At 31.6% G+C, this 56805-nt stretch carries 67 protein-coding genes and 1 tRNA gene (2 of these 68 running past the window's edge); 34 read left to right on the forward strand and 34 right to left on the reverse strand.

The genetic code is table 11. The annotated features are described in order from the left end of the window. Positions 1-182, forward strand: the 3' end of a protein-coding gene (gene trpB, locus EU98_RS04020; RefSeq protein WP_032515833.1) for a tryptophan synthase subunit beta. The gene continues 1063 nt to the left of window position 1, outside the view; 182 of the gene's 1245 nt are visible here — the last part of the coding sequence; the start codon falls outside the window, past its left edge; the stop codon is at positions 180-182. Here trpB and EU98_RS04015 read toward each other — a convergent pair whose 3' ends face one another. Next, the gene (locus EU98_RS04015) at positions 183-533 is read right to left on the reverse strand and encodes a rhodanese-like domain-containing protein (protein ID WP_032515834.1); all 351 of its coding nucleotides are present in this window, start codon (positions 531-533) and stop codon (positions 183-185) included. 89 nt (positions 534-622) lie between these two features. Between EU98_RS04015 and EU98_RS04010 the strand changes: the two genes are divergently transcribed. The 8 genes from EU98_RS04010 to EU98_RS03975 all read left to right on the forward strand — a co-directional run bounded on the left by EU98_RS04010 (position 623) and on the right by EU98_RS03975 (position 7596). Then, a complete protein-coding gene (locus tag EU98_RS04010; RefSeq protein ID WP_032515835.1) occupies positions 623-2083 on the forward strand; it encodes a hypothetical protein in 1461 nt (486 codons plus the stop codon). Between the two features lie 126 nt (positions 2084-2209). Then, entirely contained in the window at positions 2210-3355 is a 1146-nt protein-coding gene (locus EU98_RS04005) for a citrate synthase (protein WP_025931318.1), read from the forward strand. Between the two features lie 75 nt (positions 3356-3430). Next, a complete protein-coding gene (gene nuoH / locus EU98_RS04000) occupies positions 3431-4549 on the forward strand; it encodes an NADH-quinone oxidoreductase subunit NuoH (protein ID WP_025922077.1) in 1119 nt (372 codons plus the stop codon). Positions 4550-4617: 68 nt separating this feature from the next. Beyond that, entirely contained in the window at positions 4618-5250 is a 633-nt protein-coding gene (ndhI, locus tag EU98_RS03995) for an NAD(P)H-quinone oxidoreductase subunit I (RefSeq protein WP_032515836.1), read from the forward strand. 12 nt (positions 5251-5262) lie between these two features. Beyond that, positions 5263-5862, forward strand: coding sequence for an NADH-quinone oxidoreductase subunit J (locus EU98_RS03990; RefSeq protein WP_025931316.1), 600 nt, complete (start codon positions 5263-5265; stop codon positions 5860-5862). Positions 5863-5880: 18 nt separating this feature from the next. Further along, positions 5881-6201: an NADH-quinone oxidoreductase subunit NuoK gene (gene nuoK / locus EU98_RS03985; RefSeq protein WP_025922771.1), complete on the forward strand. Its 321-nt coding sequence runs from the start codon at positions 5881-5883 to the stop codon at positions 6199-6201. A gap of 9 nt (positions 6202-6210) precedes the next feature. Beyond that, positions 6211-7122, forward strand: a complete 912-nt coding sequence (locus EU98_RS03980; protein ID WP_032515837.1) for an NAD(+) kinase — start codon at positions 6211-6213, stop codon at positions 7120-7122. After that, positions 7123-7596 (forward strand): CYTH domain-containing protein, encoded by a 474-nt coding sequence (locus EU98_RS03975; protein ID WP_025971618.1) that lies wholly within the window; start codon positions 7123-7125, stop codon positions 7594-7596. Positions 7597-7833: 237 nt separating this feature from the next. Here the strand turns inward: EU98_RS03975 and EU98_RS03970 are convergent, their stop codons facing one another. Then, positions 7834-8112 carry a helix-turn-helix domain-containing protein gene (locus tag EU98_RS03970; RefSeq protein WP_011817646.1) on the reverse strand — a complete coding sequence of 93 codons (279 nt, stop codon included), beginning with the start codon at positions 8110-8112 and terminating at the stop codon, positions 7834-7836. Between the two features lie 77 nt (positions 8113-8189). On the opposite strand from EU98_RS03970, the gene EU98_RS03965 reads away from it, so the two are divergent. Further along, the gene (locus EU98_RS03965; protein WP_032515838.1) at positions 8190-9080 is read left to right on the forward strand and encodes a methylenetetrahydrofolate reductase; all 891 of its coding nucleotides are present in this window, start codon (positions 8190-8192) and stop codon (positions 9078-9080) included. Here EU98_RS03965 and EU98_RS03960 read toward each other — a convergent pair. From EU98_RS03960 to EU98_RS03940, 5 genes are all read right to left on the reverse strand, one after another. Next, positions 9064-10242: a nucleotidyltransferase family protein gene (locus tag EU98_RS03960; protein WP_032515839.1), complete on the reverse strand. Its 1179-nt coding sequence runs from the start codon at positions 10240-10242 to the stop codon at positions 9064-9066. The genes EU98_RS03965 and EU98_RS03960 overlap by 17 nt on opposite strands. A 48-nt stretch (positions 10243-10290) precedes the next feature. Next, complete coding sequence (locus EU98_RS03955) at positions 10291-11112, reverse strand: segregation/condensation protein A (RefSeq protein ID WP_032515840.1); 822 nt, start codon at positions 11110-11112, stop codon at positions 10291-10293. 123 nt (positions 11113-11235) lie between these two features. Next, a complete protein-coding gene (locus EU98_RS03950) occupies positions 11236-12840 on the reverse strand; it encodes an NAD(P)H-quinone oxidoreductase subunit 4 (protein WP_032515841.1) in 1605 nt (534 codons plus the stop codon). A 121-nt stretch (positions 12841-12961) separates the two neighbouring features. Continuing rightward, entirely contained in the window at positions 12962-14983 is a 2022-nt protein-coding gene (locus EU98_RS03945; protein WP_032515842.1) for an NAD(P)H-quinone oxidoreductase subunit 5, read from the reverse strand. Positions 14984-15016: 33 nt separating this feature from the next. Next, positions 15017-15745, reverse strand: coding sequence for an NnrU family protein (locus tag EU98_RS03940; protein WP_032515844.1), 729 nt, complete (start codon positions 15743-15745; stop codon positions 15017-15019). A gap of 83 nt (positions 15746-15828) precedes the next feature. Here EU98_RS03940 and EU98_RS03935 point away from each other — a divergent pair, with 83 nt between their 5' ends. Beyond that, positions 15829-16773: a LysR family transcriptional regulator gene (locus tag EU98_RS03935; protein WP_025931306.1), complete on the forward strand. Its 945-nt coding sequence runs from the start codon at positions 15829-15831 to the stop codon at positions 16771-16773. Between the two features lie 6 nt (positions 16774-16779). Here the strand turns inward: EU98_RS03935 and EU98_RS03930 are convergent, their stop codons facing one another. Further along, positions 16780-17403 (reverse strand): DUF3172 domain-containing protein, encoded by a 624-nt coding sequence (locus tag EU98_RS03930; RefSeq protein ID WP_032515846.1) that lies wholly within the window; start codon positions 17401-17403, stop codon positions 16780-16782. Next, the gene (ndhM, locus tag EU98_RS03925; protein ID WP_032515847.1) at positions 17400-17747 is read right to left on the reverse strand and encodes an NAD(P)H-quinone oxidoreductase subunit M; all 348 of its coding nucleotides are present in this window, start codon (positions 17745-17747) and stop codon (positions 17400-17402) included. Before ndhM ends, EU98_RS03930 begins: the two co-directional genes overlap by 4 nt. Before the next feature lie 90 nt (positions 17748-17837). On the opposite strand from ndhM, the gene pds reads away from it, so the two are divergent. Then, positions 17838-19238 carry a 15-cis-phytoene desaturase gene (pds, locus tag EU98_RS03920; protein WP_032515849.1) on the forward strand — a complete coding sequence of 467 codons (1401 nt, stop codon included), beginning with the start codon at positions 17838-17840 and terminating at the stop codon, positions 19236-19238. Positions 19239-19271: 33 nt separating this feature from the next. After that, positions 19272-20180, forward strand: coding sequence for a phytoene synthase (locus EU98_RS03915; RefSeq protein ID WP_032515850.1), 909 nt, complete (start codon positions 19272-19274; stop codon positions 20178-20180). A gap of 7 nt (positions 20181-20187) precedes the next feature. Here the strand turns inward: EU98_RS03915 and EU98_RS03910 are convergent, their stop codons facing one another. Further along, positions 20188-20607: an RNA recognition motif domain-containing protein gene (locus EU98_RS03910; protein WP_032515851.1), complete on the reverse strand. Its 420-nt coding sequence runs from the start codon at positions 20605-20607 to the stop codon at positions 20188-20190. Between the two features lie 58 nt (positions 20608-20665). Further along, entirely contained in the window at positions 20666-21883 is a 1218-nt protein-coding gene (locus EU98_RS03905; protein WP_193743015.1) for a CCA tRNA nucleotidyltransferase, read from the reverse strand. Between the two features lie 14 nt (positions 21884-21897). Here EU98_RS03905 and EU98_RS03900 point away from each other — a divergent pair, with 14 nt between their 5' ends. Both EU98_RS03900 and EU98_RS03895 read left to right on the forward strand, forming a co-directional pair. Beyond that, positions 21898-22149 (forward strand): Ycf34 family protein, encoded by a 252-nt coding sequence (locus tag EU98_RS03900; protein ID WP_032515852.1) that lies wholly within the window; start codon positions 21898-21900, stop codon positions 22147-22149. Positions 22150-22158: 9 nt separating this feature from the next. Beyond that, positions 22159-22812, forward strand: a complete 654-nt coding sequence (locus EU98_RS03895; protein ID WP_032515853.1) for a molecular chaperone — start codon at positions 22159-22161, stop codon at positions 22810-22812. Positions 22813-22816: 4 nt separating this feature from the next. Here EU98_RS03895 and EU98_RS03890 read toward each other — a convergent pair whose 3' ends face one another. The 5 genes from EU98_RS03890 to rpaB are packed head-to-tail and all read right to left on the reverse strand — an operon-like array spanning position 22817 to position 27574. Beyond that, on the reverse strand, positions 22817-23437 hold the full coding sequence (locus EU98_RS03890) for a lysophospholipid acyltransferase family protein (RefSeq protein ID WP_032515854.1): 621 nt from the start codon (positions 23435-23437) through the stop codon (positions 22817-22819). Between the two features lie 6 nt (positions 23438-23443). After that, positions 23444-24340 (reverse strand): ACP S-malonyltransferase, encoded by an 897-nt coding sequence (gene fabD / locus EU98_RS03885; RefSeq protein WP_032515855.1) that lies wholly within the window; start codon positions 24338-24340, stop codon positions 23444-23446. A 19-nt stretch (positions 24341-24359) separates the two neighbouring features. Then, complete coding sequence (locus EU98_RS03880; RefSeq protein WP_032515857.1) at positions 24360-25367, reverse strand: beta-ketoacyl-ACP synthase III; 1008 nt, start codon at positions 25365-25367, stop codon at positions 24360-24362. 53 nt (positions 25368-25420) lie between these two features. Further along, complete coding sequence (gene plsX, locus EU98_RS03875) at positions 25421-26827, reverse strand: phosphate acyltransferase PlsX (RefSeq protein ID WP_032515858.1); 1407 nt, start codon at positions 26825-26827, stop codon at positions 25421-25423. Continuing rightward, a complete protein-coding gene (gene rpaB / locus EU98_RS03870) occupies positions 26828-27574 on the reverse strand; it encodes a response regulator transcription factor RpaB (RefSeq protein ID WP_025892447.1) in 747 nt (248 codons plus the stop codon). Positions 27575-27681: 107 nt separating this feature from the next. On the opposite strand from rpaB, the gene radA reads away from it, so the two are divergent. Further along, positions 27682-29034, forward strand: coding sequence for a DNA repair protein RadA (gene radA, locus EU98_RS03865; protein WP_032515859.1), 1353 nt, complete (start codon positions 27682-27684; stop codon positions 29032-29034). A 6-nt stretch (positions 29035-29040) separates the two neighbouring features. On the opposite strand, the gene EU98_RS03860 is transcribed toward radA, so the two are convergent. Next, on the reverse strand, positions 29041-29562 hold the full coding sequence (locus tag EU98_RS03860; protein ID WP_032515860.1) for a photosystem I assembly protein Ycf3: 522 nt from the start codon (positions 29560-29562) through the stop codon (positions 29041-29043). Between the two features lie 120 nt (positions 29563-29682). Between EU98_RS03860 and EU98_RS03855 the strand changes: the two genes are divergently transcribed. Genes EU98_RS03855 through EU98_RS03845 form a run of 3 tightly spaced genes read left to right on the forward strand, consistent with a single transcriptional unit; the run spans position 29683 to position 33575 of the window. Beyond that, positions 29683-31977, forward strand: a complete 2295-nt coding sequence (locus tag EU98_RS03855; protein ID WP_032515861.1) for a heavy metal translocating P-type ATPase — start codon at positions 29683-29685, stop codon at positions 31975-31977. Continuing rightward, the gene (gene tmk / locus EU98_RS03850; protein WP_032515862.1) at positions 31978-32616 is read left to right on the forward strand and encodes a dTMP kinase; all 639 of its coding nucleotides are present in this window, start codon (positions 31978-31980) and stop codon (positions 32614-32616) included. It begins immediately after the preceding gene. Further along, the gene (locus EU98_RS03845) at positions 32613-33575 is read left to right on the forward strand and encodes a DNA polymerase III subunit delta' (RefSeq protein WP_032515863.1); all 963 of its coding nucleotides are present in this window, start codon (positions 32613-32615) and stop codon (positions 33573-33575) included. Before tmk ends, EU98_RS03845 begins: the two co-directional genes overlap by 4 nt. 5 nt (positions 33576-33580) lie before the next feature. Here EU98_RS03845 and EU98_RS03840 read toward each other — a convergent pair whose 3' ends face one another. Then, entirely contained in the window at positions 33581-34363 is a 783-nt protein-coding gene (locus EU98_RS03840) for a response regulator transcription factor (protein WP_032515864.1), read from the reverse strand. Positions 34364-34767: 404 nt separating this feature from the next. On the opposite strand from EU98_RS03840, the gene EU98_RS03835 reads away from it, so the two are divergent. Beyond that, positions 34768-35127, forward strand: a complete 360-nt coding sequence (locus EU98_RS03835; RefSeq protein WP_032515912.1) for a DUF7326 family protein — start codon at positions 34768-34770, stop codon at positions 35125-35127. Positions 35128-35457: 330 nt separating this feature from the next. Here the strand turns inward: EU98_RS03835 and EU98_RS03830 are convergent. The 3 genes from EU98_RS03830 to EU98_RS03820 form a co-directional block, all read right to left on the reverse strand. Beyond that, a tRNA-Asn gene (locus EU98_RS03830) sits at positions 35458-35529 on the reverse strand. A 49-nt stretch (positions 35530-35578) separates the two neighbouring features. Further along, positions 35579-36253: an ABC transporter ATP-binding protein gene (locus tag EU98_RS03825; RefSeq protein WP_032515914.1), complete on the reverse strand. Its 675-nt coding sequence runs from the start codon at positions 36251-36253 to the stop codon at positions 35579-35581. 8 nt (positions 36254-36261) lie between these two features. Then, a complete protein-coding gene (locus EU98_RS03820; RefSeq protein ID WP_032515865.1) occupies positions 36262-36534 on the reverse strand; it encodes a hypothetical protein in 273 nt (90 codons plus the stop codon). A 153-nt stretch (positions 36535-36687) separates the two neighbouring features. On the opposite strand from EU98_RS03820, the gene cysK reads away from it, so the two are divergent. Both cysK and EU98_RS03810 read left to right on the forward strand, forming a co-directional pair. Beyond that, entirely contained in the window at positions 36688-37656 is a 969-nt protein-coding gene (gene cysK, locus EU98_RS03815) for a cysteine synthase A (RefSeq protein WP_032515866.1), read from the forward strand. 16 nt (positions 37657-37672) lie between these two features. Beyond that, positions 37673-38350: a J domain-containing protein gene (locus EU98_RS03810; protein ID WP_032515867.1), complete on the forward strand. Its 678-nt coding sequence runs from the start codon at positions 37673-37675 to the stop codon at positions 38348-38350. Positions 38351-38360: 10 nt separating this feature from the next. Here EU98_RS03810 and EU98_RS03805 read toward each other — a convergent pair whose 3' ends face one another. Continuing rightward, positions 38361-38597: an NAD(P)H-quinone oxidoreductase subunit O gene (locus EU98_RS03805; RefSeq protein WP_032515868.1), complete on the reverse strand. Its 237-nt coding sequence runs from the start codon at positions 38595-38597 to the stop codon at positions 38361-38363. A gap of 135 nt (positions 38598-38732) precedes the next feature. On the opposite strand from EU98_RS03805, the gene EU98_RS0108960 reads away from it, so the two are divergent. Next, the gene (locus EU98_RS0108960) at positions 38733-39659 is read left to right on the forward strand and encodes a TIGR01777 family oxidoreductase (protein WP_032515869.1); all 927 of its coding nucleotides are present in this window, start codon (positions 38733-38735) and stop codon (positions 39657-39659) included. On the opposite strand, the gene EU98_RS10095 is transcribed toward EU98_RS0108960, so the two are convergent. The 4 genes from EU98_RS10095 to EU98_RS03790 are packed head-to-tail and all read right to left on the reverse strand — an operon-like array spanning position 39610 to position 41903. Continuing rightward, positions 39610-39879: a hypothetical protein gene (locus EU98_RS10095; protein ID WP_072165456.1), complete on the reverse strand. Its 270-nt coding sequence runs from the start codon at positions 39877-39879 to the stop codon at positions 39610-39612. The genes EU98_RS0108960 and EU98_RS10095 overlap by 50 nt on opposite strands. Next, positions 39872-41074 carry a lipid-A-disaccharide synthase-related protein gene (locus tag EU98_RS03800; RefSeq protein WP_032515870.1) on the reverse strand — a complete coding sequence of 401 codons (1203 nt, stop codon included), beginning with the start codon at positions 41072-41074 and terminating at the stop codon, positions 39872-39874. Before EU98_RS03800 ends, EU98_RS10095 begins: the two co-directional genes overlap by 8 nt. A gap of 1 nt (position 41075) precedes the next feature. Further along, positions 41076-41504 (reverse strand): tetratricopeptide repeat protein, encoded by a 429-nt coding sequence (locus EU98_RS03795; protein WP_032515871.1) that lies wholly within the window; start codon positions 41502-41504, stop codon positions 41076-41078. Between the two features lie 6 nt (positions 41505-41510). After that, positions 41511-41903, reverse strand: a complete 393-nt coding sequence (locus EU98_RS03790) for a HesB/IscA family protein (protein ID WP_032515872.1) — start codon at positions 41901-41903, stop codon at positions 41511-41513. Positions 41904-42002: 99 nt separating this feature from the next. Between EU98_RS03790 and zds the strand changes: the two genes are divergently transcribed. Together zds and EU98_RS03780 are read left to right on the forward strand one after the other, a co-directional pair. Next, positions 42003-43457 (forward strand): 9,9'-di-cis-zeta-carotene desaturase, encoded by a 1455-nt coding sequence (gene zds, locus EU98_RS03785; RefSeq protein ID WP_032515874.1) that lies wholly within the window; start codon positions 42003-42005, stop codon positions 43455-43457. A gap of 3 nt (positions 43458-43460) precedes the next feature. Then, the gene (locus EU98_RS03780; RefSeq protein ID WP_032515877.1) at positions 43461-43931 is read left to right on the forward strand and encodes an SRPBCC family protein; all 471 of its coding nucleotides are present in this window, start codon (positions 43461-43463) and stop codon (positions 43929-43931) included. Here EU98_RS03780 and EU98_RS03775 read toward each other — a convergent pair. Genes EU98_RS03775 through EU98_RS03765 form a run of 3 tightly spaced genes read right to left on the reverse strand, consistent with a single transcriptional unit; the run spans position 43924 to position 45309 of the window. Further along, positions 43924-44721, reverse strand: a complete 798-nt coding sequence (locus EU98_RS03775) for a uroporphyrinogen-III synthase (protein ID WP_032515916.1) — start codon at positions 44719-44721, stop codon at positions 43924-43926. The two genes, EU98_RS03780 and EU98_RS03775, sit on opposite strands and share 8 nt — an antisense overlap. After that, the gene (gene rbfA / locus EU98_RS03770; RefSeq protein WP_032515878.1) at positions 44708-45100 is read right to left on the reverse strand and encodes a 30S ribosome-binding factor RbfA; all 393 of its coding nucleotides are present in this window, start codon (positions 45098-45100) and stop codon (positions 44708-44710) included. The genes EU98_RS03775 and rbfA overlap by 14 nt, the downstream gene beginning before the upstream one ends. After that, positions 45100-45309, reverse strand: coding sequence for a DUF751 family protein (locus EU98_RS03765; protein WP_032515879.1), 210 nt, complete (start codon positions 45307-45309; stop codon positions 45100-45102). Before EU98_RS03765 ends, rbfA begins: the two co-directional genes overlap by 1 nt. Positions 45310-45363: 54 nt before the next feature. Here EU98_RS03765 and EU98_RS03760 point away from each other — a divergent pair, with 54 nt between their 5' ends. Further along, positions 45364-46089 carry a glutathione S-transferase family protein gene (locus EU98_RS03760; RefSeq protein ID WP_032515880.1) on the forward strand — a complete coding sequence of 242 codons (726 nt, stop codon included), beginning with the start codon at positions 45364-45366 and terminating at the stop codon, positions 46087-46089. Here the strand turns inward: EU98_RS03760 and EU98_RS03755 are convergent. After that, positions 46076-46783 (reverse strand): DUF6816 family protein, encoded by a 708-nt coding sequence (locus EU98_RS03755; protein ID WP_080725815.1) that lies wholly within the window; start codon positions 46781-46783, stop codon positions 46076-46078. The two genes, EU98_RS03760 and EU98_RS03755, sit on opposite strands and share 14 nt — an antisense overlap. A 1-nt stretch (position 46784) precedes the next feature. On the opposite strand from EU98_RS03755, the gene EU98_RS03750 reads away from it, so the two are divergent. Then, entirely contained in the window at positions 46785-47042 is a 258-nt protein-coding gene (locus EU98_RS03750; protein ID WP_011375677.1) for a chlororespiratory reduction protein 7, read from the forward strand. Here EU98_RS03750 and EU98_RS03745 read toward each other — a convergent pair. Further along, positions 47039-47596, reverse strand: a complete 558-nt coding sequence (locus tag EU98_RS03745; protein WP_032515882.1) for a shikimate kinase — start codon at positions 47594-47596, stop codon at positions 47039-47041. The two genes, EU98_RS03750 and EU98_RS03745, sit on opposite strands and share 4 nt — an antisense overlap. A gap of 50 nt (positions 47597-47646) precedes the next feature. Here EU98_RS03745 and EU98_RS03740 point away from each other — a divergent pair, with 50 nt between their 5' ends. The 5 genes from EU98_RS03740 (at position 47647) to petL (ending at position 50996) form a co-directional block, all read left to right on the forward strand. Beyond that, positions 47647-48573 carry a 6-pyruvoyl trahydropterin synthase family protein gene (locus EU98_RS03740; protein ID WP_032515883.1) on the forward strand — a complete coding sequence of 309 codons (927 nt, stop codon included), beginning with the start codon at positions 47647-47649 and terminating at the stop codon, positions 48571-48573. Further along, positions 48570-49220: a dihydrofolate reductase family protein gene (locus EU98_RS03735; protein ID WP_032515884.1), complete on the forward strand. Its 651-nt coding sequence runs from the start codon at positions 48570-48572 to the stop codon at positions 49218-49220. The genes EU98_RS03740 and EU98_RS03735 overlap by 4 nt, the downstream gene beginning before the upstream one ends. Before the next feature lie 17 nt (positions 49221-49237). Further along, positions 49238-50392, forward strand: coding sequence for a peptidogalycan biosysnthesis protein (locus EU98_RS03730; protein ID WP_032515885.1), 1155 nt, complete (start codon positions 49238-49240; stop codon positions 50390-50392). Between the two features lie 60 nt (positions 50393-50452). Beyond that, positions 50453-50839, forward strand: a complete 387-nt coding sequence (locus EU98_RS03725; protein ID WP_032515886.1) for a DUF4346 domain-containing protein — start codon at positions 50453-50455, stop codon at positions 50837-50839. A 64-nt stretch (positions 50840-50903) separates the two neighbouring features. Continuing rightward, positions 50904-50996, forward strand: a complete 93-nt coding sequence (gene petL / locus EU98_RS0108965; RefSeq protein WP_025925809.1) for a cytochrome b6-f complex subunit PetL — start codon at positions 50904-50906, stop codon at positions 50994-50996. A 3-nt stretch (positions 50997-50999) separates the two neighbouring features. Here petL and rimO read toward each other — a convergent pair whose 3' ends face one another. Then, positions 51000-52364, reverse strand: coding sequence for a 30S ribosomal protein S12 methylthiotransferase RimO (rimO, locus tag EU98_RS03720; protein WP_032515887.1), 1365 nt, complete (start codon positions 52362-52364; stop codon positions 51000-51002). A gap of 105 nt (positions 52365-52469) precedes the next feature. Here rimO and EU98_RS03715 point away from each other — a divergent pair, with 105 nt between their 5' ends. Beyond that, positions 52470-53405 (forward strand): vitamin K epoxide reductase family protein, encoded by a 936-nt coding sequence (locus EU98_RS03715; RefSeq protein ID WP_032515888.1) that lies wholly within the window; start codon positions 52470-52472, stop codon positions 53403-53405. Here the strand turns inward: EU98_RS03715 and nadB are convergent. Beyond that, positions 53395-55062, reverse strand: coding sequence for an L-aspartate oxidase (nadB, locus tag EU98_RS03710; protein ID WP_032515889.1), 1668 nt, complete (start codon positions 55060-55062; stop codon positions 53395-53397). The genes EU98_RS03715 and nadB overlap by 11 nt on opposite strands. Next, complete coding sequence (locus tag EU98_RS03705; RefSeq protein WP_032515890.1) at positions 55062-55829, reverse strand: DUF3120 domain-containing protein; 768 nt, start codon at positions 55827-55829, stop codon at positions 55062-55064. Before EU98_RS03705 ends, nadB begins: the two co-directional genes overlap by 1 nt. Positions 55830-56007: 178 nt before the next feature. On the opposite strand from EU98_RS03705, the gene EU98_RS03700 reads away from it, so the two are divergent. After that, a protein-coding gene (locus EU98_RS03700) for a TIGR03279 family radical SAM protein (protein WP_032515891.1) crosses the window boundary here: on the forward strand, positions 56008-56805 show its 5' portion. Its footprint extends 582 nt past the window's final position; 798 of the gene's 1380 nt are visible here — the first part of the coding sequence; the start codon lies at positions 56008-56010; the stop codon falls past the right edge of the window.

Consider the following 56805-nt stretch of genomic DNA (forward strand, 5'->3'; position numbering starts at 1 on the left):
TAGATGCTTTAAGACTTGTTAGTGAACTAGAAGGAATTATACCTGCACTTGAAACTGCACATGCCTTTGCTTGGTTAGATAAATTGTGCCCCACTCTTGATAAAGATACTCATATAGTTATCAATTGCTCTGGTAGAGGTGACAAAGATGTTAATACTGTTGCATCTTCATTAGATATTTAATTAATACCTTGGAATTGAAGGGTCAATATATCTACTCCATCCGTCAATACCCTCCTCCAAATTCCATATTTCGCTCACAATATTATTATCCAAGCACCATTGAGAAAAGTTATAACTTCTTATTCCTGCATGACAAGTAACTACAATTTCTCTGTCTAATAAACCAGCTATTATTTTTTTAACGTGTTCAGATGTGACTTTACTAATTGGTATATGTAAAAATTCTTTTGAGAAACGAGCTAGTTCAAGCTCTGCTTCCTCTCGCACATCAATCAAGACTGGATCTTCTTTCTCAGAATTAAACCAATCATTGAGGCTAGAAGCATTTATAGATTTTGGATAACTTCCCAATTTATAGGATAAATTATGTGTTATTTACAATTTAATAAATTAAGTTGCAGTAAGAAGTTTATTGTTAAAAATAAAAATAAACATTGATAATGAAACTTAGGATAGTAGCAATAATACTATTATTATCTTTATTAATTTTTTTTGGTTTTAAAAAAGTTTCTGCTAATAAAATTAAGGAGCAAAGTACAAATATTGAGCAACTAAACATCTTAAAATATGTACCTGAAAACAATAAATTATTATTTATTTCTAATTTAGATAGTTTTAATATTATTAATAATAATGAAAAAGATAAAAATCCAACTAATCAAGATAACTTTGTTTTAATAAAAGAGTCTATATTAGATTACTTAGGTATAGATCTAGGCAACAATAAATTAGAAGATATCTATAATAATCAACTTATAATCTCAACTTTTGAAAATAATAAAAAGCTTAAAGATGATATTTTGATTGTTTTTAAAATTAAGCCAGAAAAAACAATAGACGATTTATTAAATCTGCCTAATAAAATTGATCAGATTGATGAGATAATTTCAATTAATAGAGAAAACAAAATAAATTTCCTTAACTTTATATACCGAAACGAAGATAATTATATAATTGCTTCATCAGATAAAAAATTAATAAAAAATAGTATTAACTCTAGTAATGACTTTAAAGAAAAAAAATTTCAATATGAGGGTGAACTTGTTGGACTGAAAAATGAAAAAAATATATTATTCACAAATAAATTTTTGGAAAGTAAATTTTTTAATAAAGAAATTATTACTGAGAATAATGGAGATAATATTGCTACAACTTTTGACTTTAAAAATAAGCAACTAACTTTAAAATCATATTTACTAAATAATAAAAAAAATATTGATATTCTTACTTACGAAAAGTTAATTAATAAAGACAATAGTAATGAAGATAATCCTGAAAATTTAATTTTTTGTGATATAAAAAATTTTGACAAATATCTTAATCCCTTAATAAATGATTTTCAACTCAGTTTTTTTGAAGAGTTTAATCAAAGTAATAATCAAAACATTTTAATTCTCAATTCAAATAAAGATTGGCTTATTACGTTTGAAAAAAATAATAAAGATCAATTTGATTTAAGTTCTTTGAAAAAGCTAAAAGATTTCAACAAATATACTTTGAAACAAAATGAAGATATTTATTCGATATATTCCAAAGATATTCTTGAAGAAAAAGACGATGTTATAAAACAATTATCTTTTGAAAATATCTATTCGATAGAATCAGGAGGTTTACAAATCATAAGTAATCATTTAATTGATGGTAAAGAATTTGAGAAAATATCAAAAAAATTTTTTAACCTAAAAAGTAATAAAGATAAATCTGCTTTTCTTTATTCAAAAGTTGATATCAAAGGTGGTAATTCCAATAAAATTGAATATTTTTCTAATTTGCAGGACCTTAATTTTCTAATTAAAAATATTTTAAAAATATCGAATGAGGAATCGCTAGAAATCATAAGTCAGTCTATTCCTGAAAAAAATCCAATTATTTACAGAGAAACAATATTAAACATTCTTTAAATTAAATTTATTCAAACAAGCTTCAAAAACAATGATTTTAATTTAATGCGAAGTTAATATCTTGTGGTTAATTAAAAATTATTTGACTATCTTTAATCTATAAGTATTTGATATTGAATTAAGCAGTTGGACAGTAACAAACTAATTTTAAAACCAGGATTAGAGGGTGTCCCAGTTACTAATTCATCTATATGTGATATTGACGGCAACAAAGGTAAATTATTGTACAGAGGCTATTCCATTGAGGAACTATCCAAAAAAAGCAGTTTTTTAGAAACTGCTTACCTATTGATTTGGGGTGAATTGCCCACAGCTATTCAACTAAGAGATTTCGAACAAGAAGTTCAGATGCATCGAAGGTTAAGTTTTAGAGTTAGAGATATGATGAAATGTTTCCCTGCAACTGGTCATCCTATGGATGCTCTTCAATCTAGTGCTGCTTCTTTGGGGCTTTTCTATTCGCGTAGAGCAATAGATGATCCTAATTACATCTACAACGCAGTCATAAGACTAATTGCAAAAATACCCACAATGATTGCAGCCTTTCAACTTATTAGAAAAGGACAAGACCCAATTCAACCTAGAGATGATCTAACTTACTCATCAAATTTTCTTTATATGTTGACTGAAAAAGAACAAGATCCGATAGCCGCAAAAGTTTTTGATAGATGCTTAATTCTACATGCCGAACATAGTTTAAACGCAAGTACATTTAGCGCTAGAGTGACTGCAAGTACTCTTACAGATCCGTATGCTGTCATCGCCTCTGCAGTAGGAACCCTGGCTGGTCCATTGCATGGAGGAGCAAACGAAGATGTGATTGCGATGTTAGAAGAGATTAAAACCCCAGAAAATGCTGGGTCTTTTTTAGATAATGCAATAAAAAATAAAAGTAAGATAATGGGCTTCGGCCACAGAGAATATAAAGTCAAAGATCCCAGAGCAATCATTCTTCAAAAACTTGCAGAAGAACTTTTTATTAGATTTGGAGCAGATGAAATGTATGAAGTTGCTAAATCACTTGAGGCAGAGGCAATACCAAGACTTGGACCTAAGGGTATATTCCCTAACGTGGATTTTTATTCTGGTCTTGTTTATAGAAAACTTGGTATTCCTCGTGATTTATTTACTCCAATTTTTGCCATATCTAGAGTGGCTGGTTGGTTAGCTCATTGGAGAGAGCAACTTGGAGCAAATAGAATTTTCAGACCATCGCAAATCTATACAGGTTCAGCACCAAGAGATTGGATCAGCTTAGAAAGTAGAGAATAATATTTGCAGCTTTCCATAAAAAACACACATATTGTTTGTGAAGAGTTAATCTATTAAGTAAATAACATAAAAATTTTGGAATACGGATTAGATCTCGAATATAGTTTTAATGAATTCTTAAAAGGTTTTGGCCTTTCCAGCGAAATCGCTCATATAATATGGCTCCCTCTTCCTATGCTTTTGGTTTTGGTAGCGGCAGTTGTTGGCGTTTTAGTAACAGTTTGGCTTGAAAGAAAAATATCTGCTGCTGCTCAACAAAGAATAGGTCCAGAATATGCTGGAGCGCTCGGCGTCCTCCAACCAATTGCAGATGGTCTAAAGTTACTTGTCAAAGAAGATATTATTCCTGCCAAAGCGGATGGGATTCTTTTCACTGCAGGACCTATATTAGTTCTTGTCCCAGTCATTTTGTCCTGGCTAATTGTTCCTTTTGGACAAAACCTTTTAATAAGTAACGTTGGTATTGGAATTTTCCTATGGATTGCTTTAAGCAGTATTCAGCCAATTGGCCTTCTTATGAGCGGATACGCATCAAATAATAAGTATTCTTTATTAGGAGGTTTAAGAGCAGCGGCTCAATCAATAAGTTATGAAATTCCTTTAGCTTTATCTGTACTGGCTATCGTACTAATGACAAATTCTCTAAGTACTGTTGACATTGTCAACCAACAAAGTGGTGCTGGAATCCTAAGTTGGAATATATGGAGACAACCAGTTGGTTTTATAGTCTTTTGGATTTGTGCTCTTGCAGAATGTGAGAGACTTCCATTTGACTTACCCGAAGCTGAAGAAGAATTAGTTGCGGGATATCAAACTGAATATGCAGGGATGAAATTCGCATTATTCTACCTGGGTAGTTACATTAATTTAATTCTTTCCGCTTTATTAGTATCAATACTTTATTTGGGAGGATGGGGTTTTCCTATTCCAGTTGAATTAATAGCTAAGTTTCTTAATTTACCTATTAATGCACCCTTTATTCAGGTTTTCACTGCATCAATAGGAATTGTAATGACTGTACTGAAGGCATATCTTTTAGTTTTTATTGCAATATTATTACGTTGGACAACTCCTAGAGTAAGAATAGATCAACTCTTAGATCTCGGATGGAAGTTTCTTCTACCAATTTCTCTTGCTAATCTTTTGATAACAGCAGGATTAAAACTTGCTTTTCCGCAATTCTTTGGTGGTTAAATTTAAGTAAAAATACTTAAATCCAAAATTATTCCACTAAAATAAAATAACTAAGTAAATTTTTCGAAATGAACAATTTCCTTCAACAAATAAATAGCTATATCAAAGAAGCATTTAATGCTGGCAAATATTTATACAATGGTATATCGGTAACTTTTGATCATCTTCGAAGAAGACCTGTTACTGTTCAATATCCATATGAAAAATTAATACCTTCTGAAAGATATAGAGGAAGGATACATTATGAATTTGATAAATGTATTGCTTGTGAAGTTTGTGTGAGAGTATGTCCCATAAATCTCCCAGTAGTAGATTGGGTAATGAATAAAGAAACCAAAAAAAAGGAACTTAGAAATTATTCAATAGATTTTGGAGTTTGTATTTTTTGCGGAAATTGTGTTGAATATTGCCCAACTAATTGTCTGTCAATGACTGAAGAATATGAATTAGCTACTTTTGACAGACACAATTTAAATTTCGATAATGTCGCACTTGGCAGACTACCCACAAATGTTACAACAGATCCTTCAGTTAAACCTCTAAGAGAACTTGCCTATCTTCCTAAAGGTGTCATGGACCCTCATGAAATCCCAGCTTCAGATGCAAGAGTTGGTAAATTACCTGAAGAAGTTTATGATTGGATGAGGCCTGAATCCAATGAAAATGAAAATAAAGATAAAGTTTCTAATCCAACTAATTAATTTCCATAATTAATGTCCATTGCCATAACAACACAATTTATTTGTTTTACAGTTTTATCTTTAGTTGTCATTATTGGAGCACTTGGTGTTGTGTTGCTCGAAAGTATTGTTTATTCAGCCTTTCTGCTTGGTGGAGTTTTCATGAGTGTTGCAGGATTATATCTTCTATTAAATGCAAGTTTTGTTGCTGCAGCTCAAGTTTTAGTTTATGTGGGTGCAGTGAATGTATTAATAATTTTTGCGATAATGTTAGTCAATAAAAAAGAAGATTTAAAGCCTATCAATGACATTAAATCGAGAAGAGTTATTTCAACATCGATATGTTTAACCCTCCTAAGTCTCTTAATAAGAGTTGACTTAACCAATGTATGGAGCCTATCAAGTCCTCAAAACTCTATTGGAGAAGAATCAACTATTAGGATTGGTGAACATCTTTTTAGTGATTATTTACTCCCATTTGAAGTTGCTTCAGTCTTACTTTTAATGGCAATGATTGGGGCTATTGTTTTAGCTAGAAGAGATGTAATGAGCAAAGATATTTCGACAGGACTACCTGTTGATCAAGAGTTAATTGAAAAATCATCAGAACCATTACTTACAAATAAAAATTAACCTTTTGAGTTTCTTATTATGAATTTAGAATCAATTCCTCTTCAAGCTTTTTTAATAGTTTCTTCAGTACTATTTTGCATTGGTATTTGGGGATTATTAAATAGCAGAAATGCAGTCAGAGTTCTTATGAGCATTGAATTAATGCTCAATGCGGTAAATATAAACTTGATGGCGTTTTCTTCCTATATTGATAATAATTTAATTCAAGGACAAGTTTTTACAATTTTTGTGATTACTGTTGCTGCCGCAGAAGCAGCCGTTGGATTAGCTATATTGTTATCTCTTTATAGGAATAGGGTGACTGTAGATATGGAAAGTTTTAATTTATTAAAATGGTAAAAGCATTAAATGAAACTTTCATTAGTGCTCATTGTATATCGTTCAGATAGTTCTATAGCTCAAGAGGCTTCAAAATTCTGTGAAGAAGTTCTTAAAGCAAAAAATATTAAATCAAACAGGATTGAAAGTGATTTTCATAAAGATGAAATTGAAAAATATTTTTCCAATTCAGAATCACAACCAAATATTGGCATAGTTCTTGGTGGAGATGGAACCTTCCTGAAATGTGCAAATGCATTAGCTGATTATGATATTCCTTTATTGAGTATTAATATTGGAGGTAATTTGGGGTTTCTTACTCAAGAGAAAGAATTTTTATTTGACAAATCTTTTATTGAAATCCTTGAAAACGAAGAATATTTAATTGACTTTCGTAATAGATTAAATTGCAATGTTTGTATTGAGGGGACATGTTCTGAGAAAAAAACCATAAAAAGCTATAACGCCTTAAATGATTTTTATTTTAAATCCGTTGAAGAAGATATTTCTCCGACCAACCAAATACAAATTGAAATAAATAATGAGAAGGTAAATGAATATAAAGGTGATGGATTGATTGTAGCTACAACTACAGGTTCAACAGCCTACTCAATGGCTGCAGGAGGTCCAATAGTACATCCAAGTATAGATGGAATGATTATTAACCCTATATGCCCAATGAGTTTGGCTAGTAGACCAATCGTCATACCTAATACCAGTACCGTAATCATTAAGCCAGTAAAAAAAAGTAAAGGGGAAATTAAATTATGGACTGACGGTTCAAAATGTATGACCATTAAGGAAAATTATTATTGTGAGATTAAGAAAGGGAAATCACCCTGCAAAATAATAAAGTTTAAAAAAAGCACAAGTTACTATAATACCTTAATAAAAAAACTAGATTGGAAAGGCGATTTGTCTCCAAAAAATTTCAAAAATTAAATGGCCTTTGAGATAGAAAGAAGATTTCTTATAAAAAATGATAATTGGAAAGAATTCATAAATAAAAAAGTTTATATTGAACAAGGATATTTTTCCAAAAGTTTAGATGGTTGGATTATTAGGGTAAGGCTTATAGGCAAAAACTCTAAAATTACACTTAAAAAACATATCAAGGGTTTTACCAACTTTGAATTTGAATACTCCATTCCACGAAGCGATGCTGAAATAATAATGTCAAATCTTTCAAATACAATTAAAAAAGATAGATTCTTTCTAGAAATTGGAAAAAAATTTTGGATTATAGATTGCTTTAAAGAAAAAAATTATCCACTTGAAATTGCAGAAATTGAACTTTCTAATGAGGAGGAAGATTTATTTCTACCATCTTTCATTTCAAAAGAAATTACTGGGCTAACCCATTACTCCAATTTTAGTCTCGCTAACAATCCTTTTTCAGAGTGGAAAGAAGACTAATTTACAACTTTCAAAAGTAACTAGTCAAAGGACCCACTTGTCCTTTATATTTTCTTTATATTTAAACATGATATTTTTTTCCTCAGATGTATGGTCTTTATGACAAAGAAGGAATATTGAGATTCGTCGATTCAGACAAGAATGCCTGTATTGCATATGCTGAACTCTTCGAATTAGGTTCTACAAATTATTGTCTGATGGATTTGGCTAATGATACAAAAAAAGTAAAGGGTAATACTAATCTTGATCAGAGTCTGGAAGTGTACAACAATTAAATCCATCTCTACAAATCTTTCCATTGTCCATTGCCCAATTCAAAAGTGCTACTCTATTTTTAGAACCAGTTTTTGTAAACATATTACTTACATGATTATCAACAGTTCTTTTACTAATAGTTAGTTTTACCGCAATTTCTTGGTTTGTAAGCCCATCAGCTACGAGATCAATGATTTCCATCTCTCTTGCTGAGAGACCCATCATATCAATGTTGTTTACTTCTTCTTCAACCATTTGCATTTAAACAGTTCCTTTTTTATATTAATTAAGTTTAGCAATCTCAGTACACTTGTTAACCAACTAGGAAACAAAAGCAATTGAAATCAAAACTTCAGCAGACTTTAGAAAAAAGATCTAAGGTAATAACGGCAGAGTTAATGCCGCCAAGAGGTGGAAGCCCCATAAGATCTCTTAAGATAGCACAACTTTTGAAAGATAAGGTACATGCTGTTAACATTACCGATGGGAGCAGAGCTGTAATGAGAATGTGCAGCTTGGCAATGTCCAAACTATTACTGGAAAATGGCATAGAACCAGTAATGCAAATTTCTTGCAGAGATCGTAATAAAATTGCTTTACAATCAGACATTTTGGGCGCAAATGCTTTAGGAATTAGAAATATCTTATGTATTACAGGTGATTCAGTAAAAGCTGGGGATCAACAAGATGCCAAGGCCGTACATGAGTTTGAGTCTGTTAGATTACTTCAACAAATTCAGGCTTTCAATGAAGGAATCGATCCTACACTAGGAGAACTTTCCGATAAAAAAACATTTATTTTTGCAGGTGCTGCAGCTGATCCAAATTGCAGAAATAAAAGAAGTTTAGAAAATAGAATGAGAAAGAAAAAAGAGGCTGGAGCTGGATTTATACAAACTCAAATGGTTATGGAAAAAGAAAATTTGATAGACTTTTGTGAAAAGATAAGCAAGCCTCTTGAAATTCCTGTAATTGCAGGTGTATTCCTATTAAAGTCTTACAAAAACGCCCTCTTTATAAACAAATATGTTCCAGGTGCAAACATCCCTGAAAATATCTTAATTCGTCTCAAAGATGCTAAAGACCCATTACAAGAAGGTATTAAAATTGCAGCTGAACAAGCTCATGATTTTATTAATATCGCAAATGGTGTTCATCTAATGGCCGTAAAAGCAGAGCATTTGATTCCTGAGATTATTGAAAAAGCTAGTCTTAGTCTGGAATATTAATCAAATCAGTACCTAATAATTCTGCCATAGCTTTCTGCTGAGGCGATGGCTCAGTCAAATCAGATCTTCTTGAATCTGCTATTAACCAATCTAAAGATGCATCTTGCAAATCAAAGTGATCTCCATTTTTACCGACACAATATTTACCAAACACTAACTTATCCATAAGTCTTACACCTTTACCAATTTTAGAATAATCAAAAATAATTGAATTATCTATGGTTGCTCCCTCGCAAATGCAACAACTTGGACCAATCATAGAAGGGCCAATAATAGTTGCTCCATCTTCGATCCTAGTCATACCTCCTATATAAACCGGCCCAGTAATATTAACCTTTTCCCAGTTAGCCGCTACATTCAAACCAGTAAAAACTCCTGGTTTTATCTCCTTACCTGGTATTTGCACTTGTCTTACCTTACCTTGTAGAACATTTCTAATAGCACTCCAATAATCAGGAACTTTTCCAATATCTACCCATTCAAAATCCATTGGTAATGCAAAAAATGGTAAATCCATTTCAACAAGTTTAGGAAAAAGATCAGCTCCAATATCAAATTTCTCTGCTGAAGGTATATAATCAAAAATTTCAGGTTCGAAAAGATAAATTCCTGTGTTTATAGAATCACTTAAAGCTTGATCAACTGTTGGCTTTTCCTGAAAAGCCTTTATTCTCCCATTTTCATCAGAAACTACGACACCGTAACTTGATACTTGATCTTTAGTTACCTTCTTTGTTATTAAGCTTGCAATAGCTCCTTTCTGCTTATGTTTTTTAACAGCTTGAGTTAAATCTAAATCAACTAAAGCATCACCACATAAAACAACAAAAGTTTCATCAAAGAAATTTTGAAAATCCTGAATTTTTTTTAATCCTCCTGCGGATCCCAAAGCATCACCTATTAATTCTCCATCTTCAATTCTTCCCTCAAAACTATAAGCAATTTCTACTCCAAATCTTTGCCCATCCCTAAAATAATTTTCAATTTCTTCAGCCAGATGAGAAACATTTACCATTATTTCCTTAAAGTTATGTTCTCTTAAAAGTTCCAAGAGAAACTCCATAACAGGTTTTTGCAAAATCGGAATCATCGGTTTCGGAATCACATGCGTAATAGGCTGAACACGTGTACCCTTACCTGCAGCAAGTATCATTGCCTTCATGAATTCAAAACCTCTTTTTAAAGATTATACGTTATTACTAATAAGCTCCTAAACAGCAGAAGGAACGGTCTTGGTTACATCAAGATTCTCTATAGGTAATTGAGCTAAACCTCCTTCAGGAATTATTCTTTTAATTTGAATTGGGCCATATAAGGAGTTAATTTGTTTAATTTCAATTTTGTTTTCAGATGATAAAAATAACAAGGCCCAAAAGACCCCCAAACGATCTTTATCTAAATCATTTTTTACAACAGTTTGCCATTTCTCAACTAGATATTCAAAATCTGTCCACTGTAATGCTTTTTCCCACCCATCAATAAATTTACCTAGTGCTTTAGTGGTTTCCGGTAGTTTCTCACGATGCGCTAATGATTTCACTTGAGAAATTAAAGCTTTATCTGAATATTTTTTATTTCTTTTTCTCTTCATTAGTAGAAGATCTTGGGTTTCTATAACTTCAGCAATAGACTCTAACTGACTTACCAGTTCTCCCAGAGTTGTTGTACGTTTGAGAATTGGTTGTGCTATTGACCTCCTCCTTAAATATTTTTCAGGATATTTTGGTATATCAAATTCTTGGTCAATCCAATCTTGATCATCCAAGTCAAAATCATCTTCAAAATCGGAAGAATTGTCTTTGAAAACATCAGATTCCAAAACTTGAGCCTTTAAATTAACTAGTACGGAAGCAGCAAAAAAAGCTTCGCTTGTCTCAGATAAATCCTTATGATAGGAACTTTTGATATATGATTTGCTGCCGAAAGATTGTGAATATTGCTCTAAAAAACTATCAATTACACTTATTACATCAATATCCCATGGATCAAGATCACCTTTACCTGCGGCGTCTTGAAGAAACTTAATCAACAATCTAGGTCCTAATTGTTGTCTATGAATAGGGTTGTAGTTAGATATTTTTAAATTGGTAATAACTATACATAAGATATACCCTTAATTATTTAATGCCAAACAATATCGAATTAATTTTAAAAATTATATAGTTGGAGCTTTTAGGATCTCATTTGTTTTAGTTCCTGAAAAAATATTTGTTTTCACAGCACTTTTAACTGCGGTTAAATCTCGATCGACCAAATTATTAATAGATGCAATGTAACTTTCAGTAACTAATCTTGGGTACAAACCTATTCCAATAATTGGTAAAAGTAAACAAGCAATAATATAAACTTCCCTTGGCTCTGCATCTATAAGTTTTCGTTCTTCGATCAATTTAGGATTTTCTTTACCAAAGAAAATTTCTCTTAACATTGAAAGTAGATAAATAGGAGTAAGTATTACACCGATAGCAGCTAAAGAAGCCATCACTACCCTAAACGGAAGTGTATACACTTCATCAGTAACAAATCCTGTAAATACCATCAACTCGGAAACAAATCCGCTCATACCAGGCAAGGCTAAGGAAGCAAGGGAGCAAGCAGTCCATAGGGCAAACATGATTCTCATTTTTTGTCCTACACCACTCATTTCATCAAGTTTAAGAGTCTTTGTTCTGTCATAGGTGGCACCAACAAGAAAAAATAAACTTGCACCGATTAATCCATGACTAACCATTTGCAGCATAGCTCCACTTGTTCCAAGGCTACTAAAACTCCCTATACCAATAAGAACAAAACCCATATGACTTATCGAACTATATGCAATTTTTCTTTTAAGATTTCTTTGAGCAAAAGAAGTTAAAGCAGCATAAATTATATTGACTACCCCTAGAACTATTAATAATGGGGCAAATTGAGCATGAGCAACGGGTAATAATTGTGCATTAAATCTTAAAAGAGCATATCCTCCCATCTTTAATAAAATTCCTGCTAGAAGCATATGAACAGGAGCTGTAGCCTCTCCATGAGCATCTGGAAGCCAAGTATGAAGAGGTACTATTGGTAGTTTCACTCCAAATGCAATTAAAAGCCCGATGTAACATAATATTTGGAATTTTTGACTAAAATTTTGAGCTGCCAAGTGAGAAAACTCAAAGTTAGGAATTTCTGTACCATAGAAACCCATTGCTAACGCTGCCAAAAGAATGAAGATAGAACTACCAGCTGTATAAATAATGAATTTTGTTGCTGCATATTGTCGATTTTTGCCACCCCATATAGCTAATAATAAATAAACGGGAATTAACTCAAGTTCCCAAGTTAGAAAGAACAAAAGCATATCTTGTACTGCAAACACAGCGATTTGCCCACCATCCATAACCAATATCAAAAAGAAAAATAACTTTGGTTTGAACTTAACTGGCCATGCAGCAAGAACTGCTAAAGCAGTTATAAAACTAGTCAACAATATTAACGGCATAGACATGCCATCAGCGCCAACAGACCAAGTAAGACCTAAATCAGGAAGCCAGCTAATATTTTCTTTCAGTTGAACATTTTCATTACTAATATCAAAGCCATTTATATATGAACCTACAGTTATTAAAAAAGTTATTAAAGCAATAGACAATGCAAACCATCTCACCTCTTTGCCATCCCCTTTATCTGGGAAAAAAGGTATCAAAAATGCACTACCAATCGGGAATAAAATTGAAGCAGATAACCAAGGAAAATTTGACAATCCAGCTCCCAAAGTTCCCAACATTTGTGTCGCAAAATGTGTATAAAAATAAGTGCTCAATTTAATAAGAAATTTATCTTAAATAAAGTCTAGAAATTTTCTGTATTTTTTCACCCCAATGGACAGTGAAGACACACAATTGTAATTAAGATACTTGTGGAGATTGAATACCAAATATAGCAACTAGTAGAATTACTCCTCCAAAAACAATAAGCGCATAAAATTGAGCCCTACCAGTCTCAAAATATTTTAAACCTTCTCCACTACCTAAAGTTACGAGTCCAGTAAGATTTACAACGCCATCAACAACCTTAGAATCAACCTCTAAGACTTCTTTAGCAAGTTTTCTACTACCCTTAACAAAAAGTTTTTCATTAATATCATCTAAATACCATTTTTTGGATAAAAACCTGTTGATACTAGGAAACTTTTCAGCAAATAAAACTGATAAATTAATTTTTTTCACAAAATATGCTTGATAAGCAATAATGATTCCAGCTGATGCAATAAGAACTGAAGCTATCGCTAAAGGCAAAAATTCTTTTAATTCGAATGCTTTTGCAGCAGTCTCTGCTTCTTCAGGATCTAGTAAATTTGCAATTTTGCTATCCCATGGAAGTCCCATAAAACCGATAATTAGAGACGGTACAGCTAGAAATACTAAGGGAAATGTCATTGACCAGGGTGACTCATGAATAGAGCCATGCTCTTCATGCTGTTCTTCATTTTCTTCATCTTGGTTTGTTTTAGAGGCTAATAGAAGCTCTTTTTGCAATTCTTTATTCTCCCCTCTGAAATCTCCTTCAAATGTCAAGAAATAAAGCCTAAACATATAAAAAGCGGTCATACCAGCTGTTAGAAGTCCTATAAACCAAAAAGCTGGAAATGATATAAAAGCATTTCCGAGGATCTCGTCTTTACTCCAAAAACCTGCCAGTGGGGGAATACCACTAATTGCTATACAACCTATTAAAAATGTTGTTGATGTATATGGCATTTTTTTTCTTAAACCGCCCATTAATCTCATATCTTGAGCTAATACAGGCTGATGACCAACTACTTCTTCCATAGCATGTATTACTGAACCAGAACCCAAAAAGAGCATTGCTTTAAAGCAAGCATGAGTCACTAAATGAAAAATTCCTGCAACTGGTGCTCCACAACCCATCGCAAGCATCATATAACCAAGCTGAGAGACTGTGCTATAAGCTAAACCTTTTTTTAAATCCATTTGGGTCAAAGCTATAGAGGCTCCTAAAAAACAAGTAATGGTACCAACTAAAGCAATAATGAACTGAATAGAGGGGAATATTGAATACAAAGGTTGAAGTCTTGCTACAAGAAATATGCCTGCAGCAACCATTGTTGCAGCATGGATAAGTGCAGAAATGGGTGTCGGGCCTTCCATCGCATCAGGCAACCACACATGAAGAGGAAACTGAGCAGATTTTGCCATTGGCCCTAAAAAGACTAAAAAACAAAGCAATAAAGCAGCCCAAATAGGTATCGAATTATCAGATATTGATTGAGAAATTCCAGCAGCTATTTCATTAAAATCAAAACTATTTGTTGCCCAAAACAGGCCAAGAATTCCTAGTAATAATCCAAAATCTCCAACTCTATTAACAACAAATGCTTTTTGTGCAGCGTGGGCAGCGCCATCCCTGTCATACCAAAAACCAACCAACAAATAAGAACACATTCCAACTAATTCCCAAAAAACATAAATTTCTAATAAATTTGGACTAACTATTAATCCCATCATTGAACTACTAAATAATGCTAAATATGTAAAAAATCTGACATAACCTTTGTCATGCGACATATAACCATGAGAGTAAATCATCACCAGCAAAGTAATAGTCGTTACAAGAGCAAGCATTACACTCCCCAAAGGATCAAGGACAAAACCCATCGGGATTGTAAAATCGCCGGCACTCGCCCATACAAATAATTTTTCTACAGATTGATAACCATTAACTTGTTCAATCAGAGCTTTGTAACTAATTACTGCAGAAATGCCAACAAAAGAGATAAGACCTACAGAAACAATTTCTCTAGAATTATTAATTTTCTTGTTAATACTTATTAGGCCTAAACCAGAAAGCACTGCTCCAATGAGTGGAAAAACAGGAATTAACCAGGCAATTTCTGAAGCTTGAGGCATGTTTTAAAAAACTTATATTTAGATTTTAAACTGTCAATTGAAAAATTCAGACAAAAATGATGAATTAAATGTTTTAACAGCAATATTTATATATTGATGAGACCACCAAAGTACTCCGATTGCAATTAATATGCCAAATTGAGATAACCTAAAAAATTCTTTAACCTTAAATTCTTGCCTCCCCTGAATTATTGCCATGAAGGGAATTATGGAAGTATTTTTTTTAAAATTTTCAAATTCTTCTCCAAATCTATTTGCTAATCTCTTGTCACCATGCCAGATTGCAAAAAGATGATGCAAAACTAAACCAATAGAAGTTACTAATGTAAATGATGTACCAATCCATAAAGTATGAGCAAAACACCAAATTATCTGACCAAATGCTTGAGGATGTCTTGTAATTCGCATTATCCCAGTTCCATAGATTCGTACTTTGGGTTTTAAAACCGAGGGAATTTCTAGCAAATTATAAGTAGCGGGATATAAAAATAAAAAACTTATTGCAGTTAAGAACCAAACAACCATAAAAACAAAATTATTGCCCTGTAAATTCCATAATCTGATTCCGTCATATCTATGAGCCAAAAAATAACTGATCAAGATAATTGCTGATGGCAAACTTAAAAAAACAAAACATAACCGCCATAATCTCGGACCCATAATAGATTCTGCTTTGATTCTTAAAGCAGCTCCCCCACTATGAATTACCGCAAAAATCAAAATTAAAAGTAAAATGATTAGGGAAGTTTTATGAGTCTCCATATATTTAAAATGTTCAAATAATTTTTGTTCTTAACAAGAATGCACCAAAGTATTAGAATTATAAGAAATTGTAGGCATAATAGATGCCAGAATTACCTTTTACACTCGACCAATTAAGAATATTAAAAGCTATAGCAGCTCAAGGAAGTTTTAAAAAAGCTGCAGATCTCTTATATGTAACCCAACCTGCCGTGAGTTTACAAATACAAAATTTAGAGAAACAACTTGAAATCACAATTTTCGACAGAGGTGGTAGGAAGGCTCTATTGACTGAAGCAGGAAGACTATTACTTGAATATTGTGAACGAATTTTGAATCAATGCGACGAAGCTTGCAAAGCTATTGAAGATTTAAATAGCTTAAAAGGTGGAACTCTTGTTATTGGAGCGAGCCAAACAACGGGTACCTATTTAATGCCGAGAATGATAGGACTATTCAGACAAAAATACCCTGATGTATCCGTTCAACTTCAAGTTCATAGTACGAGAAGAACTGGTTGGAGTGTCGCCAATGGACAAATTGACTTAGCCATTATTGGCGGACAATTACCTGGAGATTTGGAAAATTTGCTACAAGTAATTCCATATGCCACTGATGAATTGGCATTAGTTTTACCATCTAAACATCCACTTTCGACCAAAAAAGAGCTTCTAAAAGAAGACTTATACAAATTAAATTTTGTAACATTAGACTCACAATCTACAACAAGAAAAGTTGTTGACAAACTTCTCCAAGATTCTGGGCTTGATATTCAAAGATTAAAAATTGAGATGGAACTTAACTCTCTTGAAGCAATCAAGAATGCGGTTCAATCAGGTTTAGGAGCTTCCTTTTTGCCTGTTGTTTCTATTGAAAGAGAATTATCGGCTGGAACAATCCACAAAGCATTCATTGCTGATTTAGAGGTTAAAAGAGAACTTAAATTAATCACTAATCCGTCAAGATATTCATCAAGAGCATCAGAAGTATTTAAGAAAAACATTCTTCCACAATTTGCTAGTTTAGAAAGTCCTTTGAGGCATATATAATTTCGATCAAAACTGAACTGCTTCTTTATTAATACCTACCCCGCCGTCTTCGGCTTGTCCATCTCCTTTTATTATGAATTTATTTTCATTTACATCAGTCTGATAAACGCACTTAACTATTGGCTTGTCTCTTATAGAACCAATATATGCAAAAGTATTCATCCTTTGCTTACATTCTCTTACATCTTCATTACTAATTGCGCCCTGTTTTTGTAACACTGTCCAATTCTCTCTTCTAATCACACACCCTGGCTGAAGAGCTGGTTGCGTTACAAAACTAGTTGATGGATTTAATGTCGTATACATTTCAACATCAATTACAAAAGCACTAGCTCCCCATTGTCTACAAAATTCAGGGTCTGGAACAGCCATATCTAATTGTTGTTGACTTGCGATATTTCCCTGCCCGCCATCGGTTGTACTGGTAATAGCGCTCCCAATACCAACTCCTAAAATTAATACTCCAGCAAGTACGGCAATGGTTCCTGTACTAAAGTTGATCTTTTGTTCAGAAGAAGCAGGCAATCTATTGCTTCTTTGACCATACGGATCCATATCCCTTGGATTTGGAGGATAATAACTTCTATTTGAGCCTCTTCTTGGCCTTCTATTCGATGGTGGTCTATTCACAGTACTTCATTAGTCTTTGGTAAACCCATTGAATAATTCATAACTCTACAATCGGGGTTATAACTAAGCTGACCGTTTTGAAGCAAAAATTTAATTAAACCTTCGATTTCTGATCCTATTTTTCGAAGTTCATAATCATCTAAATCCTTTCCTGCTCTCTCTTTTATTAATTCATTGAATTTTTCATTTATTTTGTTTAGAGAATCATCGTTCCAGATAAATTCGTTATCGGGATCTAAATCAAGAGTTAATTTATTGGGATGAAACTTTAATTCTTCATCTACCACTTCGGCAGTAAAAATTCTTACATGCCTAGTAGTCGATTTTAAAAGCATTTTTTCCATAATTTTACGAAATAATCAACGAAAAAAACTATTATGTTCTAACTTTAATGTAGCTTATTAGTAAGTGTTAATTTATTTCTTGATTTTATAATGCGTGTTGTAATTGCTGGTGCTGGTTTAGCAGGTTTATCTTGCGCTAAATATTTAGTCGATAATGGGCATATCCCGATTGTACTCGAAGCTAGAGATGTTCTAGGTGGGAAAGTTGCCGCATGGAAAGATGAAGATGGAGATTGGTATGAAACTGGGTTGCATATATTTTTTGGAGCCTACCCAAATATGTTGCAACTTTTTAAAGAGCTAGATATCGAAGATAGACTCCAATGGAAAAGTCATTCAATGATTTTTAATCAGCCATCAGAACCTGGAACTTACAGTAGATTCGACTTTCCCGACATACCAGCTCCCGTTAATGGAGTTTCAGCAATACTAAGCAATAATGATATGCTTTCATGGAATGAAAAGATTCTATTTGGATTAGGTTTAGTGCCTGCAATGTTAAGAGGCCAAAAGTACTTAGATAAATGTGATACAAAATCATGGACAGATTGGCTAAAAGAGCACAATATACCGGAAAGAGTTAATGATGAAGTTTTTATAGCGATGAGTAAAGCTCTTAATTTCATTGGGCCGGATGAAATATCATCTACAGTTTTATTAACAGCATTAAACAGGTTTTTACAAGAAAAAAATGGTTCTAAAATGGCATTCCTTGACGGAGCTCCTCCAGAAAGACTTTGCCAGCCAATGGTTGATTATATTACTGCGCGTGGTGGAGAAGTTTACATGAATAGTCCATTACGAGAAATCAACCTTAATGATGACAGCACTGTTAAAAGTTTTACTGTTGCCTCTTTAGATAAAAACGATAAGAAAGAGATAACGGCTGACGCTTATGTAAGTGCAATGCCCGTAGATCTCTTTAAATTATTGATCCCTAAACAGTGGAAAGGGTTAGATGCATTTTCTAAATTAGATGGTTTAAATGGTGTGCCAGTCATTAATATCCATTTATGGTTTGACAAAAAATTAACAGATATTGACCATCTCCTATTTAGCAGATCACCACTTCTCAGTGTTTACGCAGATATGAGTATTACATGTAAAGAATATGAAGATCCAAATAGATCAATGCTTGAATTAGTTTTTGCACCAGCAAAAGATTGGATTAATAGAAGCGATCAAGATATCGTTGATGCAACTATGGAAGAGTTGAAGAAACTATTCCCAACACATTTCATTGGTGAAGATAAGACAAAATTAAGAAAATATAAAGTAGTTAAAACTCCAAGATCCGTATATAAGGCAGTTCCTGGATGTCAAGAGTTCAGACCTAGTCAAAAATCCCCTATAAAAAACTTTTTCTTAGCTGGTGATTATACAATGCAAAAATATTTAGCATCTATGGAAGGTGCCGTTTTAAGTGGTAAATTATGCGCAGAATCAATAAATAAGGAGTACGCTAAAACCCCTCAAAATGCCGCTTCATAACGTTTACAAACCTTTAAATCTAGCTAAAACTTTTTGAAAAATTCAATTTCTCAACTAGACCAAGCATACGAGATATGCCGAAAAGAAACTCAACAATGGGCTAAAACCTTTTACTTGGGAACTCTTCTATTACCCCAAGAAAAGAGAAAAGCTATTTGGGCTATCTATGTATGGTGTAGAAGAACAGATGAAATAATGGATAGCGTAGAAGCCTCAACTAAATCGCAAGATGAGCTTTCTGATAACCTTGACGAATGGGAAGAAAATACTAGAAATGTATTTAAAGGGAATATTAAATCTGAATTAGACTCAGTTCTATTAGATACGATCGAGAAATATCCACAAAGTATTAAACCTTATCTGGACATGATAGATGGCCAGAGAATGGATCTGAATAAATTTAGATACAAAAATTTTGATGAATTAAAACTCTATTGTTATAGAGTTGCAGGAACTGTTGGTTTAATGACTCAAAATGTGATGGGAATTGATAGCGCTTATACATCAGCACCATGGAGTGCAATGCCAGACCCCTCTGAAGCAGCTATAGCTCTTGGAATTGCAAATCAATTAACGAATATCTTGAGGGATGTAGGAGAAGATAGACAGAGAGGAAGAATTTATCTCCCACAAGTGGATATTGAAAAATTTAATTATTCTGAAGAAGAACTTTTACAAGGAAAAATAAACAAGCAGTGGAAATCACTTATGAACTTTCAATTAACAAGAGCTCGTGAATGGTTCCAAAAGTCTGAGGATGGTATCAAGTGGCTATCTTCTGACGCAAGATGGCCAGTATGGACGTCTTTACGTCTTTATAGAGGAATATTAGATTCTATTGAAAGACTGGATTATGATGTTTTCAACAATAGAGCTTTTGTAAAAAATTCAGTCAAAGCTCTAGAGATCCCAATATCTTTTTTAATTTCTCGAATTAAGTAATAGGAAACTAGGCAGGCGTCTTCTGATTAGCCAACAAATCTTTCAATTTAGATAATTCTCCAGCCCATCTTGGATCAGGAGCTTCGAGGTTAGGAGCATCACTATGAACAATTTTCTTAAAATCTTTCCTTTTCTTATTTTTGTTTAATTTTCCACCATTTCTTTTGTTTGAAGCAGAATCTTTTTTTTCTGATAGCTCTACTCTTAATTTAGAACCATTAAATTCAAAACCGTTTAACTTTTGAATTAATAAATTAGCATTATCTTCACTATTAGCTGTAGCGAAACCAAAACCTCTACATTCTTTAGTTTCCTTATCTAAAACTGCTTTAAATCTAATCGAATCAGAAACTGACTTTAAAAGTGTATCAAATTCTTTTGGATTAAATCCTTGTGGTAAGTTGCCAATGTAAATACGAATACTCATAAATTTTTAAAAATGATTTTGAAGTCTGAACTTCTAGACAAAACTAAGCTATGTGTATTTAATCACATTTTGGTGCATTTTGTTCAATCCATCGCTTTGCTTTATAAATAGCTTCATCAAAATTATTTAACCTCTTAAATGCAAGTTCCTTAGAAAGATACCGTAACAGCTCTCCCAAGATAGGCCCATCCTTTATTTTTAAATTTTTTTTTATTGCGTCACCACTAAGTAAATTTGAAGGATGAAATAATTTATCATCACTATTACGCCATCTACGAAGCCAATTTAATCGTAAGTTTTGAGGTAAATGAAAAATAAAAGTTGGAAGAAAAATCTCTAATTCTTTATGTAATTCAAATCTATCTGATTCGGTTAATTTAGCGATATTTTTTTTCTCCAACAAAAAGTGCCATTTTCTTAATAACTTAGTTTTTACAATTTCAGATTTACTAAATTTAAGTTTCTCTAAAGATATAACATCTAAAATTTGAGTAATAAAAAATGATGGTAAAAATTTTTCTTTCTCTTCCTGATTCAGTTCTTCATAATTAATTTTCTCTAAATCCAAAAAAAAAGAATCTTCAGATAAATTATCAGTAGCAAATATATTTAATTTTTTTATCAACAATACTGCATTAAGAGCATTGGCACCATTAACTATTCTCTGTATCTCACTATTAATCCTCTCTTTAGCAACAAGATATAATTTCCCTTTATTTTTTTTAATAAAAGTAATTAAATTAAGATCAACTTTAAAATTCAATTCTGAAACAAATCGAAAACATCTTAATATTCGTAAAGGATCATTTAGTAAATTGTTTTCAGAATGAGTTCTAAGCAAAGAAATCTCTAGATCTTTAAGACCATTTAATGGATCAACCAAACACTTCTTATCAAATAAAAAAGCAATTGAATTTATCGAAAAGTCTCTAGAATATAAATCTCCTTCTATCGTAGATGAAACCTGATTAGCAATATCAATATAAATATCGTTAAGAATAATTCTTACTACTTCTCTTTTTTCATCTAAAATAATAAATTTTGATCTAATCTTATATGCAATCTTTTTCCCAATTTCAATTGCATTTAAAGGTACCACAATATCAACATCTACCTTTTCAGTTTTTCTTCCTAAAATAATATCTCTTATATAACCACCAACCAAATATGATCCGTTAGGTAAATAACATAAAATTAAATCCAAATTATGAAATTTTATACTTTTTTCTAATTCATCAATTATTAGTGTATGATCTTTGTGAATGCTACTTTTCATTTTATTTATTAATTATGTGCATTTGCATCAACTGTAAATGGGTTGATAGATGTATCACATATCATGATGTTGAGAATAATCATGGTGTTGATCATATTTGTGATCTACCTGATTTTAAAGCAAAAAAACCATTCATTCATGTCAATATAGTTAAAGATCATAATGGCGATTATAAAACTGATTGGGATGTTCAATCTTGTGAAAGTTTTGAAAATGAATTTGGTAAATGGTCTAAGTGTAACCCAGGTATGAAAATACCTGTTTAAAGGTAATAGATGACAAATATACTCAAACAAAGAGAAAACTACCCTACATTAGTTATTCATAGCACAGACAATTCTTTTGGCTTTGGGTATAGAAAAAACAATACCCTTGAATCAGATGAATTATTTATCAAAAAATTTGATAATGATCTTTGCAACAACTTAATTACTGATCTTAACAAATTCATTTCCAAAGAAAATTTGAAAAAAATAAATAAGTTATCAGTCAGCATAGGGCCAGCAAATTTTAATGCTTCACGACTTATTGTAGTCTTAGCAAGAACTATCTCACAACAAATAAATTGTCCTCTAGACAGTTTTAGTTCATTTGAAATAATGGCAAAAAGAATTGCATCAAAAAATAATATCTTTAAAAACAAAAAATCATTCTGGATTTACAAAAAATTAAAACGAAAAGGTTTAATTGCAGGTAAATATGAAATTTTTCATAAAGAAAAAAACTCCTCGGATCTTGTCATTAGAGAAACAGTTTTACCAAAAGTTGTCAAAGAACTTGAGAGTAAAGAACTGACTTTTGAGGCTAATTACGATGATAAAGAAGATTTAAAAGAACTATTAAACTTAGCAAATAAAAATTTCTTAAATTCAAATTTAGATACCTGGAGAAAAGTTTTGCCTCTTTACCCTATTTCTCCAATTAACTAAATATTTATCCAATCAAATTATTAATTTTTTCTTGAAGGTATATTGTTACAGAACGCAGATCATCTTTTGATGCACTCTGTGGAGGTTGAACAGGTTTTCCCACTTTGATAACTATTTTTGAAAACAAAGGAATAAAGAATTTAAATCTTATTAGTCTATGAGAATTAACTATTGCAACAGGCAATAATAATTTTTGATTTTTAAAGGCTAATAATGCTGCACCTTGTTTGGGCTTATTTACTCGACCATTTTTTTGTCGCGTACCATCAATAAATATTCCAATACAATTATCATTTGATAATTTTTTACATGCTGTTTTAATGGTATTTTTATCAACAATTCCTCTTTTTACAGGATAAGCTCCACAAGCCCTAATAATAAACCCAAGTAAGGGTATTTTAAATAGCTCTGCCTTGGCCATGAAAGATATATTACGTCCAAGAGCATGTCCTAACAAAGGAGGATCGAGTAAAGAACCATGGTTAGAAACCATTATAAAAGAATTTTTTTGCGGAATATTTTCTCTTCCTATTAAATGACCTCTAAATACAAATTTATAAATTGGTAATACAAAAAGTTTGCTAACTAATTGATAGATTAATTTTTGAAAAACATCGTTTTTCATACTTGATTAATAAGTTATTTGATTAGAAGATGAAACTTGAGAAATTTTTAAATCTTTCATGTGTCTTTTTGCTAAACCGCTAAGCACATTTGATGGGCCAACTTCAACAAAATGAAGATCATTATCTTTTGCCATTAAATCCATAGTTTCTCGCCACCTTACGCCATTACACATTTGATTTTCCAATCTAGTTTTTAGCTCATCAGGATCGTCACATAATGAAGGTTCATAATTACTTATTACTGGGCAAGAAGGATTTTTAAACTTAATCTGTTTTAAATACTCAGAAAATTTAACTGCAGGCTCATCCATAAATGGTGAATGGAAGGCACCTGAAACATTTAATTTTAGGAATCTTTTACAAGAAATTTCTTTCGATAAATTCTCTAACTCTTTATTAGATCCTGATAAGACAACTTGGGAGGAGCTATTATCATTAGCAATTACAACTTCTTCACTTTTTTTGACTAATAAATCAAGTTCATTCCTATCAAAGCCAATTACTGCTGCCATAGATCCTTGCCCAGCATTTACCATTAAATGTGATCTTACTTTTATTAGTGATACGCAGTCCTCGAATGAAAAAACATCCGCACAATATAATGCAGTTATTTCTCCCAGACTATGCCCAGCAACATAAGTTGGTTTAAAACCATTTTCTTTTAAGGCATCTAATAAAATTGATTCAACCAAAAAAAGACAGATTTGTGTATTTCTTGTATTATTCAAATCACTAAGAGGATTGGTTGGATCATAATTCAACTCACAAATTTCAAATAAATTTCTCTCAAATATCTCAGAAGCATAACTAAACCTCTCTTTTGCGCTAGGCAAATTTTCAATTTGTTTTGCCATTCCAATTTTTTGCGAACCCTGTCCAGGGAATACCCATGCAACTGTCATAATGTTCCTATTTTGTTTTTTAACCCCATTTAATTAGGGCTGCACCCCAACTTAACCCAGCACCGAAACCACTTGTAGCAATAATATCATTTTGTTTAATTCTATAATCCCTTACGGCCTCATCCATCATTAGTGGAATTGTTGCTGCTGACGTGTTGCCATATTTTTCTAAATTACTAAGAATCTTTTCTCTAGGAATTTTTAACCTTTCTCCTACAGAATCCAATATTCTTTGATTAGCTTGATGCAGCAAGAGCCAATCAACTTGATCAGAATTATATTTCATTTTTTTCAACAACTTTTCAAGAATTGAGGGAACTTCTTTAACTGCGAATTTATAAACTTCCTGGCCATTCATTTGAATTGGAGAAAAACCTCCACTTGAAAAGTCAATTTCATCAACTATTGAATCCTTATTCTTTTTTGATGGAAGATTTAGAAAAGAACCTCTTCTCCCATCAGTTCTCATATCAAAACCTATAAAATTATCAAATTCATTTGTCGCTTCAATTGCTAATGCACCAGCACCATCTCCAAAAAGAATACAACTTCTTCTATCGGTCCAATCAACAAAACTTGATAATTGATCTGCTCCAATAACAATAGCCCTTTTAAAACTACCCCCTTTTAAAAATTGTGAGGCAGTTATTAAGGCAAATAAAAAACCACTACAAGCTGCAGTTAAATCGAAAGCTACAGCATTAGCTGCCCTTAATTTAGCTTGAATGGATGGGGCTGATCCAAATAAATCATGCGGAGTAGAAGTCGCTAAAACAATTAAATCAATCGTTTTAATATCCCAATTAGCCATTTCTATTGCAGTCAGAGCAGCCTTATAACCCATCTCAGTAACATTATCTTCTACGCTAGAGATTCTTCTCTCAGAAATGCCAGTTCTAGATTGTATCCATTCATTGCTTGTATCAACCTTTTGACTAATTTTTTGATTGGTTAAAATTTGATCAGGTACATAACTTCCGCTTCCCTTGAATGACACTCCAATCTGATTAAAATTTATTCCTTCCAAAAGAGTTTTTTAATTACTTATATTAGTCAAACATAAATTTGACTCAATATGTTTTATGAATTCAAAACTTGAAGCTTTTGCAGTTGATTTAAATTGTCCATAACACCATGATTTACTGCAGAGTGAGCCAAGCGAAGAGCACTAACTACTGATAAAGATTTACTACTTCCATGACCAATAACGCAAATACCATTCACCCCAAGTAATAAAGCGCCTCCATGTTCGGCATGATCTAACCTTTTCTTAATTCTTAGTAGATTACTTTTTAAAAAAGCTGAACCAACTTTCCCTCGCCTTCCACGTGGCAGCTCAGATCTTAAAATATCTAGTAAAACTCCTCCTACAGATTCCAGAAATTTCAATAATATATTTCCAGTAAATCCATCACAGACTACTACGTCGAAACTACCTGATAATACATCTCGCCCTTCACAATTACCTCCAAAATCAAAACTCTTTTCAGAAGATAATAATTCAAATGTTTTTAGGGATAAATCATTACCTTTACATTCTTCTTCTCCAATATTTAATAGGCCAATTCTTGGTTTTTGTACTTGTAGGACATCTTTTGCATAAATATTACCTAGAAGAGCAAATTGATGAAGGTAAGATGGCTTACAATCAGTATTTGCACCAACATCTAAAACTAATACGGGGCGAGTTTGATCCCTTGTTGGAAACAATGCTCCTATAGCTGGTCTCTCAATCCCTTTCAATCGCCCAATTCTAAATATGGCAGAAGCCATCATGGCGCCTGAATTACCCGCTGAGTAGACAGCTTCAGCTTTATTATTTCTCACTAAATCCATTGCAACGTTTATACTTGCACTTTTCCTTTTTCTAACTGCGGTAGCTTCTTCATTCATCCCAATAGGCTCTCCACTATCAATTAATTCAAGACGATTATTCTCTATTTCATTTTCTAATAATTGTGCTAGCCCAGATTTTTCTGCTGCAACTTTAACTTTTTCAATTTTGCCGACAAACTTTATATTTATTGGAAATCTACTTATTGCTTCTAGACAACCCTCAAGAATTGGACCAGGAGCATAATCTCCACCCATCCCATCAACTGCGATCCAAATTCTTTTAGATTGAGATTCCTCCACCCTATTTAAAATATTATCGTTATTTTGTAATCTTTTTAATGGGTCAAAAACTAATGGCTGTAATGTATTTTTAGCTATTGAACTGGCATTTGAAACCACACTACTAGCAGTATTAACAACAGATTCAGCACTTGAAACTACATTACCTGCAACATTACCTGCAACATTACTAGCTGTGGTTACTACTGATCCAGCACCAGAAACCATATTACCCGCAACATTACTGGCCGTTGCTGCAGAACTAGCAGCAGTATCAACTATTGAAGTCACAGCCGAATTTCTTTTATACCAAATTACTAATCTTCTAATAGCTCTGGGCTTATTAATTTTTTGCGCTGTTTCTTTCCCCATTTATTTACCATCAAAGGGAGCAATATCGACAATCCGCTGAAAAAGATATCCTGTACCCCTTGCTGTCAATATCAATTCTGGATTTGCTGGATCAGCCTCGAGCTTAGATCTTAATCTTGATATATGAACATCGACAACTCTTGTATCTACATGTCTCTCGGGAGTATATCCCCAAACTTCTTTCAAAATCTCTCCTCTACTAAATGGCTCTCCTGACCTACTCACCAAAAGCTCTAAGAGACTAAATTCCATACCAGTTAATCTAATTCTTTCATCACTTTTAAAAACTTGTCTTCGATTTGTATCAATTTTGATATCCGTAACCAAAATTAATCCCGAATTGGGCATTCCAGGAATTTGCTCTTTGTCGATTCTTCTAAGAACGCATCTAATTCTAGCTTCTAACTCCTTCGGGCTAAATGGTTTTACGACGTAATCATCAGCACCTAATTCTAAGCCTGTTATTCTATCTGCAACATCTCCTAATGCAGTTAACATAACAATTGGAACATCAGAATCTTTCCTTAACTCTTGACAAACTCCATAACCATCTAGTTTTGGCATCATGACGTCAAGTACTACTAAATCAGGTTCATAATCTTTAAATAACTTTAGTGCTTCTTTGCCATCACTAGCAGTTACAACTTTGTAGCCAATCATGGAGAGACGTGTCTCCAGAATTCTTCTAATACTTGCCTCGTCATCTGCGACAAGTATCGTTTCTTTAGTTTGACTAGATAGAGCCATTTGTTTCTATTAGCTAATCAGTAAGAGAATTTATTATTAACCTAATCTAACTTGTAGAGGGGCAATATCCCAAACATTCAAGCTCCATTACTTCATTCAGAGACTAAATGTCTAGCAAATTATCTACTTTTATTTGTCAGAATTGCGGATCTGAAACTTCTCAATACTTTGGTAGATGCCTGAATTGCAACTCATGGAATTCCATTGTTGAAGAAATAAAAAGTAAGAGATCTAAATATCAAGAAATAAAAAATAATAAAAAATCTATATTGTTTAACGAGATTTCATCAAAAAAAATATCAAGATTTACAAGTGGTTTTAGAGAATTTGATCGAGTACTTGGAGGTGGAATAGTACCTGGATCTGTTGTTTTACTTGGAGGAGAACCAGGTATAGGTAAAAGCACAATAGTTCTTCAATCAGCAGGAAAAATATCCCTTAATAGAAAAGTTTTATATATAACTGCAGAAGAATCTTTAGAACAAGTAAAAATTAGATGGGAAAGATTAAATCAAAACTGTATTGATTTACAAATTTTTGCAGAAACCAATTTATCCCTAATTATTGAAGAGATCAAACGTGTAAATCCAAGTTTCGCAATTATTGATAGTATTCAAGCCATCCATAATCATGAAATGCAAAGTTCTCCAGGATCAGTTTCGCAAGTTAGAGAATGTTCATCTGAATTGCAAAATCTTGCCAAAGACAATAATATTGCTCTTCTCATAATTGGCCATGTAACCAAAGATGGTGCTTTAGCTGGCCCTAAAACTCTAGAGCATTTAGTTGATACAGTAATAAACTTTGAAGGAGATAATATTTCCTCGCATAGATTACTAAGAAGTATAAAAAATCGATTTGGATCGACCTTTGAGATTGGAATTTTCGAAATGCTTGAAGAGGGTTTACGAGAGATAAAAAACCCAAGTTCAATTTTTACAAATAAAGAAAACATTTCAGGTGTAACAACTACGATTACAAATGAAGGCACTCGACCATTAGCAGTTGATATACAAGCACTGGTAAATAAAACTTTCTACAGTAACCCAAGACGTACTACAACTGGAATAAGCATAAATAGATTGCATCAAATTCTAGCTGTTATAGAAAAACACGTAGGGATAAAATTATCTGAATTTGATTGTTATATAGCTACTGGTGGGGGGTTTGAGATTAATGATCCATCATCTGACTTAGGTGTAGCAATATCAATTTTATCAAGTTTGAAAAATATTCCTCCTTTAGCAAATAGCTCATTTATTGGCGAATTGGGTTTGAGCGGTCAGGTTAGAAAATCGAATAACCTTCGGACAAAGATTGAAGAAGCTGTAAGATTAGGGATCAAAAATATCGTAGTGCCAAAAATAGAGGAGGAACTAAATAATAATTTTCAAAATTTAATAAATATCAAAGAGATATCCAATATTAAAGAAGCAGTTGATTATTCTTTATCAAAATAAATAAAATCAAAGGTACATATCAATTGAGCTTCTGCCTGAGTTTTTCAACCAATTCTCAATATCTAGATACCCACCTGGATAAAGTCTCACAGCTTTAGACCAGACTTCAGCAGCTTTATCAAACCAAATATCTCTCTGATCTAAATCGCCATTTTGCTCAGCATATCTTCCCCTTTTTTCATAAATTAAACCTATATTTTTCAAGCATGATGGCTGTTTGGGATTTTCTACTAATGCTTTTTCATAAGTTTCAATTGACAAATCTTCTTCACCGTTACTCATATATATAATTGCCATATTTTTTAAAGTCTCACCCCTATCAATTTTATTTTCTTCAAGCATTAAACTCTCTTTGTAATACTCTAATGCTTCCGAATAATCACCATTATTTTGTGCAGCTAAGCCATCTCGATAGTAAATGTATGCCTTTTTTTCTTTCTCAGCGATAGGCATTATTTTCACAATAGATTCAGCAATTACAGTAAAAGCTTTATCAATAAAATTGTCTCTGTTTTGATTACTAGGCACTGCGCAAAATCTAATAATTTAATATAGTAATTTAAAAAATAACTATTTAAAAAGTCTATTACATTTATTATTATAGTTAAATATAAAGACAAGCATTAATTTGCTTCTATCGTAAAAAATATGGAGAGCATTCAATTAAGCGTTACAGGAATGAAGTGCGGGGGTTGTGTTAGCACTGTTGAAAAAATATTGAATAATTCTGATGGTATTAAAAATGTTTCTGTTAACTTGCTTACTGAAAGTGCTTATTTTGAAATTACCCAGAAACATTTAGAAATAGAATCAATTCTCGATAATCTAAAAGAAAATGGTTTCCCATCAAAGATTTACATAAATGATTTTTCAAAAAAAATAAACAAAACAGAATTAGAAAAAAAAAAGAAGTGGAATAATCAATGGAAAAAACTAACTTTTGCCCTATTACTTTTATTATTTTCAGGATTAGGTCATCTGGCAGAAGGAAGATATATAAATTTTCCAATATTAGGTAATATATTTTTTCACGCTTCATTAGCAACGTTATCTCTATTATTTCCTGGCAGAGGAATAATTATTAATGGATTAAATTCATTTATTAAGAACCATCCTGATATGGATTCTTTAGTAGCTCTTGGAGTAATTAGCGCATATACAACAAGTCTTCTGTCCTTAATATTTCCTGCCACTGGTTTTCCTTGTTTTTTTAATGAGCCAGTTATGCTGTTAGGCTTCATACTGATTGGTCGTTACTTAGAAGAAAGAGCAAGATATCAAACCGGTTCATCCATTGGAGAATTATTAGATCTTCAACCTGAAATGGCAAATATATATACAGAAGACAATCAAATAAAGTCAATAAGAGTGAATACTTTAAGACCTGATCAAGAGATTCAAGTTTTAGCAGGAGACAGAGTACCTGCTGACTGCGTTGTTATCCGAGGTAATTCATATGTTGATGTTTCACATATTACTGGAGAATCCAAACCTATAGAAGTAAAAGAAGGCGAAAATCTATCTAGTGGGTCTTTAAATCTTAATTCAACTCTTAGACTTAAAGTACAAAAGGTCGGAGGAGATTCTTCTCTTGCAAAACTAGTAAATCTTATTGAGTCTGTAAACTCTAGAAAACCTCGCATTCAAAGCATTGCTGATAAAATTGCAGGCAAATTTACTTACTTTGTACTTATTTTTGCTACTCTAACCTTCTTCTTTTGGTGGAAGGGGGCAAAAAACATATGGCCTGAGTTATTAAGTCACAACAATGAATTAATCACCCACTCAAGCCATACACTTCATAGTTCGCTTGGTAGTAATGCTGAGAATTTCCTGAGTTTAGCAATTCAATTGTCAATTGCCGTTTTAGTGATAGCTTGTCCTTGTGCATTAGGTTTAGCAACCCCAACTGTAATCACTGTCGCATCAGGTAAAGCAGCCAAAAAAGGGGTTTTATTTAAAGGCGGGGACAAAATAGAGATGGCTTCAAAAATTAATCACATTATTTTTGACAAGACAGGCACTTTAACAAAGGGAAAGCCTTTCATTGTTGATTACAAAAATAATGATGATAATTTATTTTTATTAAAAATAGCTGCCAGTTTAGAAAAGGAAAGCAGACATCCAATCGCAGATGCCTTAATTCAAGAGTCAAAAAAGCAAAATTTAAGTTTACTTCCAATAAAAAAAATTTTTACTCATTCAGGTCGAGGTATTTCTGGAGAACTTGAATCAATTGATGGACTTATTAATATTGGAAATATTGAATGGCTACTAAGCAAAGAAATAATTATTGATGGTGATGCAAAAAAAGTCATTGAAAATGAAGAAACAAAATCGAACACTATCATTGGAGTAAGTATCAAAGATAAGTTATTAGGCTTTATTTTGCTCGGAGATTTACTCAGAGATGATTCAATTAAAACAGTACAGAATTTGAGAGAAAACAAATTTAAAATTAACATTTTAAGTGGAGATAGGAAACAAACTGTTTTAGCTTTAGCAAAAAAAATTGGTTGTAAAGAAACAGAAGTAAAATGGGATCTTCTTCCTGAAATGAAGCTAAAGACTATAGAAAATTTAAAAATTAATAATAAAGTGGCAATGATTGGTGATGGTATTAATGATGTCCCAGCTTTAGCATCATCAGACTTAGGCATTGCGGTAGGATCAGGGACTCAAATAGCTAAGGCAAATGCAGATGTAGTATTAATGGGAGATCAACTAAATGGATTACCCTACACATTAAATCTTGCAAAAAAAACTATAAGAAAAATAAAGCAAAATCTAACATGGGCTTTTGGTTACAACTTACTTGCTATACCTTTAGCCGCCGGCATTTTATTCCCTAAATACGGTATCCTTCTTACTCCCTCCATAGCAGCATTATTAATGGCTATTAGCTCTATTACAGTTGTAATTAATGCTTTATCTTTGGATTAAATGAAAGGAAAATTTATTGTTATTGAGGGTATTGATGGATGTGGTAAAACTACCCAAATAGATGAACTTTCTAAATGGCTTCCTAATAGTGGTCTAATAAAGAAAGGGTCTAAATTAATCACAACTAGAGAACCTGGAGGCAGTCTTTTAGGAAAAAAACTTAGAGGACTGATTCTTGATAATAATAAAAATAACAAGCCTTCATCTCTTGCAGAATTATTACTTTATTCAGCAGATAGAGCTGAACACGTTTCCAAAATTATTTCACCTGCTTTAAATAATAATGATTGGGTAATAAGTGATAGATTTTCCGATTCCACGCTTGCTTATCAAGGTTATGGAAGAAATATAAATTTAGAAATAATTAAAAATATTGAATCTATTGTTTGTCAAGGAGAATCTCCAGATCTCACTTTCTTCCTAGAAATTTCTCCAGAAGAGAGCATATTCCGAAGAAAAAATGAAATTCCAGACAGAATAGAATCAGAAGGTATTAGATTTTTAGAAAAAGTAAATGAAGGCTTCAAACTAATTGCCAAACAAAAAAACTGGAAAGTTATATCTGCTTCACAAAATATTAAAACTATTTCTAATCAAATTAAAGAGACTTTGCTAAAAAATTTTTCTAATAACAAATGATTGAGGGTAAAAAAAATAATTTTTTCTTGAATGAAGAAGTCAATACCTTTCTTAAAAAAATAATTAAAAACAAATCATTGGCTAATGGTTATATATTTTATGGTGCTGAAGGATTAGGCAAAAAGCAAACTGCTCTTCAATTTATTAAAGAGATTTTCAAACAGTCTTCACCAAACAAAAATATTGAAGAGAGAATTACAAACAATAACCATCCTGATTTTTTAATTATTGAACCTGATTCTCTTTTGGCAACAAAAAGTTCAGAAAGTTTCGATCTTGAAAAAACAATAAAAAGTGGATCTGAGATTATTAAAATTGCTCAAATACGTAATATCAAAACTTTTCTTAGTCAAAAATCAATAAACTCAGAAAAAAAAATTGTTTTAATTACCGATGCACACCTCTTAAACGAAGCTGCCTCAAATTGCCTTTTAAAAACCTTAGAAGAACCTAGTAACGGCATTTTTATTTTGCTAACGTCTAAACTAAACCTTCTCTTAGATACGATCATCTCAAGATGTCAAATCATCAGATTTCGATCTTTTTCTAGTAAACAAATAAATTTAATTTTAAAAGAATATTTAGATACTTCTAAATTAGAGATTAATGCAAAATTAAAATTTGAAGATTTAATAAATTCAGCAAATGGATCTCCAAATCAATTATTGAAAAATATTGAAATTTTTAATAATTTTTCAGATGAAATTATCAATAAATTAGATTATCCAATTAAAAACAGTCTGGAAATCTTAGAAATATCTAAATCAATATCTGAAAAACTGGAAATATATCAACAGATTTGTTTAGTAAATCTAATTCAAACAATTTGGTGGAGAAAAACAAAAAATATAAGTTTAGTTAAAAAACTTGAAAATTTAAAATACCTTTTAAGAAAAAACATTCAAACAAGGTTGGCATGGGAAGTAGCTTTTTTAAAAATTTCAATGGAAGATATTTAATGCAATTAATCTACTGCAGAATTTATCAAGTCAGGATTTCTTGCTTGAATGAACTCTTGCCTAGCAGTTTCCACTTGAGAACCAATAGGTAACTCAAGACAATATCCAGCACCGTATACAGTTTTTATATAAGTAGGTTTGCGTGGATCGGGTTCAAGTTTAGTGCGTAAGTGTCTAATATGAACTCTTATGGTCTCAATATCATCATCAGGTTCATATCCCCATACTTCTTTAAGAATTAACGCTGGCGATACGGTTTGACCATGTCTCTGCAAAAGACAATGAAGAAGTTCAAATTCAAGATGTGTTAACCTTACTGGAGATTCAAACCATATAGCTTCAAATCTTTCCGGAACAAGAGTTAAAGGGCCATAATTTAATATTTCTTGCTGGTTACTAGAATTTAATTGTGCTCTATTAGTTCTTCTTAATAAAGCTTTTATGCGTACATATAATTCTTCTAAATCAAATGGTTTTGTAATGTAATCATCTGCTCCAGAATTAAACCCAGTAACTTTATCTTTAAGGCCACCTAACGCAGTTATCATCAAAATTGGTATATTTGATGTTCTTTCATCTCTTCTTAGTCGCTGGCATAAAGTTAAACCATCAACATTTGGTAGCATTAAATCTAAAAGTATTAAATCTGGTGAATATTGAAGAGCTAATGCTTGTCCTTTAATTCCATCTTCAGCTTTTTGAACATCGAAACCTGAATGTTCTAAATGCCTAGCCACTAAATCCCGCATATCACGATCGTCTTCAATTAAAAGGATTGAAATTTTCATATTTATAAACTATTAAATTAAAATTAAGTTTTGGTATAGTAATTCTCTCAAGAATTTATGAAGATTGCTGAATAACTGTAAACAATTTTATCAATTAGATTTATCAAATAACATAGCGATAGCAATGATTTAGATAGAAATTTCGAATTTTTAAAAAGTTGAAATTTTAGAATTTCTTTCGATTTTATTTACTTTTTCTTAATAATCAGATGATTATTTAGAAACAAGTAATGATTCAGATTGAAAGAATATCTTATTCAGATTGGCTTTATAAGGTTTAGAAAAATTGAATAAGATGGAGATTTTCAGCTTTAAAATGGGAAATAACTAAGTTTAAAATTTTTAATTTTTCCAAAATGTTATAACTCACAATTTTGATTATATTTAAAAAAATTTCAGTACCTATGAAAAAGAAATCTATTATTTATTCTGATTTATCAAAAAAACAACTAGAAATTCTTAAAGAACTTTACATACAAAAGAAAGTTGAATCGATGAGTCATCAAGAACTTAAACAATATGTATTAGAAATTATTGCTCATCAGATAAACGATACTATTGGCAAAGAAGAGGAAATGGAAGCATGGAGAGAAATGTCAGATTTTTTTGGAGAACAATTTGAAATAAATATCTTAGAAATACAAAAAAAATACATTAACGATAAAAACGTAATTCAAACAGAAATAGACTCTCAGCAGCAAAGAATAGAATTACTTGAAAGGAATAATTTAGATCAAGAGAAAAAGGATATGTGGGATGACTAGAATTTCCTGAACAAAATAGTAATTCAAACGATTTAACAGAAATATATCTCAATTTTAAAAATGACAATCAATCAACGAGCTTTTTCCATTTTTGTGGAAAATTCAGTAAATGTTACAAATACTGTTATTAAAAAAACAATTTTTAAACCTTTAAATAAAATAAATTAGACTGAATTTGATTTTTACTAATGTTCTATATACTGTTCTTAATACTATATCAAATATAGCTGATAATATCTTCGGCAAACCACTATTTAAAAAAAAGAGATCAAAGCAATAAAAAAGTCACTTTTTTAGGGTGACTTTGGATAACTTTTTAGAATTTATAAACTCCCCGGGCGGGATTCGAACCTGCGACCAATCGATTAACAGTCGATCGCTCTACCGCTGAGCTACCGAGGAATATAAAATGAATTTAGCTCTTTAAAGTACCTTATGACAAGTACAGGAGTTAATTGTATTGAAATTTTGATGGTTCGTGCCAACCAGATAAAAAACCATTTTTCAACTCTGCAACTGCATCAGCATAAGTTAATTCTTCATAACGATGAGTAATCCAAAAAGCTGATAAAGGTTTTTGAAGGTCACTTGTAAGATTTTTAATAGTTTGTAAAACTTTTAATTGGCTGGTTTGATCTAGTAATGCTGTAGGCTCATCTAAAAGAATAAAGTTTCTGTTGCTAATCAGAGCGCATGCAATGGTTAACCGTTGTTTTTGTCCACCGCTCAAGGTATGAACTGGCCTTTTTTCAAAACCAGTCATTCCTACCTGATTAAGAACATATTCAATTTTTTTATTAGTTTCATGTTGACTTATATTCTGATTAACATTAAGCAGAAGTTCACTCCTACAATTAGGCATCAATATTTGATGATCAGGGTTTTGAAACACCATGCCAATATTTGCATTAGAGTAAATGAAACCGTTTTGGGGTTTGATTATTCCATTAATTAATTTTAAAAGAGTACTTTTTCCGCTCCCGTTTTTACCTACGACCATCCAAAAACCAGGCTTTTTTATTGAGAAGTTACATTGAAAAATTAATTTTTTTTTGTCTCCAGGGTATGAAAAAGAAACATCTTTGAATTTTATATAAGGTATTTCATTTTCAAAGCAATCTCGCATTAATTCTATCAATCTATGTTAAGAGAAAATCCTGGTCTTTTAGCTCCTCCTGCTACTGAAGATTTTTCATATATCTGAACAGAAATAATTTCTTTAGCTCTTACAGCAATTAATTTATCTTGCACTTTGTCACACCTTAATTCGATCAAGATTGAGGATTCCAAAGTTTCGTTCATAGAAGTTTTTATTTCATCATAAATTCGTTGAACATCATCAAATTCTTTTTTCTGAATTGAAAGTGGAAAAGGTGAATATCTCAGACTTAGTTCCAGAGAATACATAATAATTTCAAAACTACCTTTTATAATAGTAAATTTTTTTTATGCAGAAAGTTATTTTAAATTAAATTCTTTTGAGAAAATTTTATAAAAGATCTATAAATACATTTATCATGTATTTAGGAGATTGTATTTTTAAATTTAAAAAATCATTTCATGGAAATAGCAAATGATATAACTTCTCTTGTTGGAAATACCCCGTTAGTTAAATTAAATCGAATAAGAAAGCATTTTAATTGCTATCCAGAAATAATAGCCAAACTAGAAAGTTTCAATCCATCAGCTTCCGTTAAGGATCGCATCGCTTATTCAATGTTATGTAAAGCAGAAGAAGACGGATTGATAAAACCAGATAAAACAACGTTGATTGAAGCTACAAGTGGGAACACGGGCATCGCATTAGCAATGGTTGCTGCAGCAAAAGGGTATAAATTGATATTAACTATGCCGGATACGATGAGTATTGAGAGGAGGGCAATGTTGAGAGCATATGGAGCTGAATTACAGTTAACGCCTGGGAAAGAAGGAATGAAAGGAGCTTTAGATTTAGCTAATGAGCTATCTTCAACCATTGCAAATAGTTATCAATTTAATCAATTTGAAAACTTTGCTAATCCAGATATTCATGAAAGAACAACGGCACAAGAAATATGGTCTCAATCTAATAACAATTTAGATGGACTAGTTACAGGAGTAGGAACAGGAGGAACAATCACTGGTTGCGCACGTTTCTTGAAAAAAGTTAATCCTAATTGCAAAATTTATGCTGTAGAGCCCAAAAAAAGTGCTGTTATTTCTGGAAAAAAAGCAGGATCTCATTCGATTCAAGGTATAGGAGCAGGTTTCGTGCCGAAAGTACTTGATACTAAATTAATTGATGAAATTATAAAAATAGATGACGATGAAGCATTTTATTATGGGCGTTTATTAGCTCGATTGGAAGGCCTTTTATCTGGCATCAGTAGCGGTGCAGCTCTTGCAGCAACTATTAAAATCGGTGAAAGGAAAGAACTAACTAACAAAAGATTGATAGTTATTCTTCCAAGTTTTGGTGAAAGATATTTATCAACAGCAATGTTTGAATCTAATACTTCAATTCAAGCCAGAAAAGATGGTTATCTTTAATACATAATTTATAAAAATGGAAAAAAATTTATATGAAGAATTAGGCCTTAAAAAAAATGCAACCAGAAGTGAAATCAAATCTTCATATCGCTCTTTAGTAAAGCAACATCATCCTGATAAGGGGGGGGAAAAAGAACGATTTCTTGCAATACAAAATGCCTGGGAGACCCTAAATGACCCTATCAAAAAAGAACAATATGATAAAAGTTTTATCTCTTCCAGTTCATCATTTGATTCTTTAAATGAAAATTGGGAAAAAAAAATTAATTCAAAAAAATATAATTCGTCAGTTAAAGACAAAGAAGTTGAAACATGGATTAAAGAAAGTTTCACTCCAATCAATAGATTAATTAGTCAAATAATTAAACCTTTGAACAACGAAATAAAAGAACTATCTGCGGATCCATATGATGACCAACTAATGGAAAATTTCTGCAGTTACATAAATCTTTCGCAAAAGAAAATAGAAAAAGTTGAAAAAATTTATAACAAAAAAATAGTTCCAAAGTCTATTTCAGCTTTAGGCCTAGATCTTTATCATTGTTTTTCACAAGTTAAAGAGGCACTATCAGAATTTGATAGATATACACAGGGATATGTAGATAATTACTTATTTGATGGTAAGGAAATGATCAAAGAAGCAAAAAGGATCCAATCAAAGATGTCTAAAGAGAAAAAAAATAAAAACTTTTAGATACAAAACTTTATTGCAAATATTCTTTAAGTTGTTCTAATTTCAACCAAACATCTGGAACAGGTCTGCGCCACCTAATCTGAGCATATTCGTCTTTGACTGAGAGAATTTCTCCAGGACCTTCAAACACATAATTAGGTAAATCGTAATCACTAGCTAAAGCCTCGATACTTTTTATATAATTTTCTTTATCGACAAAAACTAAACTTCCTTTCTTGAGAGGTTTCTTTGGAATAGAATCTGTCATAATAAATTCAAGGAAGTTATTTGAAATTTATTATACAAAAACTTTTTTGAAAAATATTGAAAAAAATTTATACCGGAATAATAATTACAAACGTCTAAAAAATTTTATAGTCTTAAATGATAAACTTAATATTATATGCGTCTTTTACTACTTGGCTGCACTGGATTTGTTGGGAAAGAATTAGTTCCAACACTACTCAATGAAAATCACGAAATAAACATTGTCAGTAGAAAACCCATTAGTAAATTAAAGGTTGATTTAGATTTCAATAAGTTTAAGTTTTTTCAAATAGATTTATCAAAAGAAAAAAACTGGAATAACGAAAATCTTCTAAATATTTTAAGAGATACCGATGGAATTATTAACCTGATGGGAGAACCCATAGCAGAAAAAAAATGGACTTCAGAACAAAAACAGGAGATTGAAAATAGTCGTATTAACACCACAACATTTATGATGAAGACCCTTAAAAATTTAAAAATAAACCCGAAAGTCATTATAAATGGATCAGCAATAGGTTATTACGGCACAAGTTTATCTGCTGAATTCAATGAAAATAGTATTGGAGGAAAAGACTTTTTAGCTAATCTTTGCAAAAAATGGGAAGCGGTCGCTGCTGAAAAACCATTTTTCTCAAGGTTAGTTATTTTTAGAATTGGAATAGTTCTAGAGGCAGATGGAGGAGCATTAGGAAAAATGCTCCCTATATTTAAAGTTGGATTAGGTGGACCAATTGGAGATGGTAAGCAATGGATGAGTTGGATTCATAGAACTGATTTATGTACATTAATTACTCAAGCATTAGTTGATAAAAAGTATTCGGGAGTATTTAATGCTGTTGCACCAAATCCAGTATTAATGAGAGAATTTTCTCAGACTTTAGGCAAATGTCTGAATAGACCTAATTTACTTCCAGTGCCTGGTGCGGTTTTAAAATTATTGTTAGGAGATGGAGCAAAAGTCGTATTGGAAGGACAAAAAGTAATAAGCAGTAAACTAAAAAATTATACTTTTAAATATCCTCTTCTTGAGAAAGCAATTTACGCCTCCACCAAGAATTAATACCGTTTACTAAAGCACCAATAATAAGAATTGTTATCAATGGGACTACAAGAGGATTCCAAACTATCTGAATAAAATTAATAAAAATAAATATGCCATTAAATTGCATGATGATTGCAAAAATAAAAAATATTGCAAAAAAAATGACTGTAAATAAATTTATTAATAACAAATTATCGATAATTTGTTTTAACTTATTTTGATTACTCTCCTTAGTCATTTTTTACAACAATATTCATGTCATCAACAATTTTAAGACAAGCTTTGTTTTCACCCAGTCTTTTTTTAGCATTTTCATTACATGAGATCATAAACTTCTTATTCAGCTGTATAAGGTATATTATTTTTATGATCAATTTTATTGTCTGATTGATTTGATCATTCTTATCTTTATAATTAGTGGCACAAAAAACATATTTTCCAAGCAAACGTCTTTGCGCTTCTGCAAAAGTTCTTGTAAATTGTGGACCTTTACCTTCAATCTGAATAACCGGTTTTCCTAAACCAATCGCTTGTTCTGCTGCTGTTCCTGCCATGCTGATACAGCATCTACTTTTCAATAATATTTTGTCAAAATTATTCCAATATATATTCACTTCTAAAAATTTATATTGGAATTTCAAGAGATTATTTTTTTTTATATTTTCTATTTTTAACCATCCTCTTTTTTGAAATATCTCCTTTATTTTTAATGAAGATAGAGCATTAACTATTGCAAAATTAAACTGAATTTTTTGGAAATATCTTAAATCTGACAATGACTCTAATACCTCTAAAATAAAAACAAAATTATCTAAAATCTCAGGGAATCTACTTCCTGGAAATAATCCAATACTAAATTCAGCTTTATTTAATTCTTTGTTTCTAGGAAAAAACTTATCCATAAATGGGTTGCCTAAAAAAGACACTTTCTTTTTTAATTGCAATGTTAAATCATTAGCTGTAAGGGAATCTCTCGTATATATTTTTTTTGCTTTTTGTGAGAGCAAGAAAAATTTAGAAGGCCATGGTAATTTCAACTTCCCTTCATAATGGCTGGAATAAGCAACAAGATATGTAAAAAAATCTTTCTTACAAACCCATGCAAAAAAAACTGGCACAATATCTCCAACTACAAAAAAATAATCGTATTTTTTTCTTATTTTAAAAGTTAAATATAATCTTTTTAAGACATAAAATATTTCTCCTCCTAATATCTCAGTAAGTCTTCCCTTGAAAGAATTATAGCCAATGCCTCCAGTTCTAAATTCTTTAGTTTTACCGATAATCTTAATTTGTTCTTTCTCGTAATGGTTTCCCATACCAACAATTGGCAAAGCATGAACAGAATAACCACTTTTTACGAATTGTTTAGCTATTAAACTGCCAGATAGATCTTCTCCATGCCCATTACTCAATATTAAAATATTTAACAATTTAAAATTCCAACCATTTTTTTACTTTGGTTAACTCAGGCCAATCTGGATATCTACTTAATCCGTCTTCAACAGATTCTTTCAACTCACTTTTCACATCTGGCATCATCATAGACATTTTTTTTATTAACTCAATATGATCCCTAACACCTTTATTATTGGTAGCCAAAAGAGCTAAAGACAAATTCATTCTTGCTTGTGGATCTTGCTGATTTAATCGAACAGCTTGTCTGGCAGCTGACAAAGCTTCTTCATTATTTTTCAAAAGTAATTGCAGCCATGATAAACAAGTCCAAGCAGCAAAATGATTTGGGATTTGCTGTATAATATTTCGAAAATCTTGAACGATTGGAATTAAATCTTGCCCTGCCTTATATCTTGATAAAGCTGCATTAAAATCCTCTTCGATGGGATTAATTTCGTTATTCATTATTTATTAAACTGCAAAGGAGCTTCCACAACCACAAGTTTGAGAGGCATTGGGATTTACAAAATTAAAGCCACCTCCAATTAATTCCTTACTAAAATCTAACTGCATTCCATAAATATATAAAAGACTTTTAGGGTCACAAACCACTTGAAAGCTTTGATCAGCTTTTAATGAATAATCATACACTTTATCATCGGGATTTATTTCATCAGTTCCTATAAAATCCATCGTATAACTCATTCCACTACAACCGCCTGATCGTACTCCTACCCTTAGTGCTTTTTTATCACTTTGGCCCTTCAATAAATTTGAAATTTGTTCTATAGCATCTTTAGTAATTAAGATACCTTTGCCATCATCAGAATTTTTAATTTCCTGTTTAACTTCTACATTTTCCATAAACAAAGGATTTCTACTATTTATAATATAAAAACTTAATCGATAGGATGCATAGAACAAACATTATCCAAACTTGATTTGTTATAATTCTAAGAAAAAGTGAAAATTGCAATAGTTGGTTCTGGATTAGCTGGTCTTACAGCAGCAGTCAATTTAGTTGATGAGGGTCACGAAGTAGAAATTTTCGAGAGCAGATCGTTTTGGGGAGGTAAAGTTGGAAGTTGGGAAGATAAGGATGGCAACCACATAGAAATGGGTTTACATGTATTTTTTTACAATTATGCAAATCTTTTTAAATTAATGAAAAAAGTGGGAGCTCTAGACAATTTACTACCGAAAGATCATACTCATCTATTTATTAATAATGGTGGTAATTTAAAATCTTTAGACTTCAGATTCCCTTTAGGTGCACCATTTAACGGACTTAAAGCTTTTTTTACCACCGAACAACTTACTTGGGTAGATAAGTTCAGAAATGCCTTAGCTTTAGGGACAAGCCCAATCGTTAGAGGATTGATAGACTATGAAGGCGCAATGAAAATAATTAGAGATCTAGATAAAATTAGTTTTAAAGAATGGTTTTTAAACCATGGTGGAAGTGAAAAAAGCTTAGAAAGAATGTGGGATCCTATCGCATACGCTTTAGGTTTTATTAATTGCAAAGATATTTCAGCAAGATGCATGCTAACTATATTTATGATGTTTGCTTCAAAAACAGAAGCCTCAAAACTTAATCTTTTAAAAGGTTCTCCGCATAAGTGGTTAACTCAACCTATTGTCGACTACATCACAAACAAAGGAGCAAAAATACATCTAAACCATAAGGTAGAAGAAATCATTTATGAAAAGGAATCTTCCTCCTATTCAGTAAATCAATTAAAAATATCTTCTCCTGCAGGAATTAAGGCAGTGTTTGCAGATAAATTTCTAGCTGCCTGTGATGTTCCTGGAATAAAAAAAATAATTCCAAAAGAATGGTATCAATTTAAAGAGTTTGAAGGTTTAAAAAAACTTAGAGCTGTAGCTGTTGCCACAATCCAATTAAGATATAACGGTTGGGTTACTGAATTAGAAAAAGATAATACTGGAAACGAACCAATTGGACTAAATAACCTTCTTTATTCTGCTGATGCCTCTTTCAGTTGTTTTGCTGATTTAGCACTAGCAAGTCCAGCAGACTATAGAAAAAAAGATATGGGATCGCTTCTCCAATGTGTTTTGACTCCTGGCGATAGATGGATGGGAAGATCCACAGAAAGAATTACAAAAGAAATAGATAAAGAGGTGCGCCGTCTATTCCCATCCTCAAAAAACCTTAAATTGCTTTGGAGTAACGTGGTACAAATTCCACAATCACTCTATAGAGAAGCTCCCGGTATGGAACCTTTCAGACCTGATCAAAAAACATCTATATCTAATTTCTTCATGGCTGGTAGTTATACAAAACAAGATTATATAGACTCTATGGAGGGAGCTACAATGAGTGGTCATTTAGCTGCTGCCGCAATTTTAGAGAAGAAAGCCGAATTAGCAAAAAATCTTGCAGTAAGTTAATTCATGGGTACTTGGCTCAAACATGACGTAATAACAGTTGTTAATGCGCCTCTTGAAAATGTATGGGATACATGGAGTGATTTAGACTCAATGTCACTTTGGATGAGCTGGATTGAATCTGTCAAAACAGTTGACGAAGAAACTAATACGTTACCAGATTTAACAGAATGGACTTTAGCAGCAAATGGCTTTAGGTTTAAATGGAAAGCTCAAATTACAGAAAGGGTTGAAAAAAGCAAACTTAAATGGAAATCAATAGGAGGTTTACCAACTGAGGGATCAGTAGTTTTCGAAAGTAAAACTGATCAAATCACAACGGTTAATTTAGCCATAACTTATGAACTACCAAAAATGATTGCTCGGTTTATGGAAGAAAATATTTTAGGAAAAATGGTTACAAACGAATTACAGGCCAATATCGATAGGTTCAAAGATTTAGTTGAAAAGAACTATACAAAAAATTTTTCTAATTAAAAATATTAATTGCTACTTCTAGTAGTCCTTCAAAAGTATATTTTTGTGCCTGACTATCAACTCTTCCAAAAACCTCGTTACATATTTTTGTTGTCTGAGGTCCAATAGTTAATAACTTAATTTGATCAAAATATTCTAACCATTTTTTACCAAGTTTTTTTTCTAGTAAAAAAGCAGCATTTACTACGGTCTTACCGCTTGAGAAAATAATTGCATCGACTTTTCGATTAGAAATAATATTAATTGTTTCTTCCGGAATTGATTCAGGACATCTAGTTTCATATGCAGCAACCTCAAATACACGAGAACCAGCCTTTCTAAATTGATCTGCAATTAAATCCCTACCACCTGTTTGAACTCTTGGTATAAAAACTCGAAGTCCATAACCAGATACTGGGAAATTATCAATTAAACTTTCAGCAACAAATTCTGGAGGTATAAAATCAGCCTTAATCCCAAAATCATCAAGAGTTTTTGAGGTTTTTTCTCCGACTACGGCGATTTTTGTTTTTTTAGAACATTCTTTTAATGAACTATTAAAGTATCTCAGTCTTTTATCCACAAATTTGATCCCATTACTACTGGAAAAAATAATCCAATGAAAATCATTTATTTGATTTAATGCTTCGTCAAGAGGATTCAAATCATCAGGATCAGCAATACTTATTGCAGGTAAATCAAATACATTAGCGCCCTTGCTTATGAATATCTTTTTTATATCCAAAATCCCTTCTTTTGATCGAGTAATAATTATATTTCTTTGATCAAGGGGTAGATCAACTTTTGGCATCCTTGTCCTCAACATTATGATATTGATTTTTATTTTTTAATTCATCGAGAAGTTTCAAGACTGATAATCCTTTATCAAGAACAACATCGTCTTTAAAAATTATCTCTGGAACTCTTCTCATCTCAATTCTTTTTCCTAAACTATGCCTTATAAAGCTTTTAGCAGTATTCAAGTTTTCAACAATCTCTTTCCTCACTTTCTCTTGAGCAGTTGAAGTTATGTAAATTTTACAGTGTTGCAAATCACCTGATAAATCAATCTTAGAAATATTGACGAAATGATCTCTAATAAGATCATTTTCTAAATCATTCTGCAAAATAAGGGTTATTTCTTTCTTCAAAAGAGAAGAAACTTTTGCAAGACGGTAATTATTTGGCATTATGATTGTAAATTTATTGGGTTTGTCATCGCTTGCAAGACAAAGTAAACAGTTATGAAAGCACTTAAGACAGAAGATATCAATCCCACTATCGTGAGAGGATTTGATCTATTCTTGAATAAAGGTTCAAGCAAAGCAACAAGTCCCCCAACAATGATAGATATCAAATACTTTGGATATCTCGCAACATTTGAGAAAAATTCGCCCATCAGCTCCACAAATAGATTAATTTTTTAGCTAAGTTTTAACAAACATTAAACAGCATGATTACATTATATCAATTTAGGCATAGTGCTTTTTGTTTAAAAACAAGAATGGCTCTTCATGCAAAAAAACTACAATATCGAGTTGAAGAAGTAACACCTGGTATAGGCCAATTTGAAATCTTTAAATTATCAGGTCAAAAACAAGTACCTGTAATAGTCGATAGTAATGATCAAGTTATTAATGACTCTTCAACTATTTGCGAATATATAGATAAAAAAAATAATAACAATCCACTTTTTCCTGAGGACCCAATATTATTTGCACAATGCAAAATAATTGAAGACTGGGCAGATACTACAATGGCTTCGACTTGTAGAAAAGCTTTAATAAAATCTGCAATAGAAAATCCACAGCTAAGAACCGCATTACTTCCAAATGAAATACCTTCTTCAGTTAAAAGTATTGTTGATAAATTACCATTTGAAAATCTTAGTAAAATTTCTAATGTAGTTTTGTCTTCTAAAGATAGTTTAGAACTCCAAAAATTACTGGAAGCTTTATCAAAATCCTTAATCAACAAGAAATATTTAGTTGGGGATAGTTTATCAATTGCAGATATTTCAATTGCTGCTCAATTATCCCTTCTTAAATTTCCTAAGTCTGCAGGACCAATTCTTTCAGGAGAGGGGAGCCAAGAATACATAAACAACCCTTATTTAGAAAATCTTTTCATTTGGAGGAACAACTTAGAAGAATATCTTTTTAGTGCTAACTCTCAATAAATTCAAAGGTCAATTTATATTTATTTGTTTTTATAGCATGAATAGAAGGATCGCCAACTTTTGAACCATAAGAAGCAACATATTGCACTCCGCAAATCGATGGTTTGATTGAATTATCAACTTCCAATATTTCTTCGGAACATTTTTGAAATTTACTGATGGTCTCTACCTGATTAATCCTTGAAGCACCTGGCTTATGTGCATTTTGTATAACTAGCTCATCTGCGAAAAAAATATCATCATCTTGGATCTGATTTCTTCCTGTTATTCTTGAATCGATATAAAAATCATCTTTTAAATAAGTAATTTGATTATTAATAGATTGAGGATCATTTACAACCTTGATTAAGGTATCACCAAATATTGCTTTTCCAATAGATTCAGAATTTTTTGCACGATTACCAACAACTAAATCTGAATCATTCTTAAAGAAATTTACTTTATAAATAACTGGCTCTTCTGAATCATTAATAATATCTTGAGAAGTAACAAGCCAATTCCCCTCGAACCATTTAGGATAAATTAAATCCTCAGAAGTATCCGACAATTTAAAATTTGGTAAATATAATTCTGGCCATTGATTTACACGATTTTCCAAAAACTCTCGTACATTAGAATCTACAAAAGCAAAAGAACTTTCTAAAAAAATTCCTTGAAAAATCAAGCAAAGAATTAATCCAAGAAGAATCTTCATTATGTCAAATCCACTAATAAGAGCATCAGATCATTATGTATTATTAGAGCCAGATTCAAAAGAAAAAATTGTATCAAAGCAAGAAGCAATTTTATGGTTGAAGAATTGGCTCAGTAAGACAGAAACACAAACAATATATCAAAATATAGAAGATCCTGATCAGGAATTTTTTGAAGAATTATTAGAAAGTACTTATGAATTAGAAATAAAATTAGGATACGTCATCAAATGGTTTGCAGTAAGAATTGAACCAGATTAACTAATTATTTCTTTATGAATTGCATTAATTATTTTCATAGCGACTTCTTCAATATTTTCCCTTTTTACTTTAATTCTTAAATCTGCTTGAGAATACAAATTTTCTCTAGATTGAAAAATGCTCATATATAAATCATTTAGATTCTTTCCCTGAAGAAGTGGTCTATTTTCAATTTCATTTTTCAATCTTTCAATTGCTATATCTTTGTCGAGATCTATCCAAGCAATTATTCCCTGCCTTAAGATTCCCCAGTTTTCCGATTTGGTTACTATTCCTCCTCCAGTAGAGATTACTAATGAAGGAATTTTGATAGTTTCCTTTAGGCAGCTTGCTTCTAATTCACGGAAATTATTTTCTCCTTCATCATTAAAAATTTGATTAATAGATTTTTTTGCCAATTTCTCTATTAACGAATCTAAATCAATATATTTATACTTCAATAATTCAGCCAGCTTCAAACCAGTTTGTGACTTACCAGAACCCATCATTCCTATTAAAAATATGCTTCTACCCTTTAAAGTATGAACTGTTTTTTTGATAATGAATTGTTCCATAAAGACAAAAGCGTATTTAAAACCTTAAGATAGTATTATCGCAGAAAGTTATGACTTCTACACAATCCAAACCATTACATGGAAAAGGACGTGAATGCGTCATAACTCGACGTGCCTGCTTTAGTTCTAGTCACCGTTATTGGCTTCCTGAAAAAACCCCAGAAGAAAATTTATCTCTTTTTGGAAATTGCAGTATTGCACCAGGTCATGGTCATAATTATGAACTTATTGTTTCAATGGGTGGAGAACTAGACTCTGATGGAATGGTACTTAATCTCTCTGATGTGAAACACTCCATTAAAGATAAGGTTACTGGACAATTAGATTTTCGTTTTTTAAATGACGTCTGGCCTGAATTTAATGTTAGTAATCAAGAAGGTATACTTCCAACAACTGAAGCATTAGTAAAGGTTATTTGGAGTCGTCTAAAGGATGATTTACCTCTTACAAGTCTAAGGCTTTATGAAAACCCAAATTTATGGGCAGATTATTATGGAAAAAACATGGAAGCATTTTTAACAGTACAAACTCATTTTGCGGCTGCTCATAGACTTGCAAAAGAAGAGATTTCCTTTGATGAAAATAAAAAAATCTATGGGAAATGTGCCAGAGTTAATGGACATGGTCATAACTATCTTGTCGATATAACTATAAAAGGAGACATTGATAAAAGAACGGGAATGGTTTGCGACTTATCTGCGCTCCAAGAGATAATTAATGATTTGGTTGTTGAACAATTAGATCATACTTTTCTAAATAAAGACATCGAATTTTTCCAGAATTGTGTTCCAACTGCTGAAAATATAGCTTTATATATTTCTGATATTCTTAAAAATCCAATACTTGAACTTGGTGCAACATTACACAAAATAAGACTCCAAGAGAGCCCAAATAATGCAGCAGAAATTTATGTTGATCAAAAGCTAACTAATTCATTGAAGTTGAAACTTGCAAATAGTTTAGTCTCACAAACTTGAGTATCCCAAGAGTAATAATTGTTATAGCATCTAGTATTGATGGGAGAATTGCATTTCCTGGAGGTGGAGAATCGCATCTTGGAAGCGAAGAAGATAAAAAAATGTTGAATCAACACTTATCAATGGTTGACGCCACCATTTTTGGTTTAGGTACTTTATTAGCTCATCAATCAACTTACCTAATTAAAAATCTCAATGGTAATGACGAAGTAACAATATCAAATAAACAACCAATTTCCATAGTTGCTTCAAATAGCAAAAAATTTAACAGTAATTGGGAATACTTTCGTCAACCAATTAGAAGATGGCTAATTAGCTCAAGTAGGGTTGATAATTCGTCGAATAATGACTTCGAGAAACAACTCTTTTTCGAAGATTCATGGAGTAAAACTTTAATTTCACTTAAAAAACAAGGGATAAATGATCTAGCTCTTTTAGGAGGTGCAAAACTTATAAATTCATTTATAAAAGAGGATCTAATAACAGATATAAAAATTACAATAATTCCACAAATTATTGGAGGTAAATATACATGGATCCCTCCAAAAGAAACAAATGAGATTTTTAATCTCAAAAGACTATGGGAAATAAAATCAATTAAAAATTTAATGAATAATGAAATCCATATTCATTACAAAAAAATTTGAATAAGATTTAATAATAAATGAACCAAAAAATACATAAAGTTGAAGTCAAATTGTCAATCAAGGAAATCTCCAAGGAGATATGGAATGAATTAACAATTGAAATCAATAATCCATTCTATGAATGGACTTGGCTTAAAAACCTTGAAATATCAAAGAGTGTCTCAAGAGAAACTGGTTGGCAACCTCTATATTTTGTTGCTTATAAAAATGAAGAAATAATAGGAATTGCTCCACTTTTTTTAAAAAATCATAGCTATGGAGAATTCATTTTTGATCAATCATTTGCAAGATTGGCTCAAGAGCTGAATTTAAATTATTACCCTAAATTAATTGGAATGAGTCCTTATAGTCCTGTAAATGGATATCAATTTCTTTATAAAAAAAATGAAGATAAGAAAGAAATTACAAATTTACTCATAAACCATATCGAAAGCTTTGCGATTACAAACAAAATTTTAAGTTGTAATTTTTTATACATTGACGAAAGCTGGGGTAACCATCTTAAATCTTTGGGATACCATAAATGGATAAATTCCAGCAGTGAATGGAGGAGAAATGGAGAAAAGACGTTTGATGATTTTCTTTGTAGATTTAACTCTAATCAGAGAAAAAATATCAAAAAAGAGAGGAAATCAATTACTAAACAAGATATAAAAGTAGAAATTTTTAATGAAGATGATATCAACCAAGAAATCCTAAAAAAAATGCATAATTTTTATGAACAGCATTGTTCTAGGTGGGGAGTTTGGGGAAGTAAATATCTAACATCTACATTTTTCGACAAAATTGTTGCTAATAAAAAAAATATTTTACTTTTTAGCGCATCAAAAAATGATTCAAAGGATATTTTGGCTATGTCGATGTGCGTTAAAAATAAAAACAACTTATGGGGTAGATATTGGGGTAGTCAAGAAGAGATATCTAATTTACATTTTGAATTATGCTACTACCAGCCAATTGAATGGGCAATAAAAAATAGTATCCATTTTTTTGATCCTGGAGCGGGTGGTAAACATAAAAGGCGGAGAGGGTTTTTTGCAAAAAGCACCATTAGCTTGCATAAGTGGTTTGACAAAAATATGGAAAATATAATTTATCCTTGGCTAAATGAAGTTAATAAGCAAACTGAGAATGAAATTGAATTTGAGAATAAATCTATACCCTTTAAATAAAAAATTATTTGGCTTTTCTAAAGATTATATTAGTAATATAGTTTTTATTAACTTCTAATAATGGATTCTAGTAAAAGTTTAGATGAAAAAATAAAGATTGATAATAATCTATCCAACCGATATATAGATTTAGATCCAAACGGTTATTTTATTATAAAAGTAGATTTAGAAGAAAATAAAATAGTTTTAGAGCACTTTTTAAATAACATCGATGAAGAAGGCTATGCTCTTGACCCAGAAACAAATGAACCAATTAAATGCGACTCTCAAAATAAAAGAGTTAGTAATGAAGTTTTTAAAGGTATTAGTGCTAAACAACTTGGAATATTAATTACTGAAGAAAGAAATGACTTAATAACCAGATTCGATCATGCTCTATATCTAGGCCGGGAACTACAAAAAGCAGAAGAATGTTTATACAAAAAATTACCATATATCCAAGATTAAGAAATTAAACGAAAAAATCTAATCTTTTCATCTGATGTTAAATTAAATAGAAATAAAAAAAATAATGAACATCATTTTCTATATTGCATTTATTGGTTTTGGCTTTGGAGCTGCTTTCGCATTAGATAAGCTCTTAAGAGCAGTTAAATTAATTTAAAAACTACAAAATTTTAATAATCTCTCCATACAAATCATATTCATCCGCAAAAGAAATATTTGCTTCAACAAATTTACCAATATAATTTTGCAAATCATTTTTAGTATTTATTGATGCAATCACATTTCCATCAATTTCAGGAGCGAAATTGTAGGACCGACCTATTAATTCGTTATTATCTGATATTTTTTCTACCAAAACTTTCATTTTTGAACCAACATATGCCTGATTTTTATCTTTAGAGATATTTTGTTGAACTGAAATAACATTATCTTTTCTTGCCTCTGAAACCTCTTTTAATACTCTATTTGGCAAATCAAAAGCTGCAGTTCCGTCCTCAGGAGAAAAAATAAACACTCCTACATGATCAAATTTGTGCCTACACAAAAATTCCAGAAGATGTTCAAAATGTTCTTTTTTTTCTCCTGGGAAACCAACAATGAGACTAGTTCTTAATACAGCAGATGGAATTTCTGTTCTAATTTTCTCCAAAATTGATTCATTCAAAGAAGCCTGCCAAGGTCTATTCATACTCCTCAACACATCTGGATGACTATGCTGAAGTGGTAAATCAAAGTAAGGCACTATATTCTCTGAATCTTTGAAAGCTCTAATAACTTCATCAGTTAAACCCGTTGGATAAGCATAATGTATCCTGATCCAAGGAATTGGAACTTTAGAAAGCTCATTCAAAAGTTTGGCTAATGATGGTTTTCCATAAATATCTTGACCATAATTAGTTGTTATTTGACTAATTAATATGATTTCTTGTATCCCCTGCTTTGCAAGACTTTTGGCTTCTGCAACTATAGATTCTATTGTTCTACTTCTTTGGGGACCTCTCAATTTAGGAATAATACAAAAAGCGCAATTATAGTTGCAGCCTTCAGCAATACGAAGATAAGCAACAAATTTGTTTTTATCTACAAAACGAGGTATTTCCTCATCTGCAATAAATTCCGGTATTTTTGAAACTTCATTCACGATTTCCCCTTGTTCTACTCTTTCTAAAACCTTAGCTATCTTTTGATAATCTCCAGTTCCAACTAAACCTTTTATTTCAGGGATTTCTCGTATAAGCTCATCTTTAAAATGCTGCGCCATACAGCCTGCAACTATTACTTCCTTTCCTTGATTTGTATATTCTAAAATTTTTCTAATAGATTCTTCTCTCGCTGTTTCAATAAAACTGCAAGTATTGACTACAACAACATTTGCATCATTTATATTGCTATCAACTTCATAACCCTCTTTATCTAATAAGCCTTGCATATGTTCAGTATCAACAAGATTTTTCTCACAACCAACATGACTGAATGCAATCTTAGATAGTTTTTTTTCTTTTACATTAGGACTATTTTGTTTCACAACTTAAGAAATAAGAATTAAAAGATTTAAACAGCATTTCGTATATAACTCTCATGCCAAGATAATATTAGGATAGATAATGTAAATAACAAACTTTCTTTTTGTATGGCTCTTAAGACTTTAAACAGAAGAAATAAAAAAGATTTGAAATGGCCAAAAATCATAATCGCAATTCTCAGCACTATAGGCATAGTTGATACAGGTTCGATTACTTTAAAAAACTGGGGATTATTTACTTCGCTTTCATGTCCAGGGATACAAAATGGTTGTGAAACGGTTTTAAATAGTCCTTGGGGTACTTTATTTAAGAATAATCAAGTTAATATACCTCTCTCATTAGCTGGACTCATAACATATTTATCAATATTAGTTATCACAATAATACTCTCGCTTAATTTAATTTCCCCAAAAGAAAAACTAAATAAGTTTTTATGGTGGTTAGTATTTCTAATTTCTTGTGCGTCATCAACATTTAGCTTTTTATTGATAAATATAATGTTTTTTAAGATTCAAGCATATTGCTTTTTTTGTATACTTTCAGCAATTTTATCGTTTTCTATCTTTATAATTTCTATGATTGGAGCAAAGTTCGAAAGTAGAGAACCTATGATTTTTAGAGGTTTCATTGTAGCCATTAGTGTCCTACTGGGGGGCCTAATTTGGTCAACAAACGTTGACCCCTCTAATGCAATTGATGTTGCAAACCCCACTGAAAATGAATCGCCAATAATTACCACTTCAAGCACTCCCCAGAAGGTAAAGTTTGCACAATTTTTAAGTGAAAACAATATTGTTATGTATAGTGCATACTGGTGCCCGCATTGCCATGATCAGAAACAATTATTTGGTAAGGAAGCAGTTAAAAAATTAAAAGTAGTTGAGTGTGCTAAAGATGGTAAAGATAATGAGTATGAGCTATGCCAAACGAAAGGAATCAGTGGATTTCCTTCATGGGAAATAAATGGAGAAATTATTAGTGGTACGCGTGACTTAAATGAATTAGCTACAAAAACCGACTATCAGGGAGATCTTAATTTTTAATAAATCTTTTTTGAATTTTTTGATCTAACTGTTGTGTAGTATGGCATTCCCAATTTTTATCTTTGTCAGAAAAATCATCTCTATAATGCCCTCCTCTACTTTCCTCTCTAAATAGACAAGCTTTTAATAAAGTTATGGTGGTTATTTGTCTATTCTTTAAATCAAGTAAAAGATTTAATGCTCTTCTATTGCGTTCACTGAGTTTTATTTTTTGATCAAATTTTATTTTTTCAAGACTATTTAATAAATCATTTTTATTTAATTTATCTATATCATTTTGAATATAATTTAAAAATTTACTCATATTTGTCTTATTTCGAGATACACCTAAATTTAACCAACATAGTTTTCTTAGTTCATCAATTTTTTCAGCAATTATAGAAATTTGATCTTCTTTAGGATCTTCAATATCAAACTCTTGAAATGATCTATCAAATTTTTCAACTTTAGAAATGTCATTCAAAACAATTGCAGACATTTTTCTTGCGAAAACAAGACACTCCATCAGTGAATTACTTGCCAGTCTATTAGCACCATGCACACCTGTAGAAGCAACTTCTCCAACGGCATATAATCCTTTTCTTGTTGAAGATGCATTTAGATCAGTTTTAACACCTCCCATCCAATAATGAGCTGCAGGAGCTACGGGAATAACCTCATTTAAAGGGTTAACGCCATAATCCAGACATCGACTCAAGATCGTGGGGAAGCGTTCTACAATTTTTTCTGGATCAATATACCGAAGATCCAAGCCAACATGATCTACATTATTATCATGCATATTTTTCATAATTGCTCTACTTACCTGATCTCTAGTAGCAAGATCACGATTTTCAAGATTTTTAACTGGACTTTCACCATTTTTATCAACTAAAATCGCTCCTTCCCCTCTAAGTGCCTCAGATATTAAGAAGCAAGGTGCACCATAAAATTTTAAAGCTGTTGGATGAAATTGCACGAACTCTAAATCTTCGATAGCAGCTCCTGCTTTCCATGCAAGAGCAATACCTTCACCAGAGGATTGAGCAGGATTTGTTGTATTTGTAAATAAGTGCCCACCCCCACCTGTAGCCAAAACAACAGCTCTAGATTTAATCCAATATAAATTTGCTCCATCAAGAACCTGAACTCCTCTACATTCTTTATTTTCAATGAGAAGTTCAGTTACTCTTACACCCCTGCAATGAAGAATATTTTTTTGATTCTCAATATGATCTTCTAGAACTTCAACTAATGCTCGTCCAGTACGATCTTTAACATGTAAGACTCTTCTTCGTGAATGGGCTGCTTCCAAGGTAGTAGCTAGTTGATCAGAACTTTGATCAAAAATCATCCCTAAATTCTGCAACCTTTCTACACAACCTGGAGCTTCTTTAACTAGCATTTCTACAGCTTGAAAATCACATAGTCCATCACCTGCTTTTAAAGTGTCCTCAGCATGCAGTTCAAATGAATCATCTTGTCTAACAACAGATGCAATTCCGCCTTGAGCCCATCTACTGGAAGATACCTTACTAGTATTTCTATTTAAAAGAAGCACTTTTAAATTTGAGGGTAATTCAAGACAAGTCATAAGACCAGCAGCTCCAGCGCCTATAACAATTACATCCCAATTATTTATTGGTATCGGTTCTTGCGAAAATGGAGGCCTTAACATTAAACCAATCCACTAAAAGTTGGTTGCAGAATTGCTAAAGCAATAAAAATACCATCAACAATTAATGTTGTTTGAATTACATAACCAGAAACTAAGAGTGCTTTACCACTAGTGGTATTAATTGTGCCAGAATCCAAAATTTCTTTGGAGATAAACCAAAGTATTAGAGCAACAAAAACGATGATAGATATTGATTTTATTTGAATAAGACTCTCTGAAGTTTTTTGAAGAATCATGGGTGCTTTTTCAGAATCTGCTGTAATTACCTGCCTCCATTGATCCATGATTCCGATTAAAAATATTGTAATGTCGGTAACTGCAGTTCCAAATAAAGAAGAGATATAAAAACTTGAACCTATTTTCCAATTAGTACCAAGTCCAATTAAAGCTAATGGTAGAACTACAGCTTCAACAGGTATGTGTAGGATAGGATATGGGCTTAACCATCCCCAGAACAAACATCCACCAAGCCAACTACCTGATATACCAAGTAATAATGAACTGACAATAAACCACTTATTTGATCCTTTCTGATTAAAAACAATTGCCACTAAGACAATAACAAACGTAAAACAAAGAGCACTTATTGGTGCTAATCTAACCCAAGGGGCTTGAACAAAAATAGGTAAAACTACAAAAAAAGAAGACCATAATCTTAAAGATATAGGATTTGATAAAAAACTATTTTCGTATGAATCAACTGTCTTATGGGATTCATAGTTGAATTTATCTTTTACTTCTAAATTTTTTGTAATTAATTCTTTCAATGAAAAAGGTTATTTTAATTAATCTAAATCGTGTTTTAGAAAACTGCGAATGCCATATTTTAATAAATAAAAGGCCCATAATTTCACACCTATATTTAGTTTTTTAAAAGTATTTAATACACTTTGAGTCATATATAAGTTTAGAATAAATATAAATAAGAGTATTTGGCCTTAAATTGTGTGGCAAGAAATTAATTACACAGAAGATCCCATTGATCTTTTGGTTCCTAATATTACTTATAAAATAAACCCTGCAGAAATTGAAAGTATTGAAGCTAATTCTATTGCTGAAGAAATAGGATTTGAATCAGGTGATTCAATTATTAGTATTAATGGGAAAAAACCAAGAGATTTAATTGATTATCAGATTCTGATTAGTGAAGAGATTTTAGACATATCAGTTTTAGATAAAAATCATAAAATTCACAATATAAATATTGAAAAAGATCAAGACGTTAATTTAGGTATAAATTTTAAAGATGCTTTATTTGATTCAATCAAGCAATGCAATAATAGATGTCCATTTTGTTTTATTGATCAACAGCCAAGTGGTAAAAGAAAAAGCCTTTATATTAAAGATGATGATTATAGATTAAGTTTCCTATATGGATCTTATTTAACTCTTACGAATTTAAAAAAAGAAGACTGGGAAAGAATTGCTATGCAAAAACTATCCCCACTTTTTATTTCAGTTCATGCTACTGATCCCGCCACAAGAGAAAAATTATTAAAAAATAAAAAAGCAGGAGTGATACTTGATCAAATTTCGTGGTTTGAAAAAAACTCTATTCAAATACATGCGCAAATTGTTGTTTGTCCAGAAATAAATGATGGGGATATTCTTGAGAAATCAATTTTGGAACTTGCTGAATTCTACAAAAAAACCTCTCAAACAGTACTTTCAGTCGCAATAGTTCCTGTAGGACTTACAAAATTTAGACCTGAAAATGATGGATTGAAATCAATAAGCCCAGAA

Source organism: Prochlorococcus marinus str. MIT 9314 (assembly GCF_000760035.1).
In the GTDB taxonomy this organism is placed as follows: Bacteria; Cyanobacteriota; Cyanobacteriia; order PCC-6307; family Cyanobiaceae; genus Prochlorococcus_A; species Prochlorococcus_A marinus_B.

Excerpts from the sequence above, each read along its gene's own strand:
- EU98_RS04010 (WP_032515835.1), top strand. The coding sequence starts at position 623 with ATGAAACTTAGGATAGTAGCAATAATACTATTATTATCTTTATTAATT.
- ndhI (WP_032515836.1), top strand. The coding sequence starts at position 4,618 with ATGAACAATTTCCTTCAACAAATAAATAGCTATATCAAAGAAGCATTT.
- EU98_RS03990 (WP_025931316.1), top strand. The coding sequence starts at position 5,263 with ATGTCCATTGCCATAACAACACAATTTATTTGTTTTACAGTTTTATCT.
- nuoK (WP_025922771.1), top strand. The coding sequence starts at position 5,881 with ATGAATTTAGAATCAATTCCTCTTCAAGCTTTTTTAATAGTTTCTTCA.
- EU98_RS03980 (WP_032515837.1), top strand. The coding sequence starts at position 6,211 with ATGAAACTTTCATTAGTGCTCATTGTATATCGTTCAGATAGTTCTATA.
- EU98_RS03975 (WP_025971618.1), top strand. The coding sequence starts at position 7,123 with ATGGCCTTTGAGATAGAAAGAAGATTTCTTATAAAAAATGATAATTGG.
- EU98_RS03970 (WP_011817646.1), bottom strand. The coding sequence starts at position 8,112 with ATGCAAATGGTTGAAGAAGAAGTAAACAACATTGATATGATGGGTCTC.
- EU98_RS03960 (WP_032515839.1), bottom strand. The coding sequence starts at position 10,242 with ATGAAGGCAATGATACTTGCTGCAGGTAAGGGTACACGTGTTCAGCCT.
- EU98_RS03950 (WP_032515841.1), bottom strand. The coding sequence starts at position 12,840 with ATGTTGGGAACTTTGGGAGCTGGATTGTCAAATTTTCCTTGGTTATCT.
- EU98_RS03945 (WP_032515842.1), bottom strand. The coding sequence starts at position 14,983 with ATGCCTCAAGCTTCAGAAATTGCCTGGTTAATTCCTGTTTTTCCACTC.
- EU98_RS03940 (WP_032515844.1), bottom strand. The coding sequence starts at position 15,745 with ATGGAGACTCATAAAACTTCCCTAATCATTTTACTTTTAATTTTGATT.
- EU98_RS03935 (WP_025931306.1), top strand. The coding sequence starts at position 15,829 with ATGCCAGAATTACCTTTTACACTCGACCAATTAAGAATATTAAAAGCT.
- ndhM (WP_032515847.1), bottom strand. The coding sequence starts at position 17,747 with ATGGAAAAAATGCTTTTAAAATCGACTACTAGGCATGTAAGAATTTTT.
- pds (WP_032515849.1), top strand. The coding sequence starts at position 17,838 with ATGCGTGTTGTAATTGCTGGTGCTGGTTTAGCAGGTTTATCTTGCGCT.
- EU98_RS03910 (WP_032515851.1), bottom strand. The coding sequence starts at position 20,607 with ATGAGTATTCGTATTTACATTGGCAACTTACCACAAGGATTTAATCCA.
- EU98_RS03905 (WP_193743015.1), bottom strand. The coding sequence starts at position 21,883 with ATGAAAAGTAGCATTCACAAAGATCATACACTAATAATTGATGAATTA.
- EU98_RS03900 (WP_032515852.1), top strand. The coding sequence starts at position 21,898 with ATGTGCATTTGCATCAACTGTAAATGGGTTGATAGATGTATCACATAT.
- EU98_RS03895 (WP_032515853.1), top strand. The coding sequence starts at position 22,159 with ATGACAAATATACTCAAACAAAGAGAAAACTACCCTACATTAGTTATT.
- EU98_RS03890 (WP_032515854.1), bottom strand. The coding sequence starts at position 23,437 with ATGAAAAACGATGTTTTTCAAAAATTAATCTATCAATTAGTTAGCAAA.
- fabD (WP_032515855.1), bottom strand. The coding sequence starts at position 24,340 with ATGACAGTTGCATGGGTATTCCCTGGACAGGGTTCGCAAAAAATTGGA.
- plsX (WP_032515858.1), bottom strand. The coding sequence starts at position 26,827 with ATGGGGAAAGAAACAGCGCAAAAAATTAATAAGCCCAGAGCTATTAGA.
- rpaB (WP_025892447.1), bottom strand. The coding sequence starts at position 27,574 with ATGGCTCTATCTAGTCAAACTAAAGAAACGATACTTGTCGCAGATGAC.
- radA (WP_032515859.1), top strand. The coding sequence starts at position 27,682 with ATGTCTAGCAAATTATCTACTTTTATTTGTCAGAATTGCGGATCTGAA.
- EU98_RS03855 (WP_032515861.1), top strand. The coding sequence starts at position 29,683 with ATGGAGAGCATTCAATTAAGCGTTACAGGAATGAAGTGCGGGGGTTGT.
- tmk (WP_032515862.1), top strand. The coding sequence starts at position 31,978 with ATGAAAGGAAAATTTATTGTTATTGAGGGTATTGATGGATGTGGTAAA.
- EU98_RS03845 (WP_032515863.1), top strand. The coding sequence starts at position 32,613 with ATGATTGAGGGTAAAAAAAATAATTTTTTCTTGAATGAAGAAGTCAAT.
- EU98_RS03840 (WP_032515864.1), bottom strand. The coding sequence starts at position 34,363 with ATGAAAATTTCAATCCTTTTAATTGAAGACGATCGTGATATGCGGGAT.
- EU98_RS03835 (WP_032515912.1), top strand. The coding sequence starts at position 34,768 with ATGAAAAAGAAATCTATTATTTATTCTGATTTATCAAAAAAACAACTA.
- EU98_RS03825 (WP_032515914.1), bottom strand. The coding sequence starts at position 36,253 with ATGCGAGATTGCTTTGAAAATGAAATACCTTATATAAAATTCAAAGAT.
- EU98_RS03820 (WP_032515865.1), bottom strand. The coding sequence starts at position 36,534 with ATGTATTCTCTGGAACTAAGTCTGAGATATTCACCTTTTCCACTTTCA.
- cysK (WP_032515866.1), top strand. The coding sequence starts at position 36,688 with ATGGAAATAGCAAATGATATAACTTCTCTTGTTGGAAATACCCCGTTA.
- EU98_RS03810 (WP_032515867.1), top strand. The coding sequence starts at position 37,673 with ATGGAAAAAAATTTATATGAAGAATTAGGCCTTAAAAAAAATGCAACC.
- EU98_RS03805 (WP_032515868.1), bottom strand. The coding sequence starts at position 38,597 with ATGACAGATTCTATTCCAAAGAAACCTCTCAAGAAAGGAAGTTTAGTT.
- EU98_RS0108960 (WP_032515869.1), top strand. The coding sequence starts at position 38,733 with ATGCGTCTTTTACTACTTGGCTGCACTGGATTTGTTGGGAAAGAATTA.
- EU98_RS10095 (WP_072165456.1), bottom strand. The coding sequence starts at position 39,879 with ATGACTAAGGAGAGTAATCAAAATAAGTTAAAACAAATTATCGATAAT.
- EU98_RS03795 (WP_032515871.1), bottom strand. The coding sequence starts at position 41,504 with ATGAATAACGAAATTAATCCCATCGAAGAGGATTTTAATGCAGCTTTA.
- EU98_RS03790 (WP_032515872.1), bottom strand. The coding sequence starts at position 41,903 with ATGGAAAATGTAGAAGTTAAACAGGAAATTAAAAATTCTGATGATGGC.
- EU98_RS03780 (WP_032515877.1), top strand. The coding sequence starts at position 43,461 with ATGGGTACTTGGCTCAAACATGACGTAATAACAGTTGTTAATGCGCCT.
- EU98_RS03775 (WP_032515916.1), bottom strand. The coding sequence starts at position 44,721 with ATGCCAAAAGTTGATCTACCCCTTGATCAAAGAAATATAATTATTACT.
- rbfA (WP_032515878.1), bottom strand. The coding sequence starts at position 45,100 with ATGCCAAATAATTACCGTCTTGCAAAAGTTTCTTCTCTTTTGAAGAAA.
- EU98_RS03765 (WP_032515879.1), bottom strand. The coding sequence starts at position 45,309 with ATGGGCGAATTTTTCTCAAATGTTGCGAGATATCCAAAGTATTTGATA.
- EU98_RS03760 (WP_032515880.1), top strand. The coding sequence starts at position 45,364 with ATGATTACATTATATCAATTTAGGCATAGTGCTTTTTGTTTAAAAACA.
- EU98_RS03755 (WP_080725815.1), bottom strand. The coding sequence starts at position 46,783 with ATGAAGATTCTTCTTGGATTAATTCTTTGCTTGATTTTTCAAGGAATT.
- EU98_RS03750 (WP_011375677.1), top strand. The coding sequence starts at position 46,785 with ATGTCAAATCCACTAATAAGAGCATCAGATCATTATGTATTATTAGAG.
- EU98_RS03745 (WP_032515882.1), bottom strand. The coding sequence starts at position 47,596 with ATGGAACAATTCATTATCAAAAAAACAGTTCATACTTTAAAGGGTAGA.
- EU98_RS03740 (WP_032515883.1), top strand. The coding sequence starts at position 47,647 with ATGACTTCTACACAATCCAAACCATTACATGGAAAAGGACGTGAATGC.
- EU98_RS03730 (WP_032515885.1), top strand. The coding sequence starts at position 49,238 with ATGAACCAAAAAATACATAAAGTTGAAGTCAAATTGTCAATCAAGGAA.
- EU98_RS03725 (WP_032515886.1), top strand. The coding sequence starts at position 50,453 with ATGGATTCTAGTAAAAGTTTAGATGAAAAAATAAAGATTGATAATAAT.
- petL (WP_025925809.1), top strand. The coding sequence starts at position 50,904 with ATGAACATCATTTTCTATATTGCATTTATTGGTTTTGGCTTTGGAGCT.
- EU98_RS03715 (WP_032515888.1), top strand. The coding sequence starts at position 52,470 with ATGGCTCTTAAGACTTTAAACAGAAGAAATAAAAAAGATTTGAAATGG.
- nadB (WP_032515889.1), bottom strand. The coding sequence starts at position 55,062 with ATGTTAAGGCCTCCATTTTCGCAAGAACCGATACCAATAAATAATTGG.